Annotated in this window: 67 protein-coding genes (2 of these 67 running past the window's edge); 63 read left to right on the top strand and 4 right to left on the bottom strand. The window is 58.6% G+C overall.

The window, feature by feature from the left end; genetic code table 11:
* The 8 genes in view from ACKXF9_RS01390 to atpC are tightly spaced (at most 53 nt apart) and all read left to right on the top strand, a layout consistent with a single transcriptional unit that may run on beyond the window.
* Positions 1-565, top strand: partial view of a F0F1 ATP synthase subunit A gene (locus ACKXF9_RS01390; RefSeq protein WP_120020850.1) — the 3' portion only. Its footprint begins 179 nt before the window's first position; 565 of the gene's 744 nt are visible here — the last part of the coding sequence; its start codon lies beyond the left edge, outside the window; it ends in the stop codon at positions 563-565.
* A gap of 53 nt (positions 566-618) precedes the next feature.
* On the top strand, positions 619-900 hold the full coding sequence (atpE, locus tag ACKXF9_RS01385) for an ATP synthase F0 subunit C (RefSeq protein ID WP_005930278.1): 282 nt from the start codon (positions 619-621) through the stop codon (positions 898-900).
* Between the two features lie 36 nt (positions 901-936).
* On the top strand, positions 937-1,443 hold the full coding sequence (atpF, locus tag ACKXF9_RS01380) for a F0F1 ATP synthase subunit B (RefSeq protein WP_097774383.1): 507 nt from the start codon (positions 937-939) through the stop codon (positions 1,441-1,443).
* Positions 1,440-1,979 (top strand): ATP synthase F1 subunit delta, encoded by a 540-nt coding sequence (gene atpH / locus ACKXF9_RS01375; protein ID WP_249237499.1) that lies wholly within the window; start codon positions 1,440-1,442, stop codon positions 1,977-1,979. The genes atpF and atpH overlap by 4 nt, the downstream gene beginning before the upstream one ends.
* A gap of 51 nt (positions 1,980-2,030) precedes the next feature.
* Positions 2,031-3,551, top strand: coding sequence for a F0F1 ATP synthase subunit alpha (gene atpA / locus ACKXF9_RS01370; protein WP_418265070.1), 1,521 nt, complete (start codon positions 2,031-2,033; stop codon positions 3,549-3,551).
* A 17-nt stretch (positions 3,552-3,568) separates the two neighbouring features.
* Positions 3,569-4,417: an ATP synthase F1 subunit gamma gene (gene atpG / locus ACKXF9_RS01365; RefSeq protein ID WP_418265069.1), complete on the top strand. Its 849-nt coding sequence runs from the start codon at positions 3,569-3,571 to the stop codon at positions 4,415-4,417.
* Positions 4,418-4,444: 27 nt separating this feature from the next.
* Positions 4,445-5,839 carry a F0F1 ATP synthase subunit beta gene (gene atpD / locus ACKXF9_RS01360; protein WP_005938088.1) on the top strand — a complete coding sequence of 465 codons (1,395 nt, stop codon included), beginning with the start codon at positions 4,445-4,447 and terminating at the stop codon, positions 5,837-5,839.
* A gap of 3 nt (positions 5,840-5,842) precedes the next feature.
* Positions 5,843-6,241 carry an ATP synthase F1 subunit epsilon gene (atpC, locus tag ACKXF9_RS01355; RefSeq protein ID WP_418265068.1) on the top strand — a complete coding sequence of 133 codons (399 nt, stop codon included), beginning with the start codon at positions 5,843-5,845 and terminating at the stop codon, positions 6,239-6,241.
* A 248-nt stretch (positions 6,242-6,489) separates the two neighbouring features.
* Here the strand turns inward: atpC and udk are convergent, their stop codons facing one another.
* Complete coding sequence (gene udk, locus ACKXF9_RS01350; protein WP_249237495.1) at positions 6,490-7,119, bottom strand: uridine kinase; 630 nt, start codon at positions 7,117-7,119, stop codon at positions 6,490-6,492.
* Between the two features lie 211 nt (positions 7,120-7,330).
* On the opposite strand from udk, the gene ACKXF9_RS01345 reads away from it, so the two are divergent.
* Positions 7,331-8,923 (top strand): phospholipase D-like domain-containing protein, encoded by a 1,593-nt coding sequence (locus ACKXF9_RS01345; protein WP_418265067.1) that lies wholly within the window; start codon positions 7,331-7,333, stop codon positions 8,921-8,923.
* 113 nt (positions 8,924-9,036) lie between these two features.
* On the opposite strand, the gene ACKXF9_RS01340 is transcribed toward ACKXF9_RS01345, so the two are convergent.
* Both ACKXF9_RS01340 and ACKXF9_RS01335 read right to left on the bottom strand, forming a co-directional pair.
* Positions 9,037-9,324 carry a zinc-ribbon domain containing protein gene (locus ACKXF9_RS01340; RefSeq protein WP_005921120.1) on the bottom strand — a complete coding sequence of 96 codons (288 nt, stop codon included), beginning with the start codon at positions 9,322-9,324 and terminating at the stop codon, positions 9,037-9,039.
* 645 nt (positions 9,325-9,969) lie between these two features.
* Positions 9,970-11,166: an acetate/propionate family kinase gene (locus ACKXF9_RS01335; protein WP_097781256.1), complete on the bottom strand. Its 1,197-nt coding sequence runs from the start codon at positions 11,164-11,166 to the stop codon at positions 9,970-9,972.
* A 246-nt stretch (positions 11,167-11,412) separates the two neighbouring features.
* Between ACKXF9_RS01335 and ACKXF9_RS01330 the strand changes: the two genes are divergently transcribed.
* The 51 genes from ACKXF9_RS01330 to ACKXF9_RS01080 all read left to right on the top strand — a co-directional run bounded on the left by ACKXF9_RS01330 (position 11,413) and on the right by ACKXF9_RS01080 (position 49,280).
* The gene (locus ACKXF9_RS01330; protein ID WP_418265066.1) at positions 11,413-12,618 is read left to right on the top strand and encodes a nucleotidyltransferase family protein; all 1,206 of its coding nucleotides are present in this window, start codon (positions 11,413-11,415) and stop codon (positions 12,616-12,618) included.
* A gap of 137 nt (positions 12,619-12,755) precedes the next feature.
* Positions 12,756-14,072, top strand: a complete 1,317-nt coding sequence (locus ACKXF9_RS01325) for an NAD(P)-dependent oxidoreductase (protein WP_249237491.1) — start codon at positions 12,756-12,758, stop codon at positions 14,070-14,072.
* Between the two features lie 155 nt (positions 14,073-14,227).
* On the top strand, positions 14,228-15,778 hold the full coding sequence (locus ACKXF9_RS01320) for a DUF1538 domain-containing protein (RefSeq protein ID WP_418265065.1): 1,551 nt from the start codon (positions 14,228-14,230) through the stop codon (positions 15,776-15,778).
* Between the two features lie 12 nt (positions 15,779-15,790).
* Positions 15,791-16,492 carry a P-II family nitrogen regulator gene (locus tag ACKXF9_RS01315; protein ID WP_418265064.1) on the top strand — a complete coding sequence of 234 codons (702 nt, stop codon included), beginning with the start codon at positions 15,791-15,793 and terminating at the stop codon, positions 16,490-16,492.
* Positions 16,493-16,606: 114 nt separating this feature from the next.
* Complete coding sequence (locus tag ACKXF9_RS01310) at positions 16,607-17,485, top strand: YitT family protein (RefSeq protein WP_348584835.1); 879 nt, start codon at positions 16,607-16,609, stop codon at positions 17,483-17,485.
* Between the two features lie 260 nt (positions 17,486-17,745).
* Positions 17,746-18,000 (top strand): DUF1858 domain-containing protein, encoded by a 255-nt coding sequence (locus ACKXF9_RS01305; protein WP_249237487.1) that lies wholly within the window; start codon positions 17,746-17,748, stop codon positions 17,998-18,000.
* Position 18,001: 1 nt separating this feature from the next.
* Complete coding sequence (locus tag ACKXF9_RS01300) at positions 18,002-18,667, top strand: class I SAM-dependent methyltransferase (protein ID WP_249237486.1); 666 nt, start codon at positions 18,002-18,004, stop codon at positions 18,665-18,667.
* On the top strand, positions 18,664-19,440 hold the full coding sequence (locus tag ACKXF9_RS01295) for a Nif3-like dinuclear metal center hexameric protein (protein ID WP_418265063.1): 777 nt from the start codon (positions 18,664-18,666) through the stop codon (positions 19,438-19,440). Before ACKXF9_RS01300 ends, ACKXF9_RS01295 begins: the two co-directional genes overlap by 4 nt.
* 192 nt (positions 19,441-19,632) lie before the next feature.
* A complete protein-coding gene (locus ACKXF9_RS01290; protein ID WP_418265062.1) occupies positions 19,633-21,387 on the top strand; it encodes an Rqc2 family fibronectin-binding protein in 1,755 nt (584 codons plus the stop codon).
* A 920-nt stretch (positions 21,388-22,307) separates the two neighbouring features.
* Positions 22,308-22,619 carry a 30S ribosomal protein S10 gene (gene rpsJ, locus ACKXF9_RS01285; RefSeq protein WP_005934923.1) on the top strand — a complete coding sequence of 104 codons (312 nt, stop codon included), beginning with the start codon at positions 22,308-22,310 and terminating at the stop codon, positions 22,617-22,619.
* Positions 22,620-22,716: 97 nt separating this feature from the next.
* Complete coding sequence (gene rplC, locus ACKXF9_RS01280) at positions 22,717-23,349, top strand: 50S ribosomal protein L3 (protein ID WP_005938036.1); 633 nt, start codon at positions 22,717-22,719, stop codon at positions 23,347-23,349.
* A gap of 14 nt (positions 23,350-23,363) precedes the next feature.
* A complete protein-coding gene (gene rplD, locus ACKXF9_RS01275; RefSeq protein ID WP_005938033.1) occupies positions 23,364-23,987 on the top strand; it encodes a 50S ribosomal protein L4 in 624 nt (207 codons plus the stop codon).
* On the top strand, positions 23,987-24,283 hold the full coding sequence (gene rplW / locus ACKXF9_RS01270) for a 50S ribosomal protein L23 (RefSeq protein WP_005938030.1): 297 nt from the start codon (positions 23,987-23,989) through the stop codon (positions 24,281-24,283). Before rplD ends, rplW begins: the two co-directional genes overlap by 1 nt.
* A gap of 78 nt (positions 24,284-24,361) precedes the next feature.
* Positions 24,362-25,192, top strand: a complete 831-nt coding sequence (gene rplB / locus ACKXF9_RS01265; protein ID WP_339394962.1) for a 50S ribosomal protein L2 — start codon at positions 24,362-24,364, stop codon at positions 25,190-25,192.
* A 17-nt stretch (positions 25,193-25,209) separates the two neighbouring features.
* The gene (gene rpsS / locus ACKXF9_RS01260) at positions 25,210-25,476 is read left to right on the top strand and encodes a 30S ribosomal protein S19 (protein ID WP_005921883.1); all 267 of its coding nucleotides are present in this window, start codon (positions 25,210-25,212) and stop codon (positions 25,474-25,476) included.
* Between the two features lie 18 nt (positions 25,477-25,494).
* A complete protein-coding gene (gene rplV / locus ACKXF9_RS01255; RefSeq protein ID WP_005921882.1) occupies positions 25,495-25,830 on the top strand; it encodes a 50S ribosomal protein L22 in 336 nt (111 codons plus the stop codon).
* Positions 25,831-25,842: 12 nt separating this feature from the next.
* On the top strand, positions 25,843-26,547 hold the full coding sequence (gene rpsC, locus ACKXF9_RS01250; RefSeq protein ID WP_005938023.1) for a 30S ribosomal protein S3: 705 nt from the start codon (positions 25,843-25,845) through the stop codon (positions 26,545-26,547).
* Positions 26,547-26,987, top strand: coding sequence for a 50S ribosomal protein L16 (gene rplP / locus ACKXF9_RS01245; RefSeq protein WP_005938020.1), 441 nt, complete (start codon positions 26,547-26,549; stop codon positions 26,985-26,987). Before rpsC ends, rplP begins: the two co-directional genes overlap by 1 nt.
* Complete coding sequence (rpmC, locus tag ACKXF9_RS01240; protein ID WP_005921879.1) at positions 26,977-27,162, top strand: 50S ribosomal protein L29; 186 nt, start codon at positions 26,977-26,979, stop codon at positions 27,160-27,162. The genes rplP and rpmC overlap by 11 nt, the downstream gene beginning before the upstream one ends.
* Before the next feature lie 12 nt (positions 27,163-27,174).
* Positions 27,175-27,432: a 30S ribosomal protein S17 gene (gene rpsQ, locus ACKXF9_RS01235; RefSeq protein WP_249237483.1), complete on the top strand. Its 258-nt coding sequence runs from the start codon at positions 27,175-27,177 to the stop codon at positions 27,430-27,432.
* 41 nt (positions 27,433-27,473) lie between these two features.
* A complete protein-coding gene (gene rplN / locus ACKXF9_RS01230; protein WP_005938014.1) occupies positions 27,474-27,842 on the top strand; it encodes a 50S ribosomal protein L14 in 369 nt (122 codons plus the stop codon).
* Between the two features lie 13 nt (positions 27,843-27,855).
* A complete protein-coding gene (gene rplX, locus ACKXF9_RS01225; protein WP_005934911.1) occupies positions 27,856-28,170 on the top strand; it encodes a 50S ribosomal protein L24 in 315 nt (104 codons plus the stop codon).
* 17 nt (positions 28,171-28,187) lie between these two features.
* A complete protein-coding gene (gene rplE, locus ACKXF9_RS01220; RefSeq protein WP_005938011.1) occupies positions 28,188-28,733 on the top strand; it encodes a 50S ribosomal protein L5 in 546 nt (181 codons plus the stop codon).
* A gap of 17 nt (positions 28,734-28,750) precedes the next feature.
* Positions 28,751-28,936: a type Z 30S ribosomal protein S14 gene (locus tag ACKXF9_RS01215; protein WP_005921866.1), complete on the top strand. Its 186-nt coding sequence runs from the start codon at positions 28,751-28,753 to the stop codon at positions 28,934-28,936.
* A gap of 110 nt (positions 28,937-29,046) precedes the next feature.
* Positions 29,047-29,445, top strand: a complete 399-nt coding sequence (gene rpsH, locus ACKXF9_RS01210) for a 30S ribosomal protein S8 (protein ID WP_005921861.1) — start codon at positions 29,047-29,049, stop codon at positions 29,443-29,445.
* A gap of 17 nt (positions 29,446-29,462) precedes the next feature.
* On the top strand, positions 29,463-30,014 hold the full coding sequence (rplF, locus tag ACKXF9_RS01205) for a 50S ribosomal protein L6 (RefSeq protein WP_249237482.1): 552 nt from the start codon (positions 29,463-29,465) through the stop codon (positions 30,012-30,014).
* Positions 30,015-30,032: 18 nt separating this feature from the next.
* Positions 30,033-30,392, top strand: a complete 360-nt coding sequence (gene rplR / locus ACKXF9_RS01200) for a 50S ribosomal protein L18 (protein WP_005938000.1) — start codon at positions 30,033-30,035, stop codon at positions 30,390-30,392.
* A gap of 19 nt (positions 30,393-30,411) precedes the next feature.
* Positions 30,412-30,912, top strand: a complete 501-nt coding sequence (gene rpsE / locus ACKXF9_RS01195; RefSeq protein ID WP_005937997.1) for a 30S ribosomal protein S5 — start codon at positions 30,412-30,414, stop codon at positions 30,910-30,912.
* A 14-nt stretch (positions 30,913-30,926) separates the two neighbouring features.
* Positions 30,927-31,112, top strand: coding sequence for a 50S ribosomal protein L30 (gene rpmD, locus ACKXF9_RS01190; protein WP_005934904.1), 186 nt, complete (start codon positions 30,927-30,929; stop codon positions 31,110-31,112).
* A 20-nt stretch (positions 31,113-31,132) separates the two neighbouring features.
* On the top strand, positions 31,133-31,573 hold the full coding sequence (gene rplO / locus ACKXF9_RS01185; RefSeq protein WP_005934902.1) for a 50S ribosomal protein L15: 441 nt from the start codon (positions 31,133-31,135) through the stop codon (positions 31,571-31,573).
* Position 31,574: 1 nt separating this feature from the next.
* Positions 31,575-32,870 (top strand): preprotein translocase subunit SecY, encoded by a 1,296-nt coding sequence (gene secY, locus ACKXF9_RS01180; protein ID WP_249237480.1) that lies wholly within the window; start codon positions 31,575-31,577, stop codon positions 32,868-32,870.
* A 133-nt stretch (positions 32,871-33,003) separates the two neighbouring features.
* Positions 33,004-33,636, top strand: coding sequence for an adenylate kinase (locus ACKXF9_RS01175; protein ID WP_418265061.1), 633 nt, complete (start codon positions 33,004-33,006; stop codon positions 33,634-33,636).
* 2 nt (positions 33,637-33,638) lie between these two features.
* On the top strand, positions 33,639-34,430 hold the full coding sequence (map, locus tag ACKXF9_RS01170; RefSeq protein ID WP_120120552.1) for a type I methionyl aminopeptidase: 792 nt from the start codon (positions 33,639-33,641) through the stop codon (positions 34,428-34,430).
* Between the two features lie 624 nt (positions 34,431-35,054).
* On the top strand, positions 35,055-35,306 hold the full coding sequence (locus ACKXF9_RS01165; protein ID WP_418265060.1) for a hypothetical protein: 252 nt from the start codon (positions 35,055-35,057) through the stop codon (positions 35,304-35,306).
* Positions 35,307-35,319: 13 nt separating this feature from the next.
* Positions 35,320-35,571, top strand: coding sequence for a translation initiation factor IF-1 (infA, locus tag ACKXF9_RS01160; protein ID WP_005937979.1), 252 nt, complete (start codon positions 35,320-35,322; stop codon positions 35,569-35,571).
* 35 nt (positions 35,572-35,606) lie between these two features.
* Entirely contained in the window at positions 35,607-35,720 is a 114-nt protein-coding gene (gene rpmJ / locus ACKXF9_RS01155; RefSeq protein WP_005921832.1) for a 50S ribosomal protein L36, read from the top strand.
* Positions 35,721-35,802: 82 nt separating this feature from the next.
* Positions 35,803-36,174 (top strand): 30S ribosomal protein S13, encoded by a 372-nt coding sequence (gene rpsM, locus ACKXF9_RS01150; protein ID WP_005937976.1) that lies wholly within the window; start codon positions 35,803-35,805, stop codon positions 36,172-36,174.
* 14 nt (positions 36,175-36,188) lie between these two features.
* Entirely contained in the window at positions 36,189-36,599 is a 411-nt protein-coding gene (rpsK, locus tag ACKXF9_RS01145; protein ID WP_005934894.1) for a 30S ribosomal protein S11, read from the top strand.
* Positions 36,600-36,619: 20 nt separating this feature from the next.
* Positions 36,620-37,222, top strand: a complete 603-nt coding sequence (gene rpsD, locus ACKXF9_RS01140) for a 30S ribosomal protein S4 (protein WP_005937973.1) — start codon at positions 36,620-36,622, stop codon at positions 37,220-37,222.
* A gap of 113 nt (positions 37,223-37,335) precedes the next feature.
* Positions 37,336-38,295 (top strand): DNA-directed RNA polymerase subunit alpha, encoded by a 960-nt coding sequence (locus tag ACKXF9_RS01135; protein WP_249237478.1) that lies wholly within the window; start codon positions 37,336-37,338, stop codon positions 38,293-38,295.
* Between the two features lie 23 nt (positions 38,296-38,318).
* A complete protein-coding gene (gene rplQ / locus ACKXF9_RS01130; RefSeq protein WP_005921819.1) occupies positions 38,319-38,660 on the top strand; it encodes a 50S ribosomal protein L17 in 342 nt (113 codons plus the stop codon).
* Between the two features lie 239 nt (positions 38,661-38,899).
* Complete coding sequence (locus tag ACKXF9_RS01125) at positions 38,900-40,207, top strand: hypothetical protein (RefSeq protein ID WP_339394967.1); 1,308 nt, start codon at positions 38,900-38,902, stop codon at positions 40,205-40,207.
* 18 nt (positions 40,208-40,225) lie between these two features.
* A complete protein-coding gene (locus ACKXF9_RS01120; protein ID WP_418265059.1) occupies positions 40,226-40,933 on the top strand; it encodes a response regulator transcription factor in 708 nt (235 codons plus the stop codon).
* Between the two features lie 291 nt (positions 40,934-41,224).
* Entirely contained in the window at positions 41,225-42,649 is a 1,425-nt protein-coding gene (locus tag ACKXF9_RS01115; protein ID WP_339394969.1) for a sensor histidine kinase, read from the top strand.
* 111 nt (positions 42,650-42,760) lie between these two features.
* The gene (locus ACKXF9_RS01110) at positions 42,761-43,708 is read left to right on the top strand and encodes a DUF1385 domain-containing protein (protein ID WP_418265058.1); all 948 of its coding nucleotides are present in this window, start codon (positions 42,761-42,763) and stop codon (positions 43,706-43,708) included.
* Complete coding sequence (locus tag ACKXF9_RS01105; protein WP_418265057.1) at positions 43,702-44,673, top strand: N5-glutamine methyltransferase family protein; 972 nt, start codon at positions 43,702-43,704, stop codon at positions 44,671-44,673. The genes ACKXF9_RS01110 and ACKXF9_RS01105 overlap by 7 nt, the downstream gene beginning before the upstream one ends.
* A gap of 120 nt (positions 44,674-44,793) precedes the next feature.
* Positions 44,794-45,978 (top strand): recombinase RecA, encoded by a 1,185-nt coding sequence (gene recA / locus ACKXF9_RS01100; protein WP_418265056.1) that lies wholly within the window; start codon positions 44,794-44,796, stop codon positions 45,976-45,978.
* The gene (locus tag ACKXF9_RS01095; RefSeq protein WP_418265055.1) at positions 45,979-46,485 is read left to right on the top strand and encodes a regulatory protein RecX; all 507 of its coding nucleotides are present in this window, start codon (positions 45,979-45,981) and stop codon (positions 46,483-46,485) included.
* 39 nt (positions 46,486-46,524) lie between these two features.
* Positions 46,525-47,850, top strand: coding sequence for a 30S ribosomal protein S12 methylthiotransferase RimO (gene rimO / locus ACKXF9_RS01090; protein WP_418265054.1), 1,326 nt, complete (start codon positions 46,525-46,527; stop codon positions 47,848-47,850).
* Between the two features lie 18 nt (positions 47,851-47,868).
* The gene (gene pgsA, locus ACKXF9_RS01085; protein WP_154256324.1) at positions 47,869-48,468 is read left to right on the top strand and encodes a CDP-diacylglycerol--glycerol-3-phosphate 3-phosphatidyltransferase; all 600 of its coding nucleotides are present in this window, start codon (positions 47,869-47,871) and stop codon (positions 48,466-48,468) included.
* Positions 48,469-48,632: 164 nt separating this feature from the next.
* Positions 48,633-49,280, top strand: coding sequence for a hypothetical protein (locus ACKXF9_RS01080; protein ID WP_418265053.1), 648 nt, complete (start codon positions 48,633-48,635; stop codon positions 49,278-49,280).
* Positions 49,281-49,551: 271 nt separating this feature from the next.
* Here the strand turns inward: ACKXF9_RS01080 and ACKXF9_RS01075 are convergent, their stop codons facing one another.
* On the bottom strand, positions 49,552-50,724 hold the full coding sequence (locus tag ACKXF9_RS01075) for a trigger factor (protein WP_418265052.1): 1,173 nt from the start codon (positions 50,722-50,724) through the stop codon (positions 49,552-49,554).
* A gap of 313 nt (positions 50,725-51,037) precedes the next feature.
* On the opposite strand from ACKXF9_RS01075, the gene ACKXF9_RS01070 reads away from it, so the two are divergent.
* The 3 genes in view from ACKXF9_RS01070 to ACKXF9_RS01060 are tightly spaced (at most 15 nt apart) and all read left to right on the top strand, a layout consistent with a single transcriptional unit that may run on beyond the window.
* The gene (locus ACKXF9_RS01070; protein WP_348584846.1) at positions 51,038-52,210 is read left to right on the top strand and encodes an NAD(P)-dependent malic enzyme; all 1,173 of its coding nucleotides are present in this window, start codon (positions 51,038-51,040) and stop codon (positions 52,208-52,210) included.
* A gap of 15 nt (positions 52,211-52,225) precedes the next feature.
* The gene (locus ACKXF9_RS01065; protein WP_418265051.1) at positions 52,226-53,065 is read left to right on the top strand and encodes a fumarate hydratase; all 840 of its coding nucleotides are present in this window, start codon (positions 52,226-52,228) and stop codon (positions 53,063-53,065) included.
* A gap of 13 nt (positions 53,066-53,078) precedes the next feature.
* Positions 53,079-53,089: the start of a Fe-S-containing hydro-lyase gene (locus ACKXF9_RS01060; RefSeq protein ID WP_348584848.1), read on the top strand. It continues 544 nt past the right edge of the window; 11 of the gene's 555 nt are visible here — the first part of the coding sequence; its start codon is at positions 53,079-53,081; the stop codon falls past the right edge of the window.

The following is a 53,089-nucleotide window of genomic DNA, read 5'->3' as shown; positions in this document are numbered from 1 at the left end:
CGCCGAGTTCATCGTAGAACGGCTGGACCAGTTCGTGCACGACAACATGGGCTATCACTTTGATCAGTATATCCCGCTCATCGGCGCGATCTTCGCTCTGAGCATCGGCTGCAACCTCATCAGTGTCATCGGCCTGTGGAGCCCCACAGCCGACCTGAACACCGAGGCGGCGTGGGCCATCGTGGTGTTCGTGCTGATCATGTACTACAAGATCAAGACCAACGGCATCCTTTCCTACCTGAAAGGTCTTTTGGACCCCATCTTCATCATGGCACCCATCAATGTGCTGTCGGAGGTTTCCACCCCCGTCAGTATGGCGTTCCGTCACTTTGGCAATATCTTGTCCGGTACGGTCATCTCCACACTGCTGTACTGGGCGCTGGCAAGCCTGAGCCACGTCATTTTCGGCTGGCTGCCCGGTGCCTTGAGCCAGATCCAGCTGTTCCAGATCGGCATCCCGGCCTTTACGGGCCTGTATTTCGACTGGTTCGGCGGCTGCATTCAGGCGTTCATCTTCTGTACCCTGACCGCAATTTTCATCAAGCGTGCTGCCGGTGAGGACTAAGCCCTCACAACGGCATCTCCCAAAACAAAAAACTTTTTTGGAGGACAAATCTTATGACTGACTTTCAGTACCTCGCTCGTGGTATCGCTCTGGCAGGCTGCGGCATCGGCGCAGGCTGCGCACTGATCGCAGGTATCGGCCCCGGTATCGGCGAAGGCAACGCAGCAGCTGCTGCCTGTGAAGCTGTGGGCCGTCAGCCCGAGTGCAAGAGCGATGTTACCAGCACCCTGATCCTGGGCGTTGCACTTTCCGAGACCACCGGTATTTACGGCTTCGTCACCGGTCTGCTGCTGATCTTCCTGGCACCCGGTATGTTCATGAAGTTCCTGGCATAAGCGGAACCTTTTACAAAATAACGAAAGGAGACGCTTATGGAACTGTACCAGGCGTTGATCACGCTGGACGGCTGGACCTTTCTGGCCCAGATCTGCAACCTGATGATCCAGCTGTTCATCTTCAAAAAGTTCCTGCTGAATCCGGTCAAAAACGTGATCGCAGAGCGCAAGGCGAAGGCGGACAGCCAGATCGCCGATGCCACTAAGCTGCGCACCGAAGCCGAAGCCATGAAGGCAGAGTACGAGCAGAATCTGCAGAATGCCCGCGCCGAGGCCAACGAGATCGTTGCCAATGCGCAGAAGACGGCCACCGCCCGCGGCGAAGAGATCGTGGGCGAGGCCCGCGCACAGGCTGCTGCCCTCAAGCAGAAGGCCGAAGCCGACATTGCGCAGGAGCGCAAGAAGGCTGTGAACGAGGTCAAGGACGAGATCGGCGGCATCGCCATGGAGATCGCCTCCAAGGTGGTGGAGCGTGAAATCAGCGAGAAGGACCACAAGGATCTGATCGACGAATTTATCAAAAATGTGGGTGAAGCATCATGACCGAGACTGCAAGGATGTACGGCGGAAGCCTGTACGATCTGGCGGCGGAGGAAGGGCTGGAGGCCCGCATTCTGGGTGAGCTGGACGAAGCCGTGGCGCTTTTTAAGGCGAACCCGGACTACCTGCATCTGCTCAGCACCCCCAGCATCCCCAAAAAGGAGCGCTGCGGCCTGCTGGATGAAGCACTGCGGGATCAGGTCCACCTCTATGTGCTGAACTTTTTGAAGATCCTGTGCGAGAAGGGCACCCTGCGGGAGCTGTCCGGCTGCGCACGGGCTTACCGTGTGCGCTACAATCAGGCGCACGGCATTCTGGAAGCAACGGCGACCACTGCAGTGGCAATGACGGAGCAGCAGGCAAAGAGCCTGCACGAAAAGCTGGAAAAGCTCACCGGCAAGACCATCGACCTGAAAACAAAGGTCGATCCGGCAGTGCTGGGCGGCATCCGGCTGGATATCGAAGGCACCGAGCTGGACGGCACGGTGCAGAACCGTCTGTCCGCCCTGCGCAGGGATATTGCTTCCGTGACACTGTGATCGAATTTCCACCCGAAAGATTTTTAAGAATTGAGTGGTGAACAAACAAAGATGCAACTGAAACCTGAAGAGATCTCCAAGATCATCCGTGCGCAGATCAAGCATTACGAAAATGCCATCGAGCAGAGCGAGACCGGCACGGTCATTATGGTGGGCGACGGCATCGCCCGCGCCAGTGGTCTGGAAAAGTGCATGGCAGGTGAGCTGCTTCAGTTTGATAACGGCGAATACGGCATGGCCCAGAATCTGGAGGAGAATACCGTCTCCATCGTTCTGCTGGGCTCCGACGTCGGCATCAAGGAAGGCAGCACTGTCAAGCGCACCGGCAAGGTGGTGTCCGTGCCGGTGGGCGAAGCCATGATCGGCCGCGTGGTCAACGCGCTGGGCCAGCCCATCGACGGCGCAGGCCCCATCGAGACCACCGAGTTCCGCGCCATTGAAAGCCGCGCTCCCGGCATCATCGACCGTCAGCCGGTCAAGGAGCCGCTGCAGACCGGCATCAAGGCCATCGACTCCATGATCCCCATTGGCCGCGGCCAGCGCGAGCTGATCATCGGCGACCGCCAGACCGGCAAGACCACCATCGCCTCCGATACCATCATCAACCAGAAGGGCAAGGACGTCATCTGCATTTACGTTGCCATCGGCCAGAAGCGCTCTACCGTGGCAAATCTGGTGCAGAGCCTGACCGAAGCCGGTGCCATGGGCTACACCATCGTGGTGTCCGCAACGGCATCCGAGCTTTCGCCCCTGCAGTATATCGCACCCTACTCCGGCTGTGCCATGGGCGAATATTTCATGCATCAGGGCAAGCACGTCCTCATCATCTACGACGACCTGTCCAAGCACGCCGTGGCCTACCGTGCACTGTCGCTGCTGATCCGCCGTCCCCCGGGACGTGAGGCTTACCCCGGCGACGTGTTCTATCTGCACTCCCGTCTGCTGGAGCGCGCGGCCAAGCTCTCCAATGAGCTGGGCGGCGGCAGCCTGACGGCTCTGCCCATCATCGAGACGCAGGCGGGCGATGTTTCCGCCTACATCCCCACGAATGTCATTTCCATCACCGATGGTCAGATCTTCCTGGAGACGGAGCTGTTCCACTCCGGTGTCATGCCGGCAGTCAACCCCGGCATCTCGGTGTCCCGCGTGGGCGGCAATGCCCAGATCAAGGCCATGAAGAAGGTGGCCGGCACCCTGAAGCTGATCTACTCCCAGTACCGCGAGCTGCAGAGCTTTGCACAGTTCGGCTCCGATCTGGACGCCGACACCAAGGCCCGTCTGGCACAGGGCGAGCGCATCGTGGAAGTGCTCAAGCAGAACCGCTCCGCTCCCGTGCCTGTGGAAAAACAGGTAGCTGTCCTGTACGCGACCATCCACGATTACCTCGTGAAGGTCAAGGTGCCGGATGTGGCCGAGTATGAGAAGGGCCTGTACGAGCATCTGGACAACGATGCCGCCGGTGCCGCCGTCATGGAGACCATCCGCACCACCGGCAATCTGGATAAGGATACCGAGGAGCAGCTGAAAAAGGTGCTTGCGGCCTATACCGACAACTTCGTCAAGGCACACTAAGGAAGGAGGCGTAACGCATGGCTGGTTCCATGAAGGACATCAAGCTGCGCATCAAAAGCGTAGAGAGCACCATGCAGATCACCAAGGCAATGGAACTGGTGGCTTCCTCCAAAATGCGCCGCGCCAAGGAACGGGTGGAGCACAGCCGCCCCTACTTTGAAACGCTGCACGAGACCCTGACCAAGATCGCTGCGGCAGACCCCCGTGCCCGCAACCCCTACCTGCGCCGTGACGAAGTGAAGCGCACGCTGCTCATCGTCATTGCAGGCGACCGCGGCCTTGCCGGTGGATATAATTCCAACGTGCTCAAGCAGGCCGCAGCCGAAGAGGGCGAGGTGCTGGTGCTGCCCATCGGCAAGCGCTCGGCAGAGTATTTCGTCCATCACGAAGTGCCCCTGTTCACGCAGGAGGTGCTGCTGGCGGCAGATGTCTCGGTGGGCGAGTGCTTCCAGCTGTCCCGCCAGATCACCGAGGGCTACCGCAAGGGCGAGTACGATGCGGTGAAGATCTGCTACACCCGGTTCGATTCCATGATGACCCAGACCGCAGCCACCATGGAGGTGCTGCCGCTGTCCATCGAACCCACCGAGCAGCAGAAGGCAGAAGCCCGCCGCAGCCAGATCCTGTACAAGCCCAGCAGCGAGGAAGTATTCAGCGCGATCATCCCGGAGTATGTGGCCGGTATCGTCTACGGCACCGTGTGCGAGAGCGTGGCAAGTGAGCTTGCCGCCCGCCGCACCGCCATGGATGCCGCCACCAAGAACGCCGGTGAGATGATCGACCATTTGAACCTGTATTATAACCGTGCCCGTCAGGCCGCCATCACGCAGGAGATCACTGAGATCGTGGCCGGCGCGGAGATTTAACAACCTATCAAGAAGGAGTTGTAGCCTATGTCCGAAAAACATATCGGCAAGGTGCTCCAGGTCATCGGCCCGGTGCTGGACATCCAGTTTGAGGATGGCCAGCTGCCGGAGCTGCTCAACGCCATCGAGATCGACAACCACGGCGAAAAGCTGGTGGTCGAGGTGGCACAGCACACCGGCGATAACGTGGTGCGCTGTATTGCAATGAACAGCACCGATGGTCTGGTGCGCGGCACCGAAGCCGTGGATACCGGCGAACCCATCAAAGTGCCCGTGGGCGACCAGTGTCTGGGCCGCGTGTTCAACCTGCTGGGTGAGCCCGTGGACAACAAGCCCGCCCCGGCCCCGGAGGCCTACTGGCCCATCCACCGCCCTGCTCCCAGCTACGAGGAGCAGCAGTCCACCACCGAGATCCTCGAGACCGGCATCAAGGTCGTTGACCTGATCTGCCCCTACGCAAAGGGCGGCAAGATCGGCCTGTTCGGCGGTGCAGGCGTCGGCAAGACGGTCCTGATCCAGGAGCTGATCTATAACATCGCCACCGAGCACAACGGCTACTCGGTGTTCACCGGCGTTGGCGAGCGCACCCGTGAGGGCAACGACCTGTATGGTGAAATGACCGAGAGCGGTGTTATCAACAAGACTGCGCTGGTCTACGGCCAGATGAACGAACCCCCAGGAGCCCGTATGCGCGTGGCACTGTCCGGCCTGACCATGGCGGAGTATTTCCGCGATGTGAAGAATCAGGACGTGCTGCTCTTCATCGATAACATCTTCCGCTTCACCCAGGCAGGCTCTGAGGTGTCCGCACTGCTGGGCCGTATGCCCTCTGCCGTCGGCTACCAGCCCACGCTGGCCACCGAGATGGGCGCTCTGCAGGAGCGCATCACCTCCACCCGCAAGGGCTCCATCACCTCGGTGCAGGCCGTCTACGTGCCCGCCGACGACCTGACCGACCCGGCCCCTGCCACCACCTTTACCCATCTGGATGCCACCACGGTCCTGAGCCGTGACATTGCTTCGCAGGGCATCTACCCCGCTGTGGACCCGCTGGATTCCACCAGCCGCATCCTCAGCCCGGAGGTCGTGGGTCAGGAGCACTACGAGATCGCCCGCGCCGTCCAGAAGGTGCTGCAGCGCTACAAGGAGCTGCAGGATATCATTGCCATCATGGGCATGGACGAGCTGAGCGAGGAAGACAAGCGCACGGTCAGCCGCGCTCGCAAGGTGCAGCGCTTCCTGAGCCAGAGCTTCCACGTGGCAGAGCAGTTCACCGGTATGCCTGGCCAGTATGTGCCGCTCAAGGAGACCCTGCGCGGCTTCAAGATGATCCTGAACGGCGAGTGCGACGAGCTGCCCGAGAGTGCATTCCTGTTCGCGGGCACCATCGATGACGTGTTCGCAAAAGCGAAGAAAGGGTAAACCATGACGACCTTTCATCTGACGGTGGTCACGCCGGACGGCTGCGCCTTTGACGGGCAGGCCGAGCGCATCGTCTGCCGCGCCATCGACGGCGATATCGCCATCCTTGCCAAGCACGGGGATTACTGCACCGCGCTGGGCATGGGCGAAGCGCATATCGTGGACGCGGACGGCCAGCGCCGCCGTGCCGCCTGTATGGGCGGCCTGCTGAGCGTGCTGGACGGCGAAGTGCGTCTGGTCGCAACCACATGGGAGTGGGCCGAGGAGATCGATCAGGCCCGCGCTGAGGCTTCCAGGAAGCGTGCGGAGGAGATCCTTGCGCAGAAAAACCTCGCTCAGCGGGACTACGAGCTGGCTCAGGCACGCCTCAAGCGCGCTCTGGTGCGCACCTCTATCCACTGAACCCTGTATACAAAAAGGCACCCGCAGCGATCCGGCTGTGAGTGCCTTTTGTTTTGCATGGGATGATTTTAAATGCGCGCCGCCGCTTCCCGAAGGAAGCAGACGCGGCCCATGCCGTTTTCCTCCACGACCCCTCTCGTGAAAAAAGGGGTTCGGGAAAGTCCGCAGACTTTCCTGAACCCCCAAAATTTAAATAACTCTTCCGCTGAATATGCGCAAAGCGAACGCGGAGCGCATTCCCAATCGTCTCACAGCCGATTTGCCTTCTCGATCAGGTTGCGGATGTGATGGGCCAGCATCTCCACCGCAGCGGTGTTCTCGCCGCCGTTGGGCACAATGATGTCTGCATTGCGCTTGCTGGGCTCCACAAAGGCCTCGTGCATGGGCTTGACGGTGGTCAGGTACTGCTCGATGACGCTGTCCAGACTGCGGCCCCGCTCCTTCACATCCCGCACCAGACGGCGCAGGATGCGCTCGTCGGCGTCGGTGTCCACATAGATCTTGTAGTCGAACAGGGCGCACAGCTCCGGCTCCACAAAGGGCAGGATGCCTTCCACGATCAGCACCGGTGCGGGCTCGATGTGCTGCACCTTGTCGCTGCGGTTGTGGTTGGAGTAGTCGTACACCGGGCAGTCGATGGCGCGGCCTGCCTTCAGCTCCTGCAGATGGTAGATCAGCAAAGCGTTGTCAAAAGCGTCCGGATGGTCGTAGTTCAGCTTGCAGCGCTCCTCAAAGGGCAGCTCATCGTGGCGCTTATAGTAGCTGTCATGGGAGATCAGGCGCACTTCATCCTCGCCAAAACGCTCCTTCAGCCGCAGAGCAAGGGTGGTCTTGCCGCTGCCGGAGCCGCCTGCAATGCCAATAATCAGATTATTCATAGGGGTCCCTCCTGCATCATCCTGCCGCTTTGGGTGGAAAAAAGGGCAGGAATGGATTATAATAGGTGCAAAGCTGCCTGTCCGGGACACAGCGCCGGGCGGGCTTGTTCCTGTACATCATAACACAAACCGGCACATTTTTACAGCCCCGGAGCTGCAAATGTGCGAGATAAGGGAAAATGCCATGCAGAAAAAACAATTTCAGCAAAATATGAAGGACAAGGTCCGGGTGTTTGAGGATGGCGGCATCCGCCTGCTCAAACGGGGACAGAAGGGCGTGGTACACGCTATTTTCAGCCGTTTTGGTCTGGTGCTGGTGCTGCTGCTTTTACAGGCGTTCGCGCTGTTCAGCCTGCTGCAGTGGTTCGGCGGGCTGCTGCCGCATTATTTTGGCGGCACCCTGCTGGTAACAGCGGCAATGATGGTCTATCTGCTCAATCAGGACATGGACAACAGCGTGCGCATCACATGGCTGGTGGTCACGGCGCTGATGCCGGTGCTGGGCGTGCCGCTGTTCTGGTACACCAAAAGTGATGTGGGCCACAATGCCCTGAAGCGCCGCCTGCTGGATCTGGAGGGCTGGACCCGCGCCCAGCTGCCGCAGAATGAGCAGACCGTGGAGCTTTTGCAGGAGCAGGCACCCGAGGCGGTGCCGCTGGCACGGTATCTGCGCGGCAAGGGCGGCGGCTTTCCGGTCTATGCCGACACGACGGCCACCTACTTCAACGGCGGCGAAGCCATGTTCGATGAAATGCTGCGCCAGCTGGAAACGGCAAAAAAGTACATCTTTCTGGAATATTTCATCGTGGATGAAGGCCTGATGTGGGGCCGCATTCTGGAAGTGCTGGCCCGCAAGGCGGCGCAGGGGGTGGATGTGCGTGTGATGTATGACGGCACCTGCGAGTTCTCCACCCTGCCGCGGGATTACCCCAGCCGGCTGGAAGCGCTGGGCATCCAGTGCAAGGTGTTCTCGCCGGTCACGCCCTTCGTCTCCACCCACTACAACTACCGCGACCACCGCAAAATTCTGGTCATCGATGGCCGGGTGGGCTTTACCGGCGGCGTGAATCTGGCAGATGAGTACATCAACCACATCGAAAAGTATGGCCGCTGGAAGGACTCGGCCCTGATGCTGGAAGGCGAAGGCGTGCGCTCCATGACGGCGCTGTTCCTGCAGATGTGGTGCATCCTGCGCCAGCCGGAGTTTGAGCAGTTCCTGTCCGATCCCATCCCGGCGGCAGCAAACGCCAAGGGCTTTGTGGTGCCCTACGGGGACTGCCCGCTGGACGGTGAGCGGGTGGGCGAAATGGTGTACATGGATATGCTCAACCGTGCCCGGAAGTATGTGCACATCATCACGCCGTATCTGATCCTGGACGGCGAGCTGGAAACAGCCCTGCGCTTTGCGGCAGAGCGCGGTGTGGATGTGCACCTGATCCTGCCCGGCAAACCGGATAAGTGGTTCGCTTATGCACTGGCAAAGACCCACTACAAGGCACTGCTCTCCTCGGGCGTGAAGATCAGCGAGTGGACGCCCGGCTTTACCCATGCCAAGGTAGTCATTGCGGACGGTGTGGAAGCCGTGGCAGGCACCATCAATCTGGACTACCGCAGCCTGTACCATCACTTTGAAAACGCGGTCTGGATGTGTGGCACCGACTGCATTGCCAACATGGAAGCGGATTTTCAGGATACGCTCGCCCGGTGCCGCAGGGTGGAGCGGACGAAAGAAAGCATCTGGCAGGGCAAAAAGCTGCTGCATCTGGCGGGCATCCTGCTCAAGTTCATTGCGCCGCTGGTGTGAAAGACTCCCTCCGTCATGGCTGCGTAAGCAGACTGGAGAAGCTCTGAATACAAAAAGGCCCGCTGCCTTTCGACAGCGGGCCTTTTGTTACCGATTTAAATAAAAATCAGCGCTTAGTTCTGCTTCATGCGAGCGAAGCAGTCAGAGCAGTAGACCGGACGGTCCTCACGGGGCTGGAAGGGAACCTTGCAAGCCTTGCCGCAAGCTGCGCAGACAGCATCGAACATCTGACGCTCACCGCTGTTGCTGCGTGCGCCGCCGTTCTTGCGGGCGTCACGGCAGGGCTTGCAGCGCTGGGGCTGATTCTCGAAGCCGCGAGATGCGTAGAACTCCTGCTCACCAGCAGTCCAAACAAATTCCTTACCGCAGTCCTTGCAGACCAGAGTCTTGTCTTCAAACATAGTAGTATCTCCTCTTTAGTTAGTTCTTGCCCACGGAAGGATTGTAACCATACCTTTGGTTTTGGGACCATCGCGCTGATCAGTAAGCTTACCAGGGGCTTGAATGAATAGACGTCCTCCAATTGAGGACTTTTCTATTGTACCGTTCTTTTTGAAATTTGTCAACCAAAAAACAACCATTCGCCTTGTTATTTGTATAGATAGCACAATCCGACAGGGCTGATTTGGGTAAAATAACTGCCGGAAGTCAGAAAAGCGGAATGCTGCACAGTCTTTTCGCAGCGGCAGCTTTTGGACGCAGACGATTGGAAATGGCCTCCGCTTGCGCTCTGGCCATAAATAAAGGAAGATTTGTTTATACTTCGCGTTTGTTGCGGCCTGCGGGCCGCAACAAACGCATTTTCACAGAAGGGGCCGTAAAGGAAAACGGGGAATTTTCCCACCGAGAAGTCGTTTACGGTTGGGATCTTTCTCGTGAAAAAGTGGTTCAGAAACACCCGCAGGTGTTTCTGAACCACAAATTAAAAATAATCTTTCCGCTGAAAATGGCCAGAGCGCAGCGGAGGCCATTCAAATCGTCCTATACAAAAAGGGGCTGCCGCACGGAATGTGCGGCAGCCCCCTGCAAAGCCCTTTGGGAAACGATTACTTCTCGAGGACTTCCTTGGTGTCGCGGGCGATCATCAGCTCCTCGTCGGTAGCAATGACCAGAGTGCGCACCTTTGCGCCCCAGGCAGTGATCTCGCACACATCGCCCACGGGGTGCTTGTTCTTCTCGGTATCGATGCGGATGCCCAGCCAATCCATGTGGTGGCAGACCTTTGCACGGGCAATTGCGTCGTGCTCGCCGATGCCGCCGGTGAAGACGATGGCATCCACGCCGCCCATTGCAGCGATGTAAGCGCCAACGGTCTTCTTGATCTGGTAGTTCAGCATGTCGGAAGCCAGCTGTGCGCGCTTGTTGCCGGCAGCAGCTGCCTCTTCCACGTCACGCTTGTCGCTGGAAACACCGGAGATGCCCAGCAGGCCGGACTTCTTGTTCAGGATCTCGTCCAGCTCGTGGCCGGTGATGTTCAGGGTGTACTTCAGGTAGTTGACCACAGAGGGGTCCAGGTCGCCGCAGCGGGTGCCCATCATCAGGCCGGCCAGCGGGGTCATGCCCATGGAGGTGTCCACGACCTTGCCCTGGTCCACAGCGGCAATGGAGGAACCGTTGCCCAGATGGCAGGTGATCAGCTTCAGGCGCTCAATGGGCTCTTCCAGATACTCGGCAGCCTTGTGCGCAACGTACTTGTGGCTGGTGCCGTGGAAGCCGTAGCGGCGCACGCCGTACTTCTCGTAGTACTCATACGGAATGGCGTACATATAAGCCTTCGGAGGCATGGTGCTGTGGAAAGCGGTATCGAACACAGCCACCATGGGGATGTTGCCGAACACCTTGCGTGCGGCCTCGATGCCCAGAATGCCGGCGGGGTTGTGCAGGGGAGCCAGAGGGCTCAGCTCGCGGATGGTCTCGATGACCTCGTCGGTGATCAGGCAGCTCTCCTTGAACTTCTCGCCGCCGTGCACGACACGGTGACCGATGGCATCGATCTCGCTGACGTCGTTGATGCACTTGCCCTCGCCGGTGGTCATCTTCTTCACGACCTCGGCAAAAGCCTCGGTGTGGGTGGGGAAGATGGCGGGCGTGGTGGCCTTGTGGCCGTTGGCCTCGTGGGTGATCATGCTGCTTTCCATGCCAATGCGCTCGCACAGGCCCTTGCACAGCACCTTCTCGCCGTCCATATCGATCAGCTGATACTTCAGAGAAGAAGAGCCGCAGTTAATAACCAGAACTTTCATCTGTGTTGCCTCCTGTATGTTTTTGCTCTGCCCACGTGTGAGGACAGAATTTTACAGATTCCTGTGTTTATTATATAATAGGGTGGGCAGCTTTTCAAGCCGCAACCCGGGCAAAGCGGTAAGACTTGTGTACAAGGTTTTTGTACATCCTGCCTATTATTGCAGAATAGCCGGGCTTTTTTCTGTGAATACGATATAAATTTAACAATCTTTTCGGGACACAGCGGCCCTTTTAAGGAGAACTCTATGAAGTTTGCAGGCATCATCGCGGAATACGACCCCTTTCACAACGGCCATGCATGGCAGCTGGCGCAGGCAAAAGCGCTGGGCGCAGAGCATGTGGCGGTGGCCATGAGCTGCGGACTGACCCAGCGCGGGAGCCTGCCGCTGCTGCCGGAAGCGGTGCGGGTGCAGGCCGCACTGCAATGCGGGGCAGATCTGATATTTGCCCTGCCTGCACCCTGTGCCTGCGCGGGGGCAGAGGCTTTTGCCCGGGCGGGGGTGCGCATCCTTGCAGCTGCCGGGTGTGATGCGCTGGTGTTCGGGGCAGAGACGCCGGACGCGGCCCTGCTGATGGAAGCTGCCCGGGTGTTGTGCAGCGCAGCCTACCGTGCCGAGCTGAAACAGCAGCTGGCCGCCGGTGCCCGCAGCTTTGCCGCTGCGCGGCAGGCAGCGGTGGAAGCGCTTTGTCCGGGCACGGCGCTGGCCGCACTGCTGGATAAGCCCAACAACAATCTGGCAGTGGAATACTGCAAGGCCATTCTGGAACAGGAGGCACCCATGACCCCGGTGCCGCTGCCCCGCGTGGGGGCGGGCCACGGGCAGGCTCTTGCCGAAAGCGGCCACGCACAGTTTGCCAGCGCCAGCGCGCTGCGCGCCCTCTGGGCAGAGCAGGGAGCGGACGCACTGGCTCCTTATGTGCCGGAAAAAGCACTGAAACTGTATAAAAAAGCGGAAATTGACGGAACGTATACCGACTACACCGCTGCGGGCCGGTGTCAGCTGACTCTGCTGCGGGCGGCCTGTGCCCGGCCGGAACCCTTTGCCGCAGTGCGGGGCGTTTCCGAGGGGCTGGACCACCGGCTGGAAAACGCCGTGCACAGCTGCACCGGCCTGCCCCAGCTGCTGGACGCGCTGACCACGGTGCGTTACCCCCGGGCCCGGATGCGCCGTCTTGCCATGGACGCCGCACTGGGCTATGAGGTGGAGACAGTGCCCGCTCTGCCGCCGTATCTGCACCTGCTGGGAGCCCGGCGGGAAGCTCTGCCGATGCTCAAAAATACGGCCCTGCCGGTGAGCCATTCGCTGGCAAAGCTGGAAAAAGAAAATGCAGACTGCGCCCGCATGGCGGCGGCACAGGCAGCAGCCAGCGATTTTGGCGCACTGTGCCGCCGGGTGCCCGGGCCGATGGGGGGAGTATATCGTCAAAAAATTATCTTTTTGACGAATTGACAAAAAATAATCGAAGAAATTTTATGCAGAAACACTTGTGTCCGGACGGTTTGTGGTGTATGATTAGAGCGATGCAATGTTGGATACAACAAATGAGAATGGAATCAAAAAACCGCACGCAATAAGGAGGAAACTTCATGGCACTTCACGTTCTGGACGAAGCCAACCGCTGTCTGGGCTGCAAAAAGCCACTGTGCCAGCAGGGCTGCCCTATCCACACCAATATCCCGGAGGTCATCCGTCTGCTCAAGGCAAACCAGATGGACGAGGCCGGCAGGATGCTGTTTGAAAATAACCCGCTGACCACCGTTTGTGCGCTGGTGTGCAACCACGAGAACCAGTGCGAAGGCCACTGTGTGCGCAACCGGATGCCCAGCCACGACCCGGTGCACTTCTCCATTATTGAAGACTACATTTCCACGACCTACGCCAACAAAATGACCGCCGGCCCTGCCCCCAAAAACGGCATGAAGGCAGCAGTCGTTGGCTCCGGCCCGGCGGGCCTGACCATTGCGGTGCTGCTGGCACGCTGGGGCTACGATGTGACCATCTTTGATGCCCGCGATAAGATCGGCGGCGTCATGCGCTACGGCATCCCCAACTACCGCCTGCCGGACAGCGTGCTGGACGATTTCCAGTACCGCCATCTGGAGCTGAAGGGCATCAAGGTGCGGCCCAACACCACCATCGGCAAGACCATCACCATCGATGATCTGTTCCGCGACGGCTACAAGAGCGTGTTCATCGGTGCCGGTCTGTGGAAGGCCAACGCCATGCATATCAAGGGTGAGACGCTGGGAAATGTAGCCTTTGGCATCGACTATCTGGCAAACTCCAAGGCGTTCCGTCTGGGTGATGATATTGCCGTGATCGGCGTGGGCAACTCTGCCATGGACTGCGCCCGCACCGCCATCCGCAACGGTGCCCGCCACGTCACCTGCTATGCCCGCCGTGACGAGAGCTGCATCAGCGCCTCCGAGTACGAGGTGAGCTATGCAAAGCTGGAGGGCGTGGGCTTCCGCTTCTGCAAGGCACCGGTGGAGATCCGGGAGAACGGCCTGATCTGCCGCGATACCGTCAAGGGCGAGGACGGTAAATTTACGCAGGTGGAGGGCAGCGAGACCTTCTACCCTCACACCGGCGTCATCGTCTCGGTGAGTCAGGGCTCTGAGAGCAACCTCGTCAAGACCACCACCGGCATCGAGACCAACCAGAAGGGTCTGCTCACCGTCAGCGAGGACGGCAGCACCACCCGCGAGGGCGTGTTTGCCGGCGGCGACGCCGTGATGGGCGCCCGCACCGTGGTGGAGGCGGTGGCTGTGGCCAAGAAGGTGGCCGAATCCATGGACGCCTACATGAAGAGCCTGCCCGCAGAAGAAGCGGCTGATCCCTATGCCGATATTCCGGTGTTCCAGACCCCCACCTCGGACGTGCTGGCAAAGCAGGAGATCTGACGAAATAAAGACAAAGTTGGAAGAAACTGTAAAGCTTCTGCGTCTTTGCCGATCTTTGCCGCTCCGTTTGTTGACGGGGCGGCTTTTGCCTTGTATACTATTCATATACTTGCTTCCGATTTGTACAAACTGGAAACAAAGAACAGCGAAAGGCGGTGGACGCTATCCTGAAAGCATCCCTCCCGAAACTGCGGGAAAAACTATTGGAAGCGCTGCAGGCAGTGCTGCCCATTGCAGCCATCGTGCTGGTGCTCTGCTTTACCATTGCACCGGTGTCACCCAGCATCCTGCTGTGCTTTCTGCTGGGCGCAGCCATGATCGTGCTGGGCATCATGTTCTTCACACTGGGCGCGGAGATGAGCATGACCCCCATGGGCGAGCGCGTGGGTGCCGTGATCACCAAAAGCCGGAAGCTGCCGGTGATTTTGGGCATCGGCTTCCTGCTGGGTTTTCTCATCACCATCTCGGAGCCGGACCTGCAGGTGCTGGCAAATCAGGTACCCGCGATCCCCAATACGACCCTTATCCTGTCGGTGGCGGCAGGCGTGGGCCTGTTTCTGGTGTTTGCCTTCCTGCGAATGCTCATCGGCATCTCGCTGCCCCGGCTGCTGGTGCTGTTTTACAGCATCATCTTTCTTCTGGCGGTCTTTGTGCCCAGGGAATTTCTTGCTGTGGCCTTTGATTCCGGCGGCGTGACCACCGGCCCCATGACGGTGCCCTTCATCATGGCACTGGGTGTGGGTGTGTCAGCGATCCGCGGCGACCGCCACGCGGCGGATGACAGCTTTGGTCTGGTGGCAATGTGCTCCATTGGCCCCATTCTGGCTGTGCTCATTCTGGGCATCGTGTTCCGCGCCTCGGACAGCACCTATATCCCGCCGGTGCTGCCGGAGGTGAGCGACTCGGTGGAGCTGTGGCAGCTGTTCCATGTCAGTCTGCCTACTTATATAAAGGAGATCGCCGGTTCTCTGCTGCCCATCATCGTGATGTTCGGCATTTTTCAATTTGTGGCTCTGCACATGGACGGCCGCTCTCTGGGCCGCATTGCGGTGGGCCTTGCCTACACCTATGTGGGTCTGGTGCTGTTCCTCACCGGCGCAAACGTCGGCTTTATGCCTGCCGGTAATTATCTTGGTCAGGTGCTGGCCGGGCAGAGCTTCCGCTGGATCATCATTCCCATCGGAATGCTCATCGGTTACTTCATCGTCAAGGCCGAGCCGGCCGTCTATGTGCTGAACAAGCAGGTGGAAGAGGTGACCGACGGTGCCATCTCGGCGCAGGCCATGGGCACAGCCCTTTCGGCAGGCGTGTCCATTTCGGTGGGCCTTGCCATGGTGCGGGTGCTCACCGGCATTTCCATCCTGTGGTTCCTCGTGCCGGGCTATGTGTTTGCCATCGGCATCTCCTTTGTGGTGCCAAAGCTGTTCACCGCCATTGCATTTGACGCGGGCGGCGTGGCTTCCGGCCCCATGACGGCCACCTTCCTGCTGCCGCTGGCACAGGGTGCCTGCGTGGCTGTGGGCGGCAATATCGTCACCGATGCCTTTGGCGTGGTGGCGATGGTCGCCATGACGCCGCTCATCACGGTGCAGCTGATGGGCCTTGTGGCACAGCTCAAGACCCGCAAGGCACGGCAGGCGCAGCATGCCGCCGCACAGGCCTTTGCCTTTGCCGGTCTGGCGGACGATGATATCATTGAACTGTAAGGAGGGCGCGGCATGAGTTCGTTGTTTTTGATGGTGACCATCACCGACCGCCGCTCCACCGATGCCTTTTTGCAGCTGTATGAGCAGCGCGGCGTGGATGTGAACCTGTGCACGGTGGGCAGCGGCACAGCGGTGCGGGAGACTCTGGCCACGCTGGGTCTGGAAAAGACCGAGAAGGCGGTGCTGCTGGCGGTGGTGACAGAGGATACATGGAGGGCCGTCCGGACAGACCTGCGCCGCAAAATGCGCATCGACGTGCCGGGCACCGGCATTGCATTCACGGTGCCGCTGAGCAGCATCGGCGGCAGAAGGGCGCTGATGTTCCTCACCCAGCACCAGCCGCTGACATTGAAGGAGGAGAGCAGCTTGAAGGATACCCGTTACGAACTGCTGCTGGTGATCGCCAATCAGGGCCACACCGGCGCCATTATGGATGCCGCCCGCGCAGCGGGTGCCGGCGGAGGCACGGTGATCCATGCCAAGGGCACCGGCATGGAGGGCGCAGCCCAGTTCCTTGGTGTGGAGCTGGTGAACGAAAAAGAGCTGGTGCTCATCGTGGCCCACACGCTGGAAAAGAACCGCATCATGAAAGCCATCATGGACGGTGCCGGGCCCAAGGCGGGCGCGATCGTATTCTCGCTGCCGGTAACGGATACTGCCGGTCTGCGTCTGCTGGAGGACGAGGAACCGGTGCAGGAAACCTCTGCGCAGTAAACAACAAAATGTAATTTATTCCGGGATTATTCCGCATTTATGGGCAAAACGCTTGATAAATGCGGATTTTTTCGCTATCATAGAAGAAAGAAATTCAAGAATGAGGGACAAAAGATGATAAAGCTTTCATATGAGCAGCAGATCGCCTTCAACTCGCTGTCCATCATCGTGGGCAATGCACTGTATGCGCTCACGGTGGTGCTGTTTCTTGTGCCGTCAGGCCTGATCACCGGCGGTGCTACCGGCATCGCACTGGGCATCAACCGTGCATTGGGACTGCCGGTGTCCGGTGTGCTGTTCGTCATCAACATGACCATGCTTGCGGTGGGCTGGGTGCTGCTGGGGCGGCGCTTTGCGGTCACCACCGTTGCCAGCACCCTTCTGAGCCCCCTGTTTCTGGCCCTGTGGGAGCGGGTGTTCGCGGACTTTGTGCTCACCGATGATCTGGTGCTCAACACCATCTTTGCAGGCCTCGGCGTAGGCATTTCGCTGGGCATCACCATCCGGGCAGGCGCATCCACCGGCGGCATGGACATCCCTCCGCTGGTGCTGAACAAATATTTCCACATCCCGGTGTCGGCCAGTATGCTGGTGTTCGATATGCTCATCCTCTGCCTGCAGGCGGCGTTCAGCCCGCTGCAGCAGTGTCTGTACGGCATCGTGATGGTCATCGTGTACACGGTGGTGCTGGACAAGGTGCTTCTCTTCGGCACCACCCGCACCGAGGTAAAGATCATCAGCCAGCACGCCGATGACATCCGGGAAGCGATCTTCACCCAGCTGGACCGGGGCGTGACCGTGCTGCACGGCGAGGGCGGTTACAGCCACGAGCCGGAGCAGGTGCTGCTGAGCATCGTGAGCAACCGCCAGCTGCCGAAGCTGGAAAAGCTGGCCCATGCCATCGACCCCACCTGCTTTATGATCGTGAGCCATGTAACGGAGGTGAGCGGGCGCGGCTTCTCGCTGGAAAAGGACTATCAGGCGGAAAAGTGAGTGAACCCTCTCAGTCACGCCTGACGGCGTGCCAGCTCCCCCTGAGAGGAAAGACTTCCCCCGGCCGGGGGAAGATGTCGTGCAGCGACAAAAGGGGGAATCTGGCGAACGGAGTGAGCCGGAGAGGGTTGACTGCAAAAGCCTTCGGAGGCGGGCGGATTTTCCGCAAGGCTCTTGCAAAATAGTGCCCAGTTGGGGTATATTATAGAGGAACAGCAGGGTTTGCTGTCAATGCCCCCAAACAGAAAGGAAAAAACATCATGTTTGATATTTTCAATATGCTTAAAAAGGAAGAACACAAGGACGCAAAGCAGGTGACCCGCGATACCATCATCGGCGATATCCTGGATATGGATCAGACGACCGCTCCCTACTTCATGGAGATCGGCATGCACTGTCTGGGCTGCCCCGCATCCCGCGGCGAGAGCATCGAGGAGGCCTGTGCTGTCCACGGCGTGGACTGCGATGAGCTGATCGAGAAGCTGAACGAGCATCTGGCAGCAAAGAAGGCATAAATTGCTGCCCACACTGGATGCGCGTCTGGCTGCCGCCGCAGAGCTTGTGCGGCCGGGAGAGCCGGTGGCGGACATTGGCTGCGACCACGGCAAGCTGACAGCGGTGCTGGCAGCTTCGGGCCGGTACCCGAAGGTGATCGGTGCCGACCTGCGGCCCGGCCCGCTGGCAAAGGCAGAGCAGACGCTGGAACATGCAGGCTGTAAAGACCGCGCTGAGCTTCGGCTTGGCGACGGTCTTTCTGTGCTTACGGAGAATGAAGTGGGCAGCATCGTGCTGGCAGGCGTTTCCGCTCAGACCACGTGGGAGATTTTGGAGAAGGCACCGTGGGTGTTCACTGCACGCGGGCCGCGGATCATCATGATCCCGGCCACCCGCCACGATGCGCTGCGCCGCTGGCTGTGGGAGCACGGCTTCCGCTTTGTGGCAGACCGCCCGGTGCAGGCGGCGGGCCGCTGGTATGCGGTGATGGCGGCAGAGTATACCGGTGAGACGCACGAACCTACATTCGCCGAGTGCCTGTTCGGCGGCACAGGCGTCTGGCCCGAAGGAAAAGGCTACGCTGACTGGCAGAAGGCAAAGCTGCCCCGGATGCGCCTTGGCGTACCGGATGGCAGCGCACTTGCCGCCGAGATCGATGCAATTTTAAAAGAGGGGACAGAGCGATGATAACAGTACGGCAGGTATACGAAGCAATGCAGGCCATCGCGCCGCTGGAACTGGCCGAAAGCTGGGACAATCCCGGCCTGCTGGTGGACTGCGGCGGCGCGGTGCACCGGGTGCTGACGGCGCTGGACATCACCCCTGAGGTGGTGGAGGAAGCCGCCGCAAAGCAGTGTGAGATGATCGTGTCCCACCACCCGGTCATTTTTGATCCGCTCAAAAGGCTCGGCCCGCAGGATGTGCCGTTCCAGCTGGTGCAGGCGGGCATTTCTGCCGTCTGTATGCACACCAATCTGGACGCTGCAGAGGGCGGCGTGAACGAGGTGCTTGCGGGCATTTTCGGCATGAAGGACATGGAAACCTTTGCCGAGGGCTGCGGCCGCGTGGGTGCCATTGAGAAGATCACGGTCCCGGAGCTTGCCCGCAAGGCGCAGCAGGAGCTTACCGTGCGCTGCAACGCACCCGCCGTCGGCCCGGCGGTGCAGGTGAAGTTTGCGGATGCCGGCCGGCCGGTGAAGCGGCTGGCGGTCATCAGCGGCGCAGGCGGGAGCCTGTTTGCCGATGCCCTCGCCATGGGGGCCGACTGCCTGCTGACCGGCGAAGCCAACCATCACCATGCCATCGACGCAAAGCGGCTGGGGCTTTCGCTCATTGCTGCGGGCCACTACGCCACCGAATTCCCGGTGACCGCCGCTGTGGCGGAAAAGCTGCGTGCCGCCCTGCCGGAGCTGGACGTGCTGGTGAGCACCGAAAACCGGGACCCGTATACGTATTTGTGAGGAAAAGCCGCTGCTATTTCTTGCAGCGATTTTCCGGCTGAGATGAAGATTGCCGCTGCGGCCCCTTCTGTGAAAGAGTAATTCGGCAAAGCCCGCAGGCTTTGCCGAATTACAAATACAAATAAAAATTCCGCTGATTATGGCCTAAGCGAACGCGGCGGCCATTTAAAATCGTTAAACGAGGTAAACACTATGGCATTGGATGCCGCGACACTGGCCCTTACGGCAGCAGAGCTCAAAGCGACGCTGACCGACGCCAAGATCGCAAAACTATTTGAACCCACCCGCGATGAGCTGGTGCTCACCCTGCGCACCCGCACCGATACCTATGCGCTACTGCTTTCGGCCCGCAGCGGTTCCGCCCGGGTGTGCCTGACCGAAGAAAGCTTTGAAAACCCGGAGACGCCGCCCTCCTTCTGCATGCTGATGCGCAAGCACCTGACCGGCGGCAGGCTGCTGGATGTGCACATGGAGCCGGGAGACCGCATCGTCTACTTTGATTTCCAGTGCACCAACGAGATGGGCGACCTTGTGCGCAACACCCTGTGTGCCGAGCTGATGGGCCGCTACTCCAATCTGGTGCTGGTGCAGAACGGTAAAATCATCGATGCACTCAAGCGGGTGGATTTTGAGGACAGCGATGTGCGCCAGCTGCTGCCGGGCCTGCCCTACACCACGCCCCCCAAGCCCGCCCGTCCGGATTTTCTGCTGGTGAGCGCGGCGTCCATCGTATCGGCCGCCTGTGAACGGGATCTGCCGGTAGCGGATGCCCTGAACAAGACCGTGGCTGGCGTGGGCCCGGTGGTCTGCCGGGAAGCCGCATGGCGCGCCTTCGACGGGGAGCACCTGATCGCCAACGAGCTGACCGGGGAGCAGAAGCGCCGCCTGATGGCCTCCATCGATGAACTGAAGGAGATCCATGAGACCGGTGGCTGTCCGTGCAGCATCACCGACCCCAGCGGAAAGCCCATCGAGTATACCTTCTTCCGCCCGCAGCAGTATGGTGAGAAGTACAGGATAAAGGAGTGGCCGTCCTTCAATGCCATGCTGGAGGGCTACTACGCCGAGAAGGACCGTACCGAGCGCCTGCGCACCAAAAGCAAGGAGCTGCACAAGGCGGTGCACAATATGTACGAGCGTGCTGTCCGCAAGCAGGCGGCACGTCAGGAAGAGCTGGCCGCCAGCGGCAAGAGCGAAAAGCTGCGGCTATACGGCGAGCTGCTTTCTGCCAACCTCTATCTGGCCCAGAAGGGCATGAAGAGCATCACGGTGCCCAACTGGTACGACGAGGGCAAAGAGGTGACCATCCCGCTGGATCTGCGCTTCACCCCCAGCCAGAACGCCCAGAACTTCTTCAAGAACTATAAAAAGAAGCAGACCGCTGCCCGGATGCTGGTGGATCTGCTGGCAGAGGGTGAAAAGGAGATCGCCTATCTGGAAACGGTGCTCTACGAGGTGGAGTCCGCTTCCGGCGAAGCGGCCCTCAACGAGATCCGGGCAGAGCTGAAGAGTCAGGGCTACCTGAAATACTACAAGCAGCGGGATAAGCGCCAGAAGCCTGCAGATTTCCTGCGGTTCACTTCCACCGATGGCTTTGAGATCCTGGTGGGCCGCAACAACGCCCAGAACGACAAGCTCACCCTCCACACCGCCCGGGGCAAAGACCTGTGGTTCCATGTGCAGAAGGCCCCCGGCAGCCATGTTGTGGTCATGAGCCGGGGCGAGGAGATCCCGGACACAACCAAGCAGGAAGCTGCGCAGCTGGCAGTCATCTACTCCAGCACCTACAAGGCAGGCACCGGCGCCAAGGTGGCGGTGGACACCACTGAGGTGAAGAACATCTGGAAAGCCAGCGGTGCCAAGCCCGGCATGGTGCTGTACGAGGTGTACACCACGGTCTACATCACGCCCCGGGATGGGCTGGCGGAACAGCTGAAGAAGAAGTGACGATTTGAAATTGTCTCCGCTTCGCTCTGACAATATTAGAGGAAAAATTATTTTTAATGTTTGCAAACCGGCAAAGCCTGCGGGCTTTGCCGGTTTGCTTTTTCACGGGAAGGGGTCGTAGAGGGAAGCGGCAGCTTGCCGACGCTTGTTTTCTTCGGAAACGGCCGCGCGGCAGGGAAGCAACCTCGCCCTCTCCGTCTGCTCACTACGTTCGCATCCACCTCTCCCAAGGGGAGAGGCCTTGGCAAAGAGATGAAGTTTGCGTGGACTGCCAAGGGCTCTCCCTTTGGGAGAGCTGGCAAAGCCGACAGGCTTTGACTGAGAGGGCGAGGATGGTAGTGCTCCGGCTCTGCTTTTTATCATATATGTATAAAAGCGGCAGAACAGCCCATACTAAGCACTGCGCAGCGGGCGCGGCAGAGTTTTCCACCGGCAGAAAAGCCTGCGGATTGTGCATCTTGCACAGAAAATGCGCTCTTTGACAAAACGGAGAAAATAAAAAAGAAAATTCGTTCTTTTTTCTAAAAAACACTTGCCAAATGCACGAAGGTGTGATAGAATAACTCTCGGCTGCAAAGGGCTTGTGCGATACAAGTCGTGCAGGCCAGCGATATGCGTAGATGCGGGAGGTTGTCATCCGGCGATAGCTGCGATGGGTTATTTCCGCGGAGTATGTCCGATCTTAGAACCGGGCGAAAGAATTACTGACAGCGATGGAATACGTTCCCTCGGCAGAGAAGTTACTCCTCTGCGAAACGGGCGGAACCAATGTTCGGATTTGATTTGCTAATATGTTTCCGGGAGAACTGCCATGCGGTTCACCGGTTTTTATAGTGCCAAATCGAGGAACACCCGGAACTGTGTAGAGCAATTTATCGGCTCGCCTAGGGCAAAATCAATTTTTTCAGGAGGCGTAAGCAATGGCAGTCAAAGAGAAAATCAGAATCCGTCTGCAGAGCTATGATGCTCAGCTGATCGATGCCGCAGCAGAGAAGATCGTGGAGACCGCAAAGCACACCGGTGCACGCGTGTCCGGCCCCATCCCCCTGCCCACCGATCGTGAGATCGTTACCGTTCTGCGCGCTACCCACAAGTACAAGGATAGCCGCGAGCAGTTCGAGAGCCGCACTCATAAGCGTCTGATCGACATTCTGAAGCCGTCCAACAAGACGGTCGAGGCTCTGATGAGCCTCCAGCTCCCCGCTGGCGTGGACATCGAGATCAAGCTGTAAAAGACACTCGATCAAATTCGATGCCCTCGTTTCCCGAGGGGTCATGTTGGCAGTGACGTGCGCTGCCAACCAATAACCTTTACAGGAGGAAAAGAAAATGGTTAAAGGCATTATCGGCAAGAAAGTCGGTATGACTCAGCTGTTCGACGCGAACGGCAAGGTCGTTCCCGTCACCGTCATCGAGGCTGGTCCCTGCACCGTCGTGCAGAAGAAGACCGTCGAGAGCGATGGCTACCAGGCTGTTCAGCTGGGCTTCGGCGAGGTTTCCGCCAAGAAGGTCAACAAGGCAGCTGCAGGCCACTTCAAGAAGGCAAACGTTGCCCCCAAGAAGACCCTGCGCGAGTTCCGTCTGGAAGATGTTTCCGCAATGAACGTTGGCGACGTGCTGAAGGCTGATGTCTTCGCAGAGGGCGACAAGGTGGACGTTGTGGGCGTTTCCAAGGGCAAGGGCTACCAGGGCGTTATCAAGCGCTACGGTCAGCACCGTCTGCGTGAGAGCCACGGCACCGGTCCTGTTGCTCGTCATGCAGGTTCTAACGGTTCCACTTCTACCCCTGCTCGCGTGTTCCCCGGCAAGCGCCTGCCCGGCCACATGGGCTTTGTGCGCGTCACCGTGCAGAACCTGACTGTTGTCAAGGTTGACACCGAGAACAATCTGATCGCTGTCAAGGGTGCGGTCCCCGGTTCCAAGGGCACCATCATCACTCTGGCCAACAGCGTGAAGGCGTAAGGAGGAAAGCTACAATGGCAAAGTTTAACGTAGTCGATATGAACGGTCAGCATGTTAGCGAGATCGAGCTTTCCGACGCCGTGTTCGGTATCACCCCGAACGAGAAGGCTGTCCACATTGCTGTGGTGAACTTCCTGGCCAACCAGCGTCAGGGCACCCAGAACACCAAGATCCGCATGGAAGTTTCCGGCGGCGGCAAGAAGCCCTGGCGTCAGAAGGGCACCGGCCACGCTCGTCAGGGTTCCATCCGTGCACCGCAGTGGACTCACGGCGGCGTCGCTCTGGGCCCCAAGCCCCGCAGCTACAACTACCACATCAACAACAAGGTCAAGCGCCTGGCTCTGCTGAGCGTGTTGTCCGACAAGGCTGCCAATGGCAACATGGTCGTTGTTGACAAGTTCGCTTGCGATGAGTACAAGACCAAGACCGTGGTTGCAATGCTGAACGCTGTTGGCGCCGGCAAGAAGAACCTGCTGGTCAATGAGACTGTCGATGCAAAGTTCGTCAAGAGCGCTGGCAACATTGCCGGTGTGAAGACCACCTTCGCAGGCAGCGTGAACACCTACGATGTGCTGAACGCCGACAAGCTGATCATCAGCGTCGACGCAGCTAAGAAGCTCGAGGAGGTGCTTGGCTAATGAAAACCGCACATGATATCATCCTGAAGCCGGTCATTACCGAGAACTCCATGGCTGGCATCGCTGACAAGAAGTACACCTTCAAGGTCGCTACCGATGCTACCAAGGTCGAGATCGCTCAGGCCGTTGAGGTCCTGTTCCCGGGCGCTAAGGTCGCAAAGGTCAACACCATCTCTGTGCGCGGCCGTTTCCGCCGCCAGGGCATGCACGCCGGTTACACCGCTGCATCCAAGAAGGCTATCGTGACCCTGACCAAGGACTCCAAGGAAATCGAGTTCTTCAACAGCATGGTCTAAGCCGAACCCGCCGAGGGTTCCTCTATGGGGATATGACCCCGATAATAATTCATAAGATAAACAAAGGAGAATAGCACTATGGCTATCAAGAAGTATGGCCCCACTACTCCGGGCCGCCGCGGCATGACCGTCACGGATTACAGCGTCCTGTCTAAGGTCGCTCCCGAGCGCAGCCTGCTGGAGCCCATGAAGAAGCACAGCGGCCGCAACAACACCGGTCGCATCACCGTCCGTCATCAGGGCGGCGGCAACCGCACCAAGTATCGTGTCATCGACTTCAAGCGTCAGAAGACCGATATGCCCGCTACCGTCAAGACTCTCGAGTACGATCCGAACCGCAGCGCATTCATCGCTCTGGTCGAGTACACCGATGGCGTCAAGAGCTACATCATTGCTCCCGATGGCCTGAAGGTGGGCGATGTGGTCATCAGCAGCAAGTCTGCCGACATCAAGCCCGGCAACTGCCTGCCCTTCGAGAACATCCCCGTCGGTACCATCATCCACAACATCGAGCTGTATCCCGGCCGCGGCGCTCAGCTGGTTCGTTCCGCTGGCAACATGGCTCAGCTGATGGCTAAGGAGAATGGCTACGCTCTGGTTCGTCTGCCCTCCGGTGAGATGCGCAACGTGCCCCTGAACTGCACTGCAGTCATCGGTCAGGTTTCCAACATCGACCACGAGAACGTCAACCTGGGCAAGGCTGGCCGCAAGCGCCACATGGGCGTCCGTCCCGGCAGCCGTGGTACCGTCATGAACCCCTGCGACCATCCCCACGGTGGTGGCGAGGGCCGCGCACCTGTTGGTCACTCCGGTCCTATGACTCCCTGGGGCAAGCCCGCTCTGGGTCTCAAGACTCGCAAGCATCATAAGCGCTCCGATAAGCTGATCGTGAAGCGTGCAGGTAAGTAAGAGAGGAGTTTAAGACAATGGGTAGAAGCATTAAAAAAGGACCTTTCGTCCAGGCTGCTCTTATGAAGCACGTTGAAGCGATGAACGCTTCCGGCAAGAAGCAGGTCATCAAGACCTGGAGCCGCGCCTCCACGATCTTCCCCGAATTCGTTGGTCACACCTTTGCCGTCCACGACGGCCGCAAGCATGTGCCTGTGTATGTGACTGAGGACATGGTTGGCCACAAGCTGGGTGAGTTCGTTCCCACCCGTACCTTCAAGGGCCACACTGGTAATTCTAAGTAATAGAGGGAGGAACACAACATGGAAGCTCGGGCAATTCTTCGTTATGCCCGCATTAGTCCTCGTAAGGTGTCTATCGTTATGGACCTGATCCGTAACAAGCCCCTGGACGAAGCGCTGGCAATCCTGCAGTACACCCCGAAGGCAGCTTGTGAGCCCCTTCTGAAGCTGGTGAAGTCTGCAGCCGCTAATGCGGAAAACAACTTCAATATGGACAAGAACAACCTCTACGTCGCCGAGTGCTACGTCTGCCCCGGCCCGACGCTGAAGCGCATGATGCCTCGTGCACAGGGCCGCGGCTACCGCATCCTGAAGCGCACCAGCCACATGACCGTTGTTCTGAAAGAGAAAGAGTAAGGAGGGAAAACAATGGGCCAGAAAGTAAATCCGCACGGCATTCGTGTCGGCGTTATTAAAGACTGGGACAGCCGCTGGTTTGCCTCCAAGAAGGATTTCAGCGATAACCTCGTCGAGGACCACAAGATCCGCACTGAGCTGAAGGCTCAGCTGAAGGATGCTGGTGTGCCCAAGATCGAGATCGAGCGTACTGTGGACCCGTCCACTTCCGCTCCTCGCGTAACTGTCAACATCTACTGCGCTAAGCCCGGCATGGTCATCGGCAAGGGCGGCGAAGAGCGCGTTGCTCTGCAGAACAAGCTGACCAAAGAGTATGGCAAGACTGTCATCGTCAACGTCATCGAGGTCAAGAGCGCTGCTACCAACGCTCAGCTGGTTGCTGAGGATATCGCTCGTCAGCTGGAGAACCGCGTGACCTTCCGCCGTGCCATGAAGCAGTGCATGCGCAATGCCATGAGCCCCCGCGATCGCGCAACCGTTCCCGCAAAGGGCATCAAGGCAATGTGCTCCGGCCGTCTGGGCGGCGCTGATATCGCTCGTACCGAGAGCTATCACGAGGGCACCATCCCCCTGCAGACCCTGCGTGCTGACATTGACTACGGCTTTGCAGAGGCTGCTACCACCTACGGCCGCATCGGCGTCAAGGTGTGGGTCTACAAGGGCGAAGTCCTGAAGAGCGCTAAGACCGCTCAGAAGAAGGAAGGAGGCAACAAGTAATGTTACTGCCTAAGCGTGTTAAGTACCGCCGTGTTCAGCGCGGCCGCATGACCGGCAAGGCTACCCGCGGCAACGTGGTGTGCCAGGGCCAGTACGGCCTTGTTGCTCTGGAGCCGGCATGGATCTCTTCCACCCAGATCGAGGCTGCTCGTGTTGCCATGACTCGTTACATCAAGCGTGGCGGCAAGGTGTGGATCAAGATCTTCCCCGATAAGCCCGTGACTGAAAAGCCCGCTGAGACCCGCATGGGTTCCGGTAAAGGCTCTCCCGAATACTGGGTTGCAGTTGTGAAGCCCGGCCGCGTTCTGTTCGAGCTGGCAGATGTCGATGAGGCAACTGCCCGCGAGGCACTGCGCCTGGCTATGCACAAGCTGCCCATCAAGTGCAAATTTGTTGTCCGTGAGGACTCCGTGAAGGAGGATGGCACCAATGAAGGCTAATGAACTCCGCGAAATGCAGACCGCAGAGCTGACCAGCAAGCTGGCAGACCTGAAGGCCGAGCTGTTTAACCTGCGCTTCCAGCATGCCATCAACCAGCTGGAGAACCCCGGCCGCATCGAAGCAGTCAAGAAGGACATCGCCCGCGTGATGACCGTTCTGGCTGAGAAGCAGTAAGGAGGTTAAACGATGGAAGAACGTAATCTGAGAAAGACCCGCGTCGGCATCGTCGTGTCCGACAAGATGGATAAGACCATCGTGGTTGCCGTTAAGGATAGCGTGCAGCACCCCCTGTACAAGAAGATCCTGAAGCGTACCGCCAAGTTCAAGGCTCGTGATGAGCAGAACGAGTGCGGCATCGGTGACCGTGTTGAGATCATGGAGTGCCGCCCCCTGTCCAAGGATGTGCGCTGGCGCCTGGTCCGTATCGTTGAGAAGGCAAAGTAATTTGCCCGCTGCTTTGAACAGTTTGAAAGGAGATATCTGATATGGTTCAGATGCAAACTTATCTCAAAGTTGCCGACAACACCGGTGCCAAGGAGCTGATGTGCTTCCGCGTGCTGGGCGGCACCCGCAAGAGATACGCAAACATTGGTGACGTCGTGGTCTGCTCTGTCAAGAAGGCAGCCCCCGGCGGCTCCGTTAAGAAGGGCGACGTCGTCAAGGCTGTCATCGTGCGCAGCAAGCATGGCGTCCGCCGCGACGACGGTTCCTACATCCGTTTCGATGAGAACGCCGCCGTTATCGTCATGGCCGACAAGAGCCCCAAGGGTACCCGTATCTTTGGACCCGTTGCTCGCGAGCTGCGCGATGCCGGCTACACCAAGATCCTGAGCCTGGCTCCGGAATCGCTGTAAGGAGGTTTTAAAAATGAATAATCTTCATGTTAAAACCGGCGACAACGTTATGATCATCAGCGGCAAGGACAAGGGCCACACTGGTAAGGTCCTGCAGGTCAGCCCCTCTGAGAACAAGGTCATCGTTGAGGGCCAGAACATGGTTACCAAGCACGTCAAGCCTCGTCGTCAGGGCGAGCAGGGCGGCATCGTCAAGGCTGAGGGTGCTATGTACGCATCCAAGGTCATGCCCATCTGCCCCAAGTGCGGCAAGGCCGTGCGTGTGGGCCACGTCGAGAAGGACGGCAAGATGGTTCGCGTCTGCAAGAAGTGCGGCGCTGAGCTGTAAGAAAGGAGTAAGGAACAATGGCTCGTTTGAAAGAACAGTATGTCAATGAAATTGCTCCTGCTCTGAACTCCAAGTTCGGTTACAAGAGCGTTATGCAGATCCCCAAGCTGGACAAGGTCGTCATCAACGTTGCCTGCGGCGAAGCCAAGGACAACGAGAAGATCCTGGAAGCTGTCATGAAGGATCTGGGCCAGATCACTGGCCAGAAGGCAGTCGTCTGCCGTGCCAAGAAGAGCGTTGCTAACTTCAAGCTGCGCCAGGGCACTCCCATCGGCTGCAAGGTCACCCTGCGCGGTGAGCGTATGTATGAGTTCGTCGATCGCTTCTTCAACATCGCACTGCCCCGTGTCCGCGACTTCCGCGGCATCAACGGCAACGGTTTTGATGGCCGCGGCAACTTTGCATGCGGCATCAAGGAGCAGATCATCTTCCCCGAGATCGACTTCGAGAAGGTCGATGCAGTCCGCGGCATGGATGTCTGCTTTGTCACCACTGCCAAGACTGACGAAGAGGGCAAGGAGCTGCTGAAGGCTCTGGGCGCTCCGTTCGCAGAGAACAACTAAGGGAGGAGATTTCTACAATGGCTAAACTGTCTATGAAGCTGAAGCAGTCTCGTCCTGCTAAGTTCTCTACCCGTGCATACACCCGCTGCCGCATCTGCGGCCGTCCCCACTCCGTGCTGCGCAAGTACGGCGTGTGCCGTGTGTGCTTCCGTGAGCTGGCCTACAAGGGCGAGATCCCGGGCGTGAAGAAGGCTTCCTGGTAATCAAGCCAGAGGGCCGGATAATTTGTCGGATATCCGCCCCGGGGCAACGATGTTTCGGGGCGGTATCATTATAAAACAAACGAGAGCTAATCTAAGGAGGTTAGTGGCAAATGCAGATTACTGATCCTATCGCGGACCTGCTGACTCGCATCCGCAACGCTAGCACTGCCAAACACCCTTCTGTGGAGATCCCCGCTTCCAACATGAAGAAGGCTATCTGCCAGATTCTGGTTGACGAGGGCTACATCAAGGGCATGCAGGTCAAGAACGACACCGTTCAGGGCACCATCGTTGTCACCCTGAAGTATCAGGCTAACGGCGAGCCCGTTATCGCTGGTCTGCGCCGCGTGTCCAAGCCCGGCCTGCGCATCTACACCAACTGCGAGGATATGCCCAAGGTCATGAAGGGCTTGGGCACTGCAATCATTTCCACCTCTAAGGGCATCATGACTGATAAGGCTGCACGCGCTGAGCACGTCGGCGGCGAAGTCCTGGCCTACGTGTGGTAAGAAAGGGGTAAAAGACAATGTCGAGAATTGGAAGAAAACCCATCGTCATTCCTGCCGGCGTCACTGTTACTGTCGATGAGGCAGCACACCAGGTTGCCGTCAAGGGCCCCAAGGGCAGCCTGAATTCCAACTATCATCCCCTGATGACCGTCAAGGTCGAGGGCAATGAAGTTCTGGTTACCCGCCCCAATGACGAACCCCAGGCCCGCAGCCTGCACGGCCTGACCCGTACCAACATCGCCAACATGGTGAACGGTGTTGTGAACGGCTACGAGAAGAAGCTGGAGATCGTGGGCGTCGGCCTGCGCTGCCAGAAGCAGGGCTCCAACCTGGTCATGAACCTGGGCTTCTCTCATCAGGTGAACATCCCTGATACTGAGGACTGCACCATCGTGTGGCAGGACCCCAACCACTTCACCGTTACCGGTATTGACAAGCAGAAGGTCGGCCAGTATGCTGCCGAGATCCGCGCCAAGAAGCCGCCTGAGCCTTACAAGGGCAAGGGCATCCGCTACGAGGGCGAGGTTGTCAAGCACAAAGAAGGCAAGGCCGGCAAGGGCAAGAAATAAGGTAAGGAGTGAAAGACAATGGTTAAGCAGATCGACAAGAACGAAGCTCGTCTTCGTCGTCATCGCCGCGTTCGTAACAAGATCAGCGGCACCGCAGCACGTCCTCGCCTGGATGTTTTCCGCTCCGCCAAGCACATTTACGCTCAGATCATCGATGATGAGCAGGGCGTGACTCTGGTGTCGGCTTCTACTATGGACAAGGACTTCAACGGCAACGGCGGCAACGTCGAGGCCGCTGCTGAGATCGGCAAGAAGATCGCAGCAAAGGCTCTGGAAAAGGGCATCACCGAGGTCGTGTTCGACCGTGGTGGCTACGTTTATCATGGCCGTGTTAAGGCCCTGGCTGATGGCGCCCGTGAGGGCGGCCTGAAGCTGTAATGAGAGGAGGAAACACATTATGGCTATGAGAAACCGTGAAGACGACGGCATGATCACCAAGGTTGTCTCCATCAACCGCGTTTCCAAGACTGTCAAGGGCGGCCGCATCATGAAGTTTGCCGCTCTGGTTGTCGTGGGCGACGGCAAGGGCACCATCGGTTACGGCATCGGCAAGTCCGGCGAAGTGCCTGAGGCAATCCGCAAGGGCGAAGCTGCTGCTAAGAAGAACATGCACAAGGTTGCCCTGAAGGGCACCACCATCCCCCATGAGATCGTCGGCAAGTACGGCGCAGGCGCCGTTCTGCTCAAGCCGGCTGCACCTGGTACCGGTATGATCGCCGGCGGCCCTGTGCGTGCCGTCATTGAGGCAGCTGGCATCAAGGACATCCGTGCGAAGTCTATGCGTTCCAACAACCCCATCAACGTTGTTTCTGCTACCTTCGCAGGTCTGTGCGGCCTGGTCAGCGCTGAGTCTGTCGCTGAGAAGCGCGGCAAGACCGTGAAAGAAATTCTGGGTTAAGGAGGTAACAAACCATGGCAGATAAGATGCTCAAGATCGAGCTGAAGAAGAGCCTGATTGGCCGCGGCGCTAAGCAGATCGCTACCGCTGAGGCTCTGGGCCTGAAGAAGCCGGGCGACGTTACCGTTCAGCCTGACAATGCCGCTACGCAGGGCAAGATCGCAAAGATCGGCTTTATGCTCAGCGTCACCGAAGCCTAATAGCAGGGGGTATACGCATAATGAAACTTCATGAATTGCACGCGATTCCCGGCGCAAACAAGGCTGTGACCCGCAAGGGCCGCGGCATTGGCTCCGGCAATGGCAAGACTGCCGGCTTCGGCAGCAAGGGCCAGAAGGCCCGTTCCGGCGTGAAGCACGCTGGTTTCGAGGGCGGCCAGATGCCTCTGGCACGCCGCCTGCCCAAGGTTGGCTTTAACAACATCTTTGCTACCCAGTACGCCATCGTCAACGTGGCTGATCTGGAAGCTGCTTTCAATGCCGGCGATGTCGTCGATACCGAGGCTCTGAAGGCAAAGGGTCTGGTCAAGAAGACTCTGGACGGCGTTAAGGTTCTGGGCAACGGCGAGCTGACCAAGGCTCTGACCGTGAAGGCCGCAGCCTATTCCGCTTCTGCCAAAGAGAAAATCGAGAAGGCAGGCGGAAAGGCTGAGGTGATGTAAGGTGTTCCAAACATTCCGTAACGCATGGAAGATCCCCGAGCTTAAAAATCGTCTCCTGTTCACGCTGGCGATCCTCGTGGTGTACCGTCTGGGCTGTGCCATCCCCGTTCCGTTCGTTTCCGGCTCTGCGCTGACGCAGATGTTCGCAAACGGCGACATGCTCTCTTATCTGAACATGATGAGCGGCGGTGCACTGGCTCGTTGCACGCTCTTCGCGTTAGGTGTGACACCCTATATCAACGCCTCCATTATTGTGCAGCTGCTCACCGTGGCGATCCCCGCGCTGGAAAACATGGCAAAGGAAGCCGACGGCCAGCAGAAGCTGCAGCAGATCAACCGGTACGCAGGTGCTGTGGTCGCTCTGATTATGAGCATCGGCTACTACTTCGTGATCCGCAATATGGGCGCACTGAAGTACGTTTCCGGCGGTGCCGGCATCTTTGCCGCCATCGTCATCATCGCAACCTTTGTGGCCGGCGCACAGCTGATCACATGGTGCGGTGAGCAGATCGATGACAAGGGCATCGGCAACGGTGTCTCGCTCATCATCTTTGCTTCGATCGTCTCCAACTGGTCTTCGCTGTACACCTCTGTCAAGGGTCTGCTGACCCAGGCAGCGTCCGGCAAGCCCCAGTACTACTTCTTCCTGCCGCTGCTGATCGTGCTGGCACTGGTGGCTGTGGTCTTCGTGGTCGTCATGACCAACGCAGAGCGCCGCATCACCATTCAGTACGCAAAGCGTGTGGTAGGCCGCAAGCAGATGGGCGGTCAGAACAGCTATCTGCCCCTGAAGCTGAACATGAGCGGCGTCATGCCCATCATCTTCGCTTCGGCTCTGGTGTCCATCCCGGGCACCATCGGTAGCTTCCTGCAGATCGACCAGCAGGCACACCCGGTGTGGTATGCATTCTTCCACACCTTCAACTACACCTCCTGGCTGTATGTTGTAATCTACCTGCTGCTGATCCTGGCATTCAACTACTTCTATGTGGCCATCCAGTACAACCCTGTTGAGATCGCCAACAATCTGCGCCGTAACAACGGCTCGATCCCCGGCTTCCGTCCCGGCAAGCCGACCAGCGATTTCATCACCCGCACCCTGAACAAGATCACCCTCATCGGTGCCATCTTCTTGGCTGCGGTGGCTGTGCTGCCGATCATTCTGGGCAACCTGACCGGTATGAGCATCCAGCTGGGCGGTACCAGCCTGCTGATCGTGGTTGGTGTGGCACTTGATACCACCCGCAGCCTCGACAGCTTCATGACGATGCGCAACCACAAGGGCTTCCTTGGTTGATCCACAATAATTAAGATGTGAGAAAGCACTGGAAAGGAGAGTACGCTCGAACTTTCAGTGCTTTTTTACGTTTGAGCTGTTTGTTGGCTCGAACCCAAAAGAAAGTTCCTTTATAAATGAAAGGAGAACTCCTATGAACCTGATCCTGTTGGGCGCACCTGGTGCCGGTAAGGGCACGCAGGCCGAGATCATCTGCGCCAAGCTGAACATCCCCTCCATCAGCACCGGCAACATCCTGCGCGCTGCTGTCAAGGATGGCACCGAAATGGGCCTGAAGGCTAAGAGCTTTATGGACGCCGGTGCACTGGTGCCCGATGAGGTCATCATCGGCATCCTGAAAGAGCGTCTGGCTCAGCCGGACTGCGCAAACGGCTTCATTCTGGACGGTGTGCCTCGCACCATCGCTCAGGCCGAGGCCATCGAGACCATGGGCATCCGCATCGACAAGGTGCTGGAGCTGCAGGTCGAGGACAATGTGATCGTTGACCGCATGAGCGGCCGCCGCGTCTGCGAGAAGTGCGGCGCAAGCTACCACATCGTCAACAAGAAGAGCAAGGTCGAGGGTGTGTGCGACCTGTGCGGCGGCAAGACCGTCATCCGCAAGGACGACCAGCCTGCCACCGTGCTGGATCGCCTGAAAGCATATCATGAGCAGACCGAGCCGCTGGTGGAGTTCTACCGTACCCGCGGCAAGCTGGCAGAGATCAAGTTCTGCCCCTCCATCGAGGAGACCACGGCTGAAGTCATGAAGGCTTTGGAGGCATAATCGTGATTCAAATCAAAAATGCGAAAGAGCTGGACGGCATGCGCAAGGCAAATGCCCTGAGCGCAGCTGCCCTGAAGTACGGCGGTGAGCATATCGAAGCAGGTATGACCACATGGGAATTGGATAAGCTGATCTACGACTTCATCGTGAAGCACGGCGGCACCCCCAATTTCAAGGGTCTGTATGGCTTTCCGGGCACGGCCTGCATCAGCCTGAACGATACCGTTATCCACGGTATCCCTTCGCATGACATCGTCATCCGCCCCGGTGACATCGTCAGCATCGACACCGGTGCAAAGATCGATGGCTTCAACGGCGACAATGCCTGCACCTATGCGGTGGGTAAGGTCGATCTGGAAGCACAGCGTCTGCTGGACGTGACCAAGGCTGCTCTGTATAAGGGCATCGAGCAGGCTGTGGCCGGCAACCGCATCGGCGACATCGGCTATGCCGTGCAGAGCTACTGCGAGGACGCCGGTTTCTCGGTCGTCCGGGAGTTCGTGGGTCACGGCACCGGCCGTGAGCTGCACGAGGATCCGGAAGTGCCCAATTACGGCCATCAGGGCCGCGGCCCGCGCCTTGTGCCCGGCATGACCATTGCCATTGAGCCCATGATCTGCCAGTACGACTGCAAGATCACCCAGTCCAAGGACGGCTGGACCGTCAAGACCAAGGACGGTGGTCTGGCTGCGCACTTTGAGCACTCCAATGCGATCCTGAAGGATCACACCGAGATCATGACCCGCTTCTGGGATGACCCGGACTTTGACCCGGAAAAGTTCAGCCTGAAGTAAGCAATCATAAAAAGGAGCCGCTGCATGGAACCATGTGCAGCGGCTCCTTTTGCGTATGGAGTATTCTTGTCGCAGCTGCTTTTTTGGTTAGCAGGCTTGCTCTCTCAGTCAAGGCCTGTCGGCTTTGCTAATTTCCCCAAAGGGGACGGCAAACCCTCTCAGTCCGCTCCCGCTCCCGCGCCTGAGAGGGCTCAGCCTGCTGAAGGCTGGTAGAAGCTTTCTCCGCAGCGCCGCGCTTTCGCAGAAAGCGGCGCTGCAAATGTCGTCTCCCTCTACGACCTCTCCCATGAAAATGGGATATCGGAACGCCCGCAGGCGTTCCGATATCCCGAAATTTAAAATAATACTTCCTCTGACTATGCCCAAAGCACAGCGGAGGGCATTTTAAATCGTTTTATTTGCCGGAAAAGACTGTCTGCTGAGGAACAGCAGATGGCTCTTTTCCCTCTCCACTCCTGCAATTTGTGCAATTACGACAACTTTTCGTGAAAAAGTTTCATCTCCGCGGTGGAGAAAACCGAAGGCGGGAGCGGGGGAGAGCTGCTTTTGAATCAAAAGAATTTTTTATCGGAAATACGGAAAAAAGCTCTTGCAAATTGACAACAAAAGGTGTATAATCTATAAATGGCTGTGGAAGCCAGATACTTCCTCGGCGGACAGGGATTTTCTGCCCGTTTTGCGGATTTTGTGCCGCGAAAGATGAAGTATGTGGCGATCATCGCCGCCTGTCCGTCTGTGGACCGGCACCGGAGCAAAGGAACACTGAAGCGGCAAGCTGCTGAAAATCGGGCGCAGGCACGAAGGATGCAGTGCTTTCAGGGCTTTGGAGCGAAGGCGCTGGCCCAGGTTCAACGACAAACTGAGCAGATCCAATGAGGAGGCAAATAGCTTGTCTAAGGAAGACGTTATCGAGATCGAAGGCATTGTGCGTGAAGCCATGCCCAACGCCATCTTTAAGGTGGAAATGTTGAGCGAGGATAAGAACACCGGGAAGCTCACTCCCAGCGGCCATATCCTCTTAGCGCACATCTCCGGCAAGCTGCGGACCAATTTCATCCGTATCCTGCCCGGGGACAAGGTAACCGTGGAAATGTCGCCCTATGATCTTTCTAAGGGCCGCATCACCTGGCGCTCCAAATAAGCACCAGGGTATCAACCAAAAGGAGGTTCAACATCATGAAGGTCAAGCCTTCCGTGAAACCCATCTGCGAAAAGTGCAAGGTCATCCGCCGCAAAGGCCGCGTGATGGTCATCTGCCAGAACCCCAAGCATAAGCAGCGCCAGGGCTAATTCGGGCGCCTGGGGGTCAAGTGCGTAGAGTCCCGGCGCAGACCCCGACACTGACATGGGATGATTTTTGGAGGAAACTACTATGGCACGTATTGCCGGCGTTGACCTGCCCCGCGAGAAGCGCGTTCAGGTGGGTCTCACCTACGTTTATGGTATCGGCCAGACCACTGCTAACAAGATCCTGGAAGCAACTGGCATCAACCCCGATACCCGCGTCAAGGACCTGACTCTGGAAGAAGAGGCTAAGATCCGTGACTACATCGATCAGGCTAACATCATCGTTGAGGGCGACCTGCGCCGCAACGTTGCTCTGGACATCAAGCGCCTGGTTGAGATCCAGTCCTTCCGTGGCACCCGCCATCGCAAGAATCTGCCCTGCCGCGGCCAGCGTACCAAGACCAATGCACGTACCTGCAAGGGTCCCAAGCGCACTGTCGCTAACAAGAAGAAGTAAGGAGGATTTGAGAAATGGCAAGTGCAAATAATGCCAAGAAGGGCGCTAATGTCCGCATGAAGCGCAAAGAGCGCAAGAACATTGCTGCTGGTCAGGCTCATATCCAGTCTACCTTCAACAATACTGTTGTCACCATCACCGACCTGCAGGGTAATGCAGTGTCCTGGTGCTCCTCCGGCTCCCTGAACTTCCGCGGCAGCCGCAAGAGCACTCCGTTTGCAGCCCAGTCTGCTGCTGAGACCGCAGCTAAGGTTGCTATCGAGCATGGCATGAAGACCGTTGAGGTCTACGTCAAGGGCCCCGGCGCTGGCCGTGAGTCCGCTATTCGTGCGCTGCAGGCTACCGGCCTGGAAGTCACCCTGATCAAGGACGTGACTCCCATCCCCCACAATGGCTGCCGTCCCCCGAAGCGCCGTCGTGTCTGATCGAAGGAGGAAATTGAATTATGGCAAAGAATACGCAGCCTATCGCAAAGCGTTGCAAGGCCCTGGGCATTTCTCCTGCGGTCATGGGCTATGCAAAGAAGAATACCACCCGCAACTCCAATGGCAATATGCGCAAGAAGCAGTCTGAGTACGCATCTCAGCTGAAGGAGAAGCAGAAGGTCAAGTTTATCTACGGCGTTCTGGAGAAGCAGTTCCACAACGCTTACCTGCGTGCAGAGGCTCGCCCCGGCAAGACCGGTGAGAACCTGCTGCAGATCATGGAGTGCCGTCTGGACAACGTCGTGTTCCGTCTGGGCTTTGCTCAGACCCGCCGCGACGCCCGCCAGCTGGTGTCTCACGCTCACTTCACCGTCAACGGCAAGAAGGTCAACATCCCCTCTTACCAGGTGAAGGCCGGCGACGTGATCGAAGTGCGCGAGTCCAGCCGCAGCTCTGCAAAGTTTGCAAAGCTGACCGGCCCCGAGGCTCCCGTTGTTGCTCTGCCCGCATGGCTGAACCGTGAGACCGGTTCCCTGAAGGGCGTCGTTGCAAAGCTGCCCGAGCGCAGCGACATCGACTACGAAGTTGCAGAGCACCTCATCGTCGAGCTGTACTCCAAGTAATCCATTAAGAAGGATCGGCCTTCCGACTGGATGGCTGTCTTTCGCATTCTTTTCTTTGAAAGAATTTAATAATGGGCCGGCGGCAGCGCCGGTTTGACAAGGAGGGCATAGATATGATGGAGATTGAACGTCCCAAAATCGAAACGGCAAGCCTGTCCCCGGACGGCCGCTACGGTAAATTCGTGGCAGAACCGCTGGAGCGTGGCTTTGGCATCACACTGGGCAATAGCCTGCGTCGTGTGCTTCTTTCCTCTCTGCCCGGTGTCGCCGTGACCAGCGTCAAGATTGATGGCGTGGTTCACGAGTTCTCCACCATTGAGGGCGTCAAGGAAGACGTTACCGAAATTGTCCTGAACCTGAAGGGTATCGCTGCAAAGCTGTACACCGATGGTCCGAAGACAGTGCGTGTTGAGGCAGTCGGCCCCTGTGAGGTCACCGCTGACAACATCAAGCAGGGCGATGACATCGAAATTCTGAACCCTGAGTGGCACATCGCAACCCTGGGCGAGGGCGGCAAGCTCGTCATGGAGCTGACCTTCGATAAGGGCCGCGGCTATGTGCCCGCAGAGCGCAACAAACAGGCTATCATCGAGAAGAACGATATCAACACTCTTCCCGTTGACAGCATTTACACCCCCGTGCTCAAGGTGAATTATAACGTCGAGAGCACCCGTGTTGGCCAGGCAATCGATTACGACAAGCTGACCATCGAGGTTTGGACCGATGGCACGATCAATGCGCAGGAAGCCGTTTCTCTGGCAGCCCGCGTGCTGACCGAGCACCTGAACCTGTTCGTCAACCTGTCCGATGAGGCCGCTGGCACCGAGATCATGGTGGAAAAGACCAACGACGACAAGGAGAAGGCTCTGGAGATGACCATTGAAGAGCTGGATCTGAGCGTGCGTTCCTTCAACTGCCTGAAGCGTGCCGGTATCAACACGGTGGAAGATCTGGTCAGCAAGAGCGAGGACGAAATGATGAAGGTTCGTAACCTCGGCCGCAAGAGCCTGGAAGAAGTCATGGCAAAGCTGGACTCCCTGGGCTTCAAGCTGAACACGGATGATGACAACTAAAAATAATTAAGGAGTGAAACGGGATGCCCGGTACCAGAAAGCTCGGTAGAACCAGCGACAGCCGCAACGCTATGATGCGCGCTATGGTTACCTACCTGTTAGAGAATGGCAAGATTGAGACCACTGTCACTCGCGCTAAGGACGTTCGTTCCATGGCCGAGAAGATGATCAGCCTTGGCAAGGCAAGCGACCTGCACACCAAGCGTCAGGTTTATGCCTACATCACCAAGGAAGATGTTGCAAAGAAGCTGTTTGATGAGATCAGCCCCAAGTACGCTGACCGCAACGGCGGCTACACCCGCATCATCAAGATCGGCGCTCGCCGCGGCGACGCTGCTGAGATGGCAGTTCTGGAGCTCGTCTGATCTGCTCTGACTGTTTACAGCCGTTTTTAAAGTCCTTTCCCAGAAATGGGAAGGGACTTTTTTGTTTAGCCCCATTTATAGCGGCACTTCAAAGAACGCTTCCCACACAGGGCACATTTTAAATCCTTCTCTTTCGTGTTTTCAGGTGTTGGCATTGCGCCCGCCCCGTGGTATACTGACAATAGCATAATTTTGCCGTTTGACCGGAACGGATTTTCCACACAGAGGAGGTGCGGCAGTTGAAACATTCCAAACGGTTCTGCCGGTGGCTGCTGTGCACCCTGCTGTGCCTGTGCCTTGCAGGCTGCAGTATGCCGGGCGAACAGGTGCAGGTGGAAGAGCTTCTGCGTGCACCCAAGCTCTCGGGTGATTACGGCGATGTGCAGACGGCGCTGAACGACTGGCTGGGGGAGAGCGCACAGCTCAAGTACCCCATGCAGGGCGACCTGCTTTCGCCGTTCCTCATCCATGATCTGGACGGTGACGGCCAGCAGGATGCGGCGGTGCTTTATACCACGGCCCAGAGCTCCAATGTCTGCGTCGCGATCCTGCAAAAGGGCCGCGATGGAATGTGGCAGGTGCGCCAGAACGCGGAGGGCCTTGCCGACACGGTGGATTCTGTGGGCCTTGCGCAGCTGCAGCCGGGCGATGCCAGCCAGCTGGTGGTGGGCTATGTGGCCGCACAGGGCGACCACTATCTGGCGGTGTATTCCTACACAGACGGAGAACTTTCCACCATTCTGGAACAGCAGTATCAGCAGTATCTGGTAGAGGATATCACCGGCGGGGGCAGTCAGGACCTGATCCTGATGTCCACGCTGGAGGACGGCGGCGTGCAGATCGAGCTGCTGACCGTAGATAAGGAGGGCTCCTTCCAGCAGGTAGCAGTCATGGGCCTTTCTGCCGATCGCTTCTCGGGCTGCGCCTCGGTGGCGGCAGGCGTGGGCGCGGACGGCAGGCACTATCTGGTGCTGGATGGCTGGACCGGCATTTCCGGCAACAATCTGGCGTCGGTGCTGCTGTACTTTGACGAGGACACGCAGCAGATGGTGCCCGCCGACCAGATCAGCACCGAAAAGCTTTACACCGCATCCCTGCGCAATGTGCCCAGTCTGGTCAGTCAGGATCTGGACGGCGACGGCATTGTGGAGATCCCTACCCAGCCCGATGAGGCCGGCCTTTTGAACATGAGCCAGAGCCGCCGCATGGACTTTATCGTCTGGATGGATTATACCAGCCCGAATCCGGAAAAAAGCTTCGGCCTGCTGGACGAGGAGACCAACTGTTATATCGAACTGCCCATGGAGTGGGAGGGCAACCTGAAGCTTACCGACAGCGAACAATACGACGGCGCCGTGGAGCTGCGCACGGTGGATGAGGATGAGCTGGTAATGACCCTGCGTCTGGTGCGCACCACATCCAGCCTGAAGGGCTGGACCCGCCTTGGCATCGTGGCGTCCCGCCAGATGCAGGCAAAGCTTGCCCCGGATGTGGAAATCAGCGATAAGAACTACCGCCTGTCCAAGGCGCTGCATCTGCTCAATTAAGGAACGGAGGAACAGTTCATGGTACGAGTGCTTGTGGTAGAAGATGAAGCCAATATCCGCGAAATGATCGCGCTGAACCTGCGTCTTGCAGGCATGGAGGCGGTGGAAGCCGAGAGCGCCGAGGCGGCTCTGCCTCTGCTGGAGCAGAAACCGGGCTGCGATGCGGCCATCCTGGATGTGATGCTGCCGGGCATGAACGGCTTCTCGCTGTGCGAGACCATCCGCCGCACCGACCAGAAGATCGGCATCATCATCCTCAGTGCCAAGGGACAGGAACAGGATAAGATCCGCGGCCTGTCCATCGGCGCAGACGACTATATGACCAAGCCCTTCAGCGTCAGCGAGCTGCTGGCCCGGGTGGAAGCGCTCTGCCGCCGCGTCAGCCGCACGGCAGGCGGGGACGAAAAGGAAAAGTCCAGCTCGCTGGGAATGCTCACCAGCGGCGAATTTGTGCTGGACGAGAACCGCCGTGTGCTGCTCAAGGCAGGCCAGCCCATCGAGCTGACACAGGTGGAATTCCAGATCATGGAGCTGTTTTTCCGCAATCCCGGCATCGCGCTGGTGCGCGAGAAGATCCTGAAGGGCGTGTGGGGCGAAAATTACTTTGGTGACGTGAAGATCGTGGATGTGAACATCCGCCGCCTGCGTATGAAGGTGGAGGACGAACCCAGCAAGCCCGCCCATATCCTCACTGTGTGGGGATACGGTTATCGTTGGGAGGAATAACCGCGAGGGCGGGCCAACGGGTAGATTTCTCTTCGGACACGAATCGGGCCATTCCATCGCCCGCCCTATTGCCTGCGGCAACAGGGTCCCACCCCAGCGGACGGTCCTCAGAAAAATTACCTGTCGTCCCGCAAATAAAATCCATTTTCCAGTTACGACCTCTTCCGTGAAAAAGTAAATTAGAAAAATCCGCAGATTTTTCTAATTTACAAATATAAAAATAATATTTCCGCTGATATTGTTAGAGCGAAGCGGAGACAATTCTAAATCGTTTGAAAGGAGGAGAACGTCATGCGAAGCGGGATTACCCGTCGATGGCTGGGGGGCAGCCTGCTCATCACTGTGCTGCTGGTGCTGCTGGCCGAAACCATGTTCCTGTACAACTACACACGCAGCTATTATAACAGCGTTCAGCAGACCATGTACCGGCGGTTCTCCTCGGTATCCGGCCAGCTGAAAATGTACACCGGCGACACCGTGCAGAGCACCGCATCGATCCGCAGCATGGCGCTGCGCCGCATGGTGGAGCAGTTTGCCGACAAGGATAAATATGAATTCATGCTGCTGGACAGCTATGGCGGGGTCATTGCGTCTTCCAGCGGCACGAGCGCGGACGGCATTGTGACCGGAACCGACTTTGAGCAGGCGCAGGAGGCTTCCGATGGTCTTGGCGTGGCAGTCTACCGCACCCAGTCCGGCGAGCTGGTGATGGCGGCCTGCTATCTGGTGCCCTATGCCGCCGAAGATGTGGCGGCGATGCGTCTTGTCACCAGCCTGACCCTTGTGGGAGCGCAGATCAAGAACGCCATCGCGGTAAGTGTTGTGATCGCGGCGGTGATCCTTGCCTTCACCGTGATGTCCGGCCTGTACTTCATCCGCAGCATCGTGGTGCCGCTGGGTCAGGTGGAGCGCACCGCAGCCAGCATCGCCCGGGGTGAGCTGGACGTGCGCCTGCCGGTCACCGGCGACGAGCGGGACGAGGTGGACCGCCTGCGCGGTACCATCAACCAGATGGCGGAAGGTCTGGAAGAGACCGAGAAGATGAAGAATGAATTCATCAGTTCGGTGTCCCACGAGCTGCGTACCCCGCTCACCTCCATCCGGGGCTGGGTGGAGACCCTGCGCACACTGGATGACCCGGCGGATGAAAACTACCGCAAGGGCCTTGAGATCATCAACAACGAGACCGGACGCCTGTACAACATGGTGGAAGAGCTGCTGGACTTCAGCCGCCTGCAGAACGGCCGCATCCGCATGGACTGCCGTCCGCTGGACCTTGTGGCAGAGCTGACCGATGCAGTGCTCTTCTGTGAGGCACGGATCCAGCGGGAGGGACTCATCCTCAGCTACACGGAGCCGGAGGAAATGATCCCGGTCTATGCAGACCCGGATCGTCTGCGGCAGGTGTTCATCAATATCATGGACAATGCCATCAAATATTCAGCGCCCGGCGGTCGCATCACGGTCAAGCTGTGGGCAGGGGAGTACAAGGCCTTTGTGGAGATCATCGATCAGGGCCGCGGCATCCCGCCGGAAGATCTGGAAAACGTCAAGACCAAGTTCTACAAGGGCAGCAACTCGGTGCGGGGCAGCGGCATCGGCCTTGCGCTGGTGGATTCCATCATGACGGCGCTGGACGGCACCATGGACATCAAGAGCACGCTGGGCCGGGGTACGGTGGTCACGCTGGGCCTGCCGCTGTACCATAAGGTATAAAGCCTGCATAAACATTGCACACCGGCGGCTTTTTGTGCTTTGCAGATACAGATTTTGTCACAATTATGTGGTAAAATGACCGGGAAAAATATGATCCGATAGGAGAACCCAATGAATCAACCAAAAAAGGAACGTTTCAAGACCAGTGTGGGCGGTCAGGCACTGATGGAAGGCATTATGATGCGCGGCCCAAAGCTCATCTGCTGCGCGGTGCGCAAGCCGGACGGCACCATTGAGACCAAACTCGACCCCGTGAAGAACCATGGCGTGTGGACCAAGATCCCGCTTGTGCGCGGTGCCATCTCCATGATCGAAAGCCTGATCGTGGGCTACCGCTACATGATGTACTCCGCTCAGGTGAGCATGGGGGACGACTACGACCCCGAGGAAGAGGAGACCGCCTTTGAAAAATGGGTGGGAGAGCATTTCGGTCAGAAGGCTGAGGATGCCCTGCTGGCCTGCGCCGCTGTGGTGGGCGGCCTGCTGGCGATCCTGCTCTTTACGGTGCTGCCCACCCTCATCGTGGGCGGCGTGAACCACTTTGTAACATTGGGCCGCTGGGCCAAGGTGGTGCTGGAAGCGGTGCTCAAGGTCGCTATCTTCCTGACCTATATGGCGGGTATTTCCAGAATGAAGGAGATCCACCGGGTGTTCGAGTACCACGGTGCCGAGCACAAGACCATTGCCTGCTATGAGGCCGGTGACGCGCTGACCGTGGAGAATGTGCGCAAATACACCCGCTTCCATCCCCGCTGCGGCACCAGTTTTCTCATTCTGGTGGTCATCGTCAGCGTGTTTCTGTACAGCGTTCTGCCCTGGGGCAGCATCGGCCTGCGGGTGCTGTTCAAGCTGCTGCTGCTGCCGGTGGTCATGGGCATCAGCTACGAGCTGCTCAAATGGTGCGGCCGGTCGGACAACATCGCCACCCGCATCATCCGCCAACCCGGCATCTGGGTGCAGCACCTGACCGTGTTTGAACCGGACGACAGCATGATCGAGGTGGCCATTGCCGCCGTGACCCCTGTGCTGCCCGAGGACCCGGAGGATGGCAAATGGTAAGTGCAGGTCTGTCTCCGCGGGAAGCGGTGCGCAGGGTGGAGGCGCGGCTTGCCGCCGCAGGCTGTCCGGATGCGGATTACGATGCACGGGAGCTGTTCCGTGCGGCGTCCGGACGGGATGCCCGCCTTTCCGACCGGGTGCTGACCACGGAGGAAGCGGAAAAGCTGGAAAACCTCTGCACGCGCCGTGAGCAGCGGGAACCGCTGCAATACCTGTGCGGGATCTGGAGCTTTCTGGATTTTGACCTTGCCGTTGGCCCCGGCGTGCTCTGCCCCCGTGCAGACACCGAGGTGGTAGCGGAAGCGGCTGCCAATACCCTGACGGGCATTGCCGCGCCCCGGGTGCTGGATCTCTGCGCGGGGACCGGCTGTCTGGGGCTGGGCGTCAAGCGCTTCTGCCCGGCGGCGCAGGTGACCTGCGTGGAAAAAAGCCCGGAAGCCTTTGTTTATCTGGAAAAGAACTGCCGCTGTGCCCTGAAAGGGCAGGGCGGGCAGACGGAGGACTTGCTGGAGCCTGCTGCCTTTGAGCAGGAGGCTGCACCGGCCTTTGACTGGGGCCCGGCACTGAATGCCCTGCGCGCAAAGGCAAAGCCGGCCTATGCGGTGGAGCCGGTGCAGGGGGATCTGTTCACCTACTGGAAAAGTGCACCGGAAGGGGAGCTTGACCTCATCGTGTCCAACCCGCCCTACCTCACCGCCGAGGAGATGCGGCACCTGCAGCCGGAGGTGGCACAGGAACCGGCCATGGCGCTGGAAGCGGGGGAGGACGGCCTTGTGTTTTACCGTGCCCTTGCACAGCATTACCAGAAGCTGCTGCGGCCCGGCGGAGCATTGGTGCTGGAGATCGGCTGGCAGCAGAGGGAAGCTGTGACGGCACTGCTGGCTGCAAACGGCTGGGCAGACATTGCGTGCCGCAAGGATTTTGGCGGCAACGACCGGTGCATGATCGCCCGCAGACCCGGCTGATCAAACGAAAAAAGCAAACAACTTCTTGTTGTAATATTTTGATTTTGTGGTATACTATACTGGAAGGTATACGGACAGCCCGCGCACGGCGGGCAGCAGGAAGAAAAGGAGCAGCACGCTATGGCGAAAAATCAGAACAACAACACCGTTGTCCCGGCCACCAAAAAGACCGAGCCGGAGGCAAAAAAGGACGCACTGGCCACTGCGCTGGCCCAGATCGAAAAGCAGTTCGGCAAGGGTGCCGTGATGAAGCTGGGCGACAACGCCTCCATGCAGGTGGATGCCATTTCCACCGGCAGTCTGGGTCTGGATCTGGCTCTGGGCGTGGGCGGTGTGCCCCGCGGACGCATCATTGAGGTGTACGGCCCGGAATCCAGTGGTAAGACCACGCTGGCTCTGCACATTCTGGCCGAAGCCCAGAAGCAGGGCGGCGAAGTGGCCTTCATTGACGTAGAGCACGCACTGGACCCCACCTATGCCGAAGCGCTGGGCGTGGACATCAATAATCTCTTGGTCAGCCAGCCGGACACCGGCGAGCAGGCCATGGAGATCTGCGAAGCACTGGTGCGCTCCGGTGCCATCGATGCCATCGTGGTGGACTCGGTTGCCGCCATGGTGCCGAGGGCTGAGATCGAGGGCGAAATGGGCGACAGCCATGTGGGCCTGCAGGCCCGCCTGATGAGTCAGGCCATGCGCAAGCTGACTTCGGTCATCGGCAAGACCAACACGGTCTGCGTCTTCATCAACCAGCTGCGTGAAAAAGTGGGCGTGATGTACGGCAACCCGGAGGTCACCACCGGCGGCCGCGCCCTGAAATATTACGCCTCGGTGCGCATCGACATCCGCCGCGTGGAGGGTCTGAAGGACTCTTCCGGCCAGTTCATCGGCAACCACACCCGCGCAAAGATCGTCAAGAATAAGGTGGCACCTCCGTTCCGTGAGGCAGAGTTCGATATCATGTTCGGCGAGGGCATCTCCAAGATGAGCGAGCTCATCGATGTGGGCGTAAAGCTGGGCATCGTGCAGAAGAGCGGCGCATGGTTCAACTATGGCGATATCCGTCTGGGTCAGGGCCGCGACAACGCAAAGCAGTTCCTGAAGGACAATCCCGAGATCGCAAACGACATCGAGGGCCAGATCCGCGCCAATGCCGACAAGCTGTACGCTTCCCGCCGCCCGGCAGGCAAGAATGCTTCTTCCAAGGCCGAAGAGCCTGCAGAAGCGGCAAAGGACGCTAAGGAGCCGGTGGTCAAAGCACCTGCCCGCAGCAGCGAGAGCGAGTTGGATATCATGGTGGAGGATTAAATGTCCTTTTATAAACGCCGCCGCCCAAGACCGGAAGAGGAAAAGTGTGCCGATCCGGCCAAGGCCCGCGCCCGCGCACTGGATGCGCTGGCCTCGCGGGAGATGTCCTCGGCCCAGCTGTATGAGCGGTTGTGCTATGGCTTTACGGAGCAGGCGGCGGCTGCGGCCGTGGCAGAAATGGTGGAGCGGGATTACGTAAACGATGACCGCTATGCCGAGGCCCGTGCCCATAGCCTGCTTGCTGCCCGCAAGAGCCGCCGTGCGGCGGCCCAGAACCTGCGGCAGAAGGGCCTTTCCGGTACGCAGATCGAGCAGGCACTGGAAAGCGTCTATGCCCCGGATGAGGACGGCGAAAGCCCGGAACTGGAAGCCGCCGCCGCGCTGGTGCGCAGCCGCTATATGAAAAAGCTGGCCGATGGCCGGCGCGACCTTGTGGTGGCCGCCCTGCAGCGCCGCGGCTTTGCGTATTCGGTCATAAAAGAAGCGATAAAAAGAGCGGAAGAATAAAAAGCACCCCCTCAAAAGAGAAAGAGAGTATCACCCCCTATGAAAATTGCATGTATCTCCCTTGGCTGCCCTAAAAATCAGGTCGATCTGGATGTGATGGTGCACATCCTGCTGTCTGCCGGCCACGAGACCGTGGCAGATCTGGCCGAAGCAGATGTGATCCTTGTGAACACCTGCGGCTTTATCGAGAGCGCCAAGACCGAAGCCATTGAAAACATTCTGGAAGCCTGCTCCTACAAGCAGCAGAACCCGGAGCTGAAGGTCATCGTCACCGGCTGTCTTGCCGAGCGCTACCGCAGCCAGATTGAGGAAGAGATCCCCGAGGTGGACGCGGTGGTGGGCTGCGCTTCCAATAAAGCCATCGACACCATCGTGGACCGCCTGTTCCATGGTGAGGATCATCTGGAAAGCTACGGTGCCAAAAAGGACTTTCCGCTGGGCGGCAAGCGTGTCATCGGCACGCCCGCCCACTATGCGTACTTAAAAATTGCAGAGGGCTGCAACAACCGCTGCCACTACTGCGCCATCCCCGGCATCCGCGGCCCGCTGCACAGCCGCGATATGGCCGACTGCGTGGCCGAAGCCCGCTGGCTGGCCGGTGAGGGCGTGAAAGAGCTGATCGTGGTCGCACAGGACCCCACCGCCTACGGCGAGGACTGGGGCAAGCCCGGCAGCATCTGCGAGCTGCTGGATAAGCTGAACAAGGTGCCGGGCCTCGAGTGGATCCGCATTATGTACGCTTACCCGGAGCGCATCACGGACGAGTTCATTGCCGCCATGAAGCGCAATGAGAAGGTGGTGCCTTACCTTGACCTGCCCATCCAGCACTGCAATGATACCATCCTTAAGAATATGAACCGCCGTTCCAACCGCGCCGAGCTGCTGGAGGTGATCGGCAAGCTGCGCCGCGAGATCCCCGGCATCACCCTGCGCACCACCCTGATCGCAGGCTTCCCCGGCGAGACTGAGGAGCAGTTCGAGGATCTGTGCAATTTCGTCAAGGAAGTGCAGTTCGACCGTCTGGGCTGCTTTGCCTACTCGGCCGAGGAGAACACCGTTGCTGCCAAGATGGACGGCCAGATCGATCAGGAGACCAAGGACAGGCGCGCCGAACTGGTGATGCAGATCCAGACCGGCATCATGGCCCAGAAGCAGGCCGAAAAGGTGGGCCAGACCGTGCATGTGCTTTGTGACGGCATCGACGAGGAGAGCGGCCTGTATCTGTGCCGCACTACCGGCGACGCCCCTGAGGTGGACGGCAATGTGTGCGTTTCCAGCGAGGAACCGCTGTATCCCGGCCAGTTCTACGATGTGCTGGTGGACGACAGCGACCTTTACGATCTGTATGGCACTGTTGCAAAATAACAAATTGGAGGAATCTGTATGAATCTGCCCAATAAGCTTACCCTGACCCGCATCCTGCTGGTGCCCGTGTTCATGATCTTTGCGTCCCTGACCGGTCTGAGCGGCATCGCGGATGGCTCCTTCCAGCCGATGTATTACCTGATCGCAGGCATCGTCTTTGCTGCCGCCAGCTTTACTGATTTTCTGGACGGCCATCTGGCCCGCAAGTGGAACATGGTGACCGATTTCGGCAAGTTTGCCGACCCGCTGGCCGACAAGCTGCTGACCACCGTGGCCTTCATCTACATGATGCGGGACGGCGTGTGCAGCCCGGTGGTGCTGTGCATCATTCTGGCCCGCGAATTTGCCGTGTCCGGCCTGCGCATGGTGGCTGCCGGCGCCAAGGACGGCAAGGTAATCGCTGCCAACATGTGGGGCAAGGTGAAGACCGTGCTGCAGATGCTGAGCATCATCTTCTACTTCTTTGGCATGGCGATTGCGGCGAATGTGTCCTGGGATGCCACGGTCATGGTTGTGGGAGCCTCGGTGGTGCTGTGCTGGCTGGTGGCTGCCGTGACGGCCATTTCCGGCATCAAGTACCTGTGGGACAACCGCAGCTTCATCAACACCGCAAAATAAAAAGAACCCTCTCAGTCAATGCCTTGCGGCATTGCCAGCTCCCCCGAAAGGGGGAGCTTTGGCAAAAACGGAGAAATTTATCTCTGCAGCCAAAACCTCGCCCTTCAGGAGAGGTGGCAATGCGTCCGCACTGACGGAGAGGGTTTTGCTATCAGGAAAATATCATGAAAAAATTTGCTGATACGGCGCGCCGCCTGCTCTCCATCGTGCTGAACCTGTTCATCGTCTGGGTGGAGCCCATTGCCCTGCCCATGAGCTGGGATTGGGGCAAAGAGCAGATGTTCATTTTCTACACGGAGGATTCCAACATCCTTTCGGCCTGCATCTGCGCCATGGTGGCGGTGGGCCAGCTGGTGTGCATCTTTACCGGAAAAGAGCTGCCGCGCTGGCTGCACACCCTCAAGTATATCGCCACCTGCTGCCTGACCCTGACCTTTCTCACGGTGGTGTTCGTGCTGGGCCCCATGTATGAGGACGGAAACGGCTGGTACATCATGCTGTGCACCAGCTCCATGCTGTACCATCATCTGCTCAACCCGCTGGCGGCCATCTTCTCCTTTGTGCTGCTGGAGCGCACACCGCGCCTGCCACGCAGTACGGTCAAGTGGGCGCTGCTGCCCACGGTGCTGTATGGCGGCATTATTTTGTGGCTGAACATCCAGCGCGTGGTGGATGGGCCGTATCCCTTTATGAAGGTGTATGACCAGAGCGTGCAGGCATCGGTGCTGTGGTGCATTGCCATCCTGCTGATGAATTACTTCTATGCATGGCTGCTCTGGAAGCTGAACGGCGGAAAGAAAGAGAACGCTTGACGATTTGAAATACCCTCCGCTTCGCTCTGGGCATAAATAGCGGAAATACTATTTTTTATTAGAGCAATACCGGACAGACTGCGGTCTGTCCGGTATTGCATTTTCACAGAAGAGGCTGCAAAGAAAAACAGCATCTGAAAGTTCCGGCCCTTCCTGTGAAAAAGCAGCTCCGAAAAGCCCGCAGGCTTTTCGGAGCTGCAAATGAAAGATAAATTATCCTCTGAATATGCCCAGAGCGGAGCGGAGGGCATTCTAAATGGTTCTTGTGTTTTTACGCTACGGTGGAATTCTCTTCCAGCCAGTCCAGCACACAGGACTGCAGGGCGTTCAGGTGCGCACGGTTCTCACCGTAGGTGTCGGCATAGGTGCTGTTGGCGTCGTCCAGTTCTTCCTGCGTGGGAGCAAGGCTCTTGGCTTCGGCCACGGCCTGAAAGATCAGATCCTGCTTTGCCAGATGCTCAAAATAGGCATCCGAAGCGGCCAGCATGGCATCCGCACTGGTGTAGCCCTGCGTCTGGGCAAAGGCGTTCAGATCCATGCTGTAGGCGGTGGCGTACTGGTTGTAGTAGTTCAGGAACATGCGGATGTAGTAGCTGGTGATCTCGGCAGGCAGCTCCTTGAAGGTGGAATTGGCCATCAGGTAGTCCACGATGGCATTGTCGTAGTTGTTGGCATACAGTGCATCGTTGAAGTAGCTGCGCAGCTGGTCGGCGGTGTGCAAATCGTCGCTGACACCAAAGTTGGACTCCACCCATTCATCGGTCAGCTCGGGGATTACGTTCTCGGAAAGGGAGTTCAGGGTCACGCTGAACACGGCTTCCTTGCCGCTGAGGGTGATCGTGTTGCCCTCAGCGTCGGTAGAATCGCCGTAGCCGTCCGGGAAGGTGACGGTCACATCAAAGGTATCGCCCACATTGTGGCCGATGATCTGGTCCTCAAAGCCATCGATGAAGGAACCGCTGCCCAGCGTCAGGTCGTAGCCGGTGGCAGTGCCGCCGGTAAAGGCCACACCGTCCACGGTGCCGGTGTAATCGATGTTGGCAACATCCCCGCTCTGGGCGGCACGGCCGGTAACGGGCTGGGAGGTGGTGTACTGGTTCAGCAGGCTGTCCATCTGCTGCTGCAGCTCATCTTCGGTGGGGGTCAGGTCGCTCTCCTTCAGGGCGATGGAGCCGAAGTCCTCCGGCAGGGTCACATAGTCCAGCGCTTTGATGCCGCTCCAATAGCCGTTTTCGTCCAGACCATCGCTGTAATCAAAGGTCTCGTAGTCGAAGTCGGCCACAGAACCAAACTGTGAGACAGACGCAGCAGTGGAAGATGCACTGCCGGAAGATGCACTGTCGGTCTGTTTGCGCCTGCTCAGCGTGAAGCAGGCAACGATGATGCACACCACTGCGGCAAGGGCCAGCAGGATGCACAGGAGCTTTTTGGTGTTGTTTTTCAAAAGAAATACCTCCATAAAAATCGGCCCGCAGGATGCTCGGGCCGTAAAACCGGAATAGACTCCCATCCATTATATACGTTCTGACGGCAAAAGAAAAGTTTTTTGCAAAATTTCCACAAATCCTGCGGCGGGTTTGTATCACTTTTGCCTGCCTGTGGGCGCAAAAATGGGCAAAAGCGGTGGAAATGGGCAGGCGGTTCTGTTACAATAAAAATAAGTGAGCCTTCCCGGGAACATAAGGCCCCTCCCTCAATGAGGGAGGCTTTTCCGCTGAGAGAGGGCGAGGATGCGAACCGCAATGGAGGAAATTTAAATGGATTACAATAAAGCAGCTCTGGAAATGCACGAGACCCACAAAGGCAAGGTGGGCATCGTGAGCAAGGTGGAGGTCGCTACCCGCGACGACCTGTCCACCGCCTACACCCCCGGCGTGGCAGAGCCCTGCCGCAAGATCAAGGAAAACCCCGAGGACGTGTATAAGTACACCTTCAAGGGCAACATGGTGGCGGTCGTTTCCAACGGCACGGCTGTGCTGGGCCTGGGCGATATCGGCCCGGAGGCCGGTCTGCCGGTCATGGAGGGTAAGGCGGTGCTGTTCAAGGAGTTCGGCGGCGTGGACGCCTTCCCCATCTGCATCGACGCCCACGACGCTGCCAGCGTCATTGCTGCCTGCAAGGCCATTGCGCCCACCTTTGGCGGCATCAATCTGGAGGACATCAAGAGCCCCGAGTGCTTTGAAATCGAGGAGACCTTGGAGCGGGAGCTGGACATCCCGGTGTTCCACGACGACCAGCACGGCACCGCGATCGTGGTCACTGCTGCCCTCATCAACGCCCTGCGTGTGGTGGGCAAGAAGATGGAGGATGTGCACATCGTGCTGAACGGCCCCGGTGCTGCCGGTACCGCCATCATCAAGATGCTCATGACCGCAGGCGCAAAGGACATTATTGCAGTGGATCAGTTCGGCACCCTGTACAAGGGCTGCAACAGCGCCGAGGCCCACAAGAACTGGCTGGGCGAGGTGACTAACCCCCGCCAGATCAAGGGCGGCCTGAAGGAGGCACTGGAAGGTGCCGATGTGTTCATCGGCGTGTCCAAGCCCGGCATCCTGACCACTGAGCTGTGCAAGACCATGAACAAGGACGCCATCGTCTTTGCCATGGCCAACCCCACCCCGGAGATCATGCCGGACGAGGCCAAGGCCGGCGGCGTGCGGGTGATGGCCACCGGCCGCAGCGACTTCCCCAATCAGGTCAACAACGTGCTGTGCTTCCCCGGCCTGTTCAAGGGCGCGCTCAGCGTCCGTGCCCGGGATATCAACAATGAGATGAAGCTGGCTGCTGCCTACGCCATTGCAGACCTCATCACCGATGCCGACCGCAGCGAGGAGAACATCATCCCCGGCGCGTTCGACCCCCGCGTGGCCGAGGCTGTGGCAAACGCCGTGGCAAAGGCTGCCCGTGAGACCGGCGTGGCCCGTCTGTAAGCGGAGGACAGGGTTATGAGAACCATTTCCGCACAGGAGATCACGGATACCGTTGCACGGCTGTGCATCGAAGCCAACACCCGCCTGCCGCAGGACGTGCAGGCAGCGCTGGACAAGGCCCGGCAGGAAGAGCCGTGGCCGCTGGCCAAGAATACCCTCGACCTTTTGTGGTCGAACCTTTCCGCCGCCAAGGAGCAAGACCTGCCCATCTGTCAGGACACCGGCATGGCCTGCGTGTTCGTGGAGCTGGGTACCGATGTGCACATCGACGGCAGCTTTGAAGCCGCCATCCATGAGGGCGTGCGCCGGGGCTACACCGACGGCTATCTGCGCAAGAGCATCGTAGCCGACCCGCTGCGCCGGGGCAACACCGGCGACAACACCCCGGCGGCCATCACGGTGCATCTGGTGGACGGCGAGGGCTGCCGCATCACGGTGGCACCCAAGGGCTTTGGCAGCGAGAACATGAGCCGAATCCAGATGCTCAAGCCCGCCGACGGCGTAGAGGGCTTCAAGAAGTTCGTGCTGGACACGGTGAAGCTGGCAGGCTCCAACCCCTGCCCGCCCATCGTTCTGGGCATCGGCGTGGGCGGCAGCTTTGACAAGGTAGCGTATCTGGCAAAGAAGGCCCTGCTGCGCCCGCTGGATGTCCCGAACCCCGACCCTTATTACGCACAGCTGGAGCAGGAGCTGCTGGCCGCCATCAACGAGCTGGGCATCGGCCCGCAAGGTTTTGGCGGCAGGACCACCTGTCTGGGCCTTGCCATTGAGCAGATGCCTACCCATGTGGCAGGCCTGCCGGTGGCTGTGAATGTTTCCTGCCATGTGACCCGCCGCGCCAGCGCGGAGCTGTAAGGAGGGGAGAACTATGGAATACAG

Source organism: Faecalibacterium sp. 9 (genome assembly GCF_048320955.1).
GTDB lineage: Bacteria > Bacillota > Clostridia > Oscillospirales > Ruminococcaceae > Faecalibacterium > Faecalibacterium wellingii.
Note: the sequence above shows the minus strand (reverse complement) of the source record. Positions and strands in the feature narration are given on the sequence as shown.

What these genes read in the sequence shown, in the direction of transcription:
- ACKXF9_RS01110 (WP_418265058.1), top strand. Translation starts at nt 42,761, where the DNA reads ATGAATCAACCAAAAAAGGAACGTTTCAAGACCAGTGTGGGCGGTCAG.
- rplW (WP_005938030.1), top strand. Translation starts at nt 23,987, where the DNA reads ATGAAAACCGCACATGATATCATCCTGAAGCCGGTCATTACCGAGAAC.
- ACKXF9_RS01120 (WP_418265059.1), top strand. Translation starts at nt 40,226, where the DNA reads ATGGTACGAGTGCTTGTGGTAGAAGATGAAGCCAATATCCGCGAAATG.
- atpC (WP_418265068.1), top strand. Translation starts at nt 5,843, where the DNA reads ATGACGACCTTTCATCTGACGGTGGTCACGCCGGACGGCTGCGCCTTT.
- rplO (WP_005934902.1), top strand. Translation starts at nt 31,133, where the DNA reads ATGAAACTTCATGAATTGCACGCGATTCCCGGCGCAAACAAGGCTGTG.
- rimO (WP_418265054.1), top strand. Translation starts at nt 46,525, where the DNA reads ATGAAAATTGCATGTATCTCCCTTGGCTGCCCTAAAAATCAGGTCGAT.
- rpsS (WP_005921883.1), top strand. Translation starts at nt 25,210, where the DNA reads ATGGGTAGAAGCATTAAAAAAGGACCTTTCGTCCAGGCTGCTCTTATG.
- atpF (WP_097774383.1), top strand. Translation starts at nt 937, where the DNA reads ATGGAACTGTACCAGGCGTTGATCACGCTGGACGGCTGGACCTTTCTG.
- ACKXF9_RS01175 (WP_418265061.1), top strand. Translation starts at nt 33,004, where the DNA reads ATGAACCTGATCCTGTTGGGCGCACCTGGTGCCGGTAAGGGCACGCAG.
- rpsE (WP_005937997.1), top strand. Translation starts at nt 30,412, where the DNA reads ATGGCTATGAGAAACCGTGAAGACGACGGCATGATCACCAAGGTTGTC.
- ACKXF9_RS01215 (WP_005921866.1), top strand. Translation starts at nt 28,751, where the DNA reads ATGGCTAAACTGTCTATGAAGCTGAAGCAGTCTCGTCCTGCTAAGTTC.
- ACKXF9_RS01305 (WP_249237487.1), top strand. Translation starts at nt 17,746, where the DNA reads ATGTTTGATATTTTCAATATGCTTAAAAAGGAAGAACACAAGGACGCA.
- ACKXF9_RS01310 (WP_348584835.1), top strand. Translation starts at nt 16,607, where the DNA reads ATGATAAAGCTTTCATATGAGCAGCAGATCGCCTTCAACTCGCTGTCC.
- ACKXF9_RS01330 (WP_418265066.1), top strand. Translation starts at nt 11,413, where the DNA reads ATGAAGTTTGCAGGCATCATCGCGGAATACGACCCCTTTCACAACGGC.
- rplE (WP_005938011.1), top strand. Translation starts at nt 28,188, where the DNA reads ATGGCTCGTTTGAAAGAACAGTATGTCAATGAAATTGCTCCTGCTCTG.
- ACKXF9_RS01135 (WP_249237478.1), top strand. Translation starts at nt 37,336, where the DNA reads ATGATGGAGATTGAACGTCCCAAAATCGAAACGGCAAGCCTGTCCCCG.
- rpsQ (WP_249237483.1), top strand. Translation starts at nt 27,175, where the DNA reads ATGGAAGAACGTAATCTGAGAAAGACCCGCGTCGGCATCGTCGTGTCC.
- rpmC (WP_005921879.1), top strand. Translation starts at nt 26,977, where the DNA reads ATGAAGGCTAATGAACTCCGCGAAATGCAGACCGCAGAGCTGACCAGC.
- pgsA (WP_154256324.1), top strand. Translation starts at nt 47,869, where the DNA reads ATGAATCTGCCCAATAAGCTTACCCTGACCCGCATCCTGCTGGTGCCC.
- rplB (WP_339394962.1), top strand. Translation starts at nt 24,362, where the DNA reads ATGGCTATCAAGAAGTATGGCCCCACTACTCCGGGCCGCCGCGGCATG.
- rpsH (WP_005921861.1), top strand. Translation starts at nt 29,047, where the DNA reads ATGCAGATTACTGATCCTATCGCGGACCTGCTGACTCGCATCCGCAAC.
- rpmJ (WP_005921832.1), top strand. Translation starts at nt 35,607, where the DNA reads ATGAAGGTCAAGCCTTCCGTGAAACCCATCTGCGAAAAGTGCAAGGTC.
- ACKXF9_RS01315 (WP_418265064.1), top strand. Translation starts at nt 15,791, where the DNA reads ATGAGTTCGTTGTTTTTGATGGTGACCATCACCGACCGCCGCTCCACC.
- ACKXF9_RS01325 (WP_249237491.1), top strand. Translation starts at nt 12,756, where the DNA reads ATGGCACTTCACGTTCTGGACGAAGCCAACCGCTGTCTGGGCTGCAAA.
- ACKXF9_RS01070 (WP_348584846.1), top strand. Translation starts at nt 51,038, where the DNA reads ATGGATTACAATAAAGCAGCTCTGGAAATGCACGAGACCCACAAAGGC.
- ACKXF9_RS01105 (WP_418265057.1), top strand. Translation starts at nt 43,702, where the DNA reads ATGGTAAGTGCAGGTCTGTCTCCGCGGGAAGCGGTGCGCAGGGTGGAG.
- ACKXF9_RS01290 (WP_418265062.1), top strand. Translation starts at nt 19,633, where the DNA reads ATGGCATTGGATGCCGCGACACTGGCCCTTACGGCAGCAGAGCTCAAA.
- atpE (WP_005930278.1), top strand. Translation starts at nt 619, where the DNA reads ATGACTGACTTTCAGTACCTCGCTCGTGGTATCGCTCTGGCAGGCTGC.
- atpH (WP_249237499.1), top strand. Translation starts at nt 1,440, where the DNA reads ATGACCGAGACTGCAAGGATGTACGGCGGAAGCCTGTACGATCTGGCG.
- atpG (WP_418265069.1), top strand. Translation starts at nt 3,569, where the DNA reads ATGGCTGGTTCCATGAAGGACATCAAGCTGCGCATCAAAAGCGTAGAG.
- rplR (WP_005938000.1), top strand. Translation starts at nt 30,033, where the DNA reads ATGGTTAAGCAGATCGACAAGAACGAAGCTCGTCTTCGTCGTCATCGC.
- ACKXF9_RS01165 (WP_418265060.1), top strand. Translation starts at nt 35,055, where the DNA reads ATGGCTGTGGAAGCCAGATACTTCCTCGGCGGACAGGGATTTTCTGCC.
- rpsD (WP_005937973.1), top strand. Translation starts at nt 36,620, where the DNA reads ATGGCAAAGAATACGCAGCCTATCGCAAAGCGTTGCAAGGCCCTGGGC.
- ACKXF9_RS01295 (WP_418265063.1), top strand. Translation starts at nt 18,664, where the DNA reads ATGATAACAGTACGGCAGGTATACGAAGCAATGCAGGCCATCGCGCCG.
- rpsC (WP_005938023.1), top strand. Translation starts at nt 25,843, where the DNA reads ATGGGCCAGAAAGTAAATCCGCACGGCATTCGTGTCGGCGTTATTAAA.
- rplF (WP_249237482.1), top strand. Translation starts at nt 29,463, where the DNA reads ATGTCGAGAATTGGAAGAAAACCCATCGTCATTCCTGCCGGCGTCACT.
- ACKXF9_RS01340 (WP_005921120.1), bottom strand. Translation starts at nt 9,324, where the DNA reads ATGTTTGAAGACAAGACTCTGGTCTGCAAGGACTGCGGTAAGGAATTT.
- ACKXF9_RS01080 (WP_418265053.1), top strand. Translation starts at nt 48,633, where the DNA reads ATGAAAAAATTTGCTGATACGGCGCGCCGCCTGCTCTCCATCGTGCTG.
- rplN (WP_005938014.1), top strand. Translation starts at nt 27,474, where the DNA reads ATGGTTCAGATGCAAACTTATCTCAAAGTTGCCGACAACACCGGTGCC.
- ACKXF9_RS01345 (WP_418265067.1), top strand. Translation starts at nt 7,331, where the DNA reads ATGAAGGACAAGGTCCGGGTGTTTGAGGATGGCGGCATCCGCCTGCTC.
- rplV (WP_005921882.1), top strand. Translation starts at nt 25,495, where the DNA reads ATGGAAGCTCGGGCAATTCTTCGTTATGCCCGCATTAGTCCTCGTAAG.
- ACKXF9_RS01095 (WP_418265055.1), top strand. Translation starts at nt 45,979, where the DNA reads ATGTCCTTTTATAAACGCCGCCGCCCAAGACCGGAAGAGGAAAAGTGT.
- recA (WP_418265056.1), top strand. Translation starts at nt 44,794, where the DNA reads ATGGCGAAAAATCAGAACAACAACACCGTTGTCCCGGCCACCAAAAAG.
- rpsJ (WP_005934923.1), top strand. Translation starts at nt 22,308, where the DNA reads ATGGCAGTCAAAGAGAAAATCAGAATCCGTCTGCAGAGCTATGATGCT.
- rplQ (WP_005921819.1), top strand. Translation starts at nt 38,319, where the DNA reads ATGCCCGGTACCAGAAAGCTCGGTAGAACCAGCGACAGCCGCAACGCT.
- rplX (WP_005934911.1), top strand. Translation starts at nt 27,856, where the DNA reads ATGAATAATCTTCATGTTAAAACCGGCGACAACGTTATGATCATCAGC.
- rplD (WP_005938033.1), top strand. Translation starts at nt 23,364, where the DNA reads ATGGCAAAGTTTAACGTAGTCGATATGAACGGTCAGCATGTTAGCGAG.
- rpmD (WP_005934904.1), top strand. Translation starts at nt 30,927, where the DNA reads ATGGCAGATAAGATGCTCAAGATCGAGCTGAAGAAGAGCCTGATTGGC.
- rpsK (WP_005934894.1), top strand. Translation starts at nt 36,189, where the DNA reads ATGGCAAGTGCAAATAATGCCAAGAAGGGCGCTAATGTCCGCATGAAG.
- rplC (WP_005938036.1), top strand. Translation starts at nt 22,717, where the DNA reads ATGGTTAAAGGCATTATCGGCAAGAAAGTCGGTATGACTCAGCTGTTC.
- atpD (WP_005938088.1), top strand. Translation starts at nt 4,445, where the DNA reads ATGTCCGAAAAACATATCGGCAAGGTGCTCCAGGTCATCGGCCCGGTG.
- rplP (WP_005938020.1), top strand. Translation starts at nt 26,547, where the DNA reads ATGTTACTGCCTAAGCGTGTTAAGTACCGCCGTGTTCAGCGCGGCCGC.
- rpsM (WP_005937976.1), top strand. Translation starts at nt 35,803, where the DNA reads ATGGCACGTATTGCCGGCGTTGACCTGCCCCGCGAGAAGCGCGTTCAG.
- atpA (WP_418265070.1), top strand. Translation starts at nt 2,031, where the DNA reads ATGCAACTGAAACCTGAAGAGATCTCCAAGATCATCCGTGCGCAGATC.
- ACKXF9_RS01065 (WP_418265051.1), top strand. Translation starts at nt 52,226, where the DNA reads ATGAGAACCATTTCCGCACAGGAGATCACGGATACCGTTGCACGGCTG.
- ACKXF9_RS01115 (WP_339394969.1), top strand. Translation starts at nt 41,225, where the DNA reads ATGCGAAGCGGGATTACCCGTCGATGGCTGGGGGGCAGCCTGCTCATC.
- ACKXF9_RS01335 (WP_097781256.1), bottom strand. Translation starts at nt 11,166, where the DNA reads ATGAAAGTTCTGGTTATTAACTGCGGCTCTTCTTCTCTGAAGTATCAG.
- udk (WP_249237495.1), bottom strand. Translation starts at nt 7,119, where the DNA reads ATGAATAATCTGATTATTGGCATTGCAGGCGGCTCCGGCAGCGGCAAG.